The organism is Thermoactinomyces vulgaris, from assembly GCF_003688725.1.
Taxonomy (GTDB): Bacteria; Bacillota; Bacilli; order Thermoactinomycetales; family Thermoactinomycetaceae; genus Thermoactinomyces; species Thermoactinomyces vulgaris.
In genome coordinates, this window is sequence record NZ_REFP01000013.1 from 56,075 (window position 1) to 102,613 (window position 46,539).

Sequence of the window (46,539 nt, forward strand, 5' to 3'; positions counted from 1 at the left end):
TGCATATTTTGCCATGGTTTTGTGTATATTTTAAAGGCAAAGGTTTGGATCTGTGGAGACAAGGAGATAAATAAAACAAGCGCATCATCGGGTGCGAAGACATTTTTACCCATTGACTTTTACGAAAATAAATGGTACTTTTGTACAGAATTAATTACACTTCGGGAGTGTTATAATGAGCGTGTTAAAGGAAGGGGCCGTCGTAGAAGGGGAAGTGGTTACCACCAAACCGTTCGGCGCATTTGTCAAACTGGAATCCGGAGAAACGGGTTTGGTTCACATTTCTCAAATCTCGACAAAATATGTGGAAAAAGTTGAAGATGAGTTGCAAGTAGGTGCAAAAGTTAAAGCGAAAGTGCTTTCTATTGATCCTTCAGGAAAAATCTCCTTGTCAATAAAAGCGCTCCAGGCGGATCGTCCGCGTGATCGAAGAGGAGGACGGTCCGGTCGAAGAAGTTCGACGGACTTCGAAGACATGATGAAGAAATGGATGAAAAGCAGCGAAGAACGACTGAGTGCCCTTGCAGCCAAGCAAAGAAAAAACCGATAATGTTTCATAAATCAGCAATCAAACATCTTCCAGGAAGCCGGGAAGATGTTTTTATTATAAAAAGACGGATCGCCGGAGCGGGGATCCGTCTTTTTATGACCGTTTTTCGATCATCAGCAATGAAGGGGACCGGTCCCGGTTGATCATCTGTTGCCACATGACTTGAAAAGAACGGGGGGACAAGCCGGAAGCCCACTCAATGACGTGACCGGCTTCTTCTTGTCCGCCCGGATGGCCGGTGTACAGAGCTGCAATCAGCAGTCCGCCGGATGTTAAAAATTGGAGGGCCTGTTGCATGGCTCGGACGGTGGTGTCGGGACGGGTGATGATCGTTTTGTCCCCGTGCGGGAGATAGCCCAGATTAAACATCACGACTTGGACCTTTCCCAAGAGTTTTTCCGGCAACACTTCGTGCATTTGATCATGGCTTTTTTGGAACAATGTGACTTGACGATGTGCATTTTCCGCCAAGAGACGCCGGTGGGTCTTTTGGATGGCTTGTTCTTGAATGTCAAAGCCGAAGACTTGTCCGTCCGGTCCGACTTGCCTGGCCAAAAACAAGGTGTCATGGCCGTTTCCCGTTGTGGCATCGATGGCCGTCCCGCCGGGAGTTAATGCTTCGGACGCCCATTGGTGGGCACTTTGCAAGATGGATGGAAGAATCATGCTTTTCCTCCTGACATGGATGTGGAAGGCGTCAGCGGCTTGCGCGGTTTGGCTTTTTTTCCCTGCCATGCGTTGCGCTTTTTCAATTCGGCGTCAATGGCATTGAGCACGCTCCATTTGTTGGTGCTCCACATCGGGTCGATCAATAAGTCCGGGGGCCCGTCGCCCGTCAACCGGTGAATGACGATGTCGGGTGGGAGAAGTTCCAGGGAATCGGCGATCAAACTTATATATTGATCTTTTTCCAAAAACCGGATGAGCCCGGCTTCATATTGCTTCGCCATCGGCGTGTTTTTTAATACATGCAGCAAATGGATTTTGATCCCTTGGATATCCATGTCAGCGCAAGCTTTGACGGTTTCCAGCATCATTTCTTCGGTTTCGCCCGGCAGGCCGTGAATGATATGGGCACAGACACGGATTCCGTGTTTCCTCAGTTTATCCACGGCCTCCAGAAAACAGGCGAAGTCATGTCCGCGGTTGATCCTTTTGGCCGTTTCATCATGGATGGTTTGCAATCCCAACTCCACCCACAAATAAGACCGTTCGTTGAGTTCTTTCAGATACTCCACCACATCATCCGGCAGGCAGTCCGGCCGTGTTGCGATGTTTAAGCCGACAACGCCCGGTTGTTCCAAAATGATTTCATACATATTTTTCAATGTTTCCACGGGGGCATAGGTGTTGGTGAAAGCTTGAAAATAGCCAAGGTATTTGGCTTCCGGCCATTTTTGATGCATCCGCGTTTTGACTTCGTGAAATTGTTTTAATAAATTATCACGCCGGTTTCCGGCAAAATCCCCGGAGCCGCGTGCACTGCAAAACGTGCATCCGCCGACGGCCACGGTTCCGTCCCGGTTGGGACAAGTAAATCCGCCGTCCAACGCCACCTTAAACACTTTTTGCCCAAAAACCCGGCGCAAATGGTGATTCCATGTGTGATATCGTTTTTCTCCCCAACGGGAAGGGGTTTTGCATTTATTGTTTTTCATGGTATCATCCTTGTGTTTTGTCTGCTGTCAAATTCCATTGACCATTATACATGATTTGGTTCAGGATGGTTAAGGGATGGTTGGTTGGGGTAAGAAATGATTTGTCAGCATCGGGAAGGAGTGGGGAACATGGTTCAAATGATTGCAACAGATATGGATGGAACATTATTGAATCACGAAGGGAAGATCAGTCCGGAAAATCAAAAGGCGTTGCGTTTGGCCCGGGAAAAAGGGATTTTGGTGGTCATTGCAACCGGGCGTTCGTACCAAGGCGCCGTCACGGTTCTCGAGGAAGCCGGCCTCCGATTGCCTTTGATCCATTTGAACGGCGCTTGCATCCGGTCGGAAAAAGGGATGATTCTCCGGGAGATTTCTCTGGATGTAAATCAAGTCCGGAAGCTGCATGAAGCCTTCCGGGCAGCGGGGATTTATCATGAGCTGTACACCTCCGGCGGGATTTACTGCAATCGCGACGGATTTCAAAATCTAAAAGGAGAGCTGGACCGGCTTCAAATCGATCGTTCGAAGGTTCAGGACTGGATTCGGGATTTGGCCAAAAAACAATTTCGCACGACGGAAATTTGCGATCGGTATTATGAAGATGTGATGGAGGAAGCGAAATCCCCCGTCTTTAAAGTCCTGGCTTTTTCGTTGATGGAAGAAAAACTGGCCGAAGCGCGCGAAAAAGCAAAATCGGTTGCCGGGGTTTGTGTGACCAGCTCGAACGGGCAAAATATCGAAATCAATCATCCCGAAGCGCAAAAAGGGATCGCAGTGGAGTTTTTCGCCCGGCTGCATGGGATTCCGATGGAACGAGTCATGGTCCTGGGCGATCAATTCAATGATCTTTCCATGATGAAACGGGCCGGCGTCAGTGTGGCGATGGGAAATGCGGAGGAAGAAGTGAAAAAAGCCTGCCGTTATGTCACACGCACCAATGATGAACACGGGGTGGCCTACGCGATTCAAACCTGGGCCGGCATTGAAGCGGTGGTATAGAGGGGGAAAACTCTTTGTGGGCCGGAATACGGTCTCATAAAGAGTTTTTTTGCTATAATAAGAACGAGAACGCTTTAGGGGGCATTGACAATTGGAAGATCCTGACAGTTGGTGGGTGCTTGGAGTCGTTCTTTTATTGGTGCTGTTTAATTCCGTTTTTGTTGCAGCAGAGCTTATGGTGCGTCATACGCCGGCAAAGAAGAGGCTGGAAATGTCGTTGAAAAGGTTGGATATCCACCAATATGTTTCTGCCGCGCAACTCGGGATGACGGTATCCTCTCTCGGTTTGGGATGGATGGGCGGATCTTTTTTGTTTCAATGGATGGAATCCGGGCTGAACCGTTTCGGCCTGTCAGACGGAGCCGTTCAGATCATTGCTTTTTTCTTGGTTTTTTTGTTGTTGACATTGTTGCATGCGGTTTTTGGCGAGATCTTGCCGAAGCTTTTTGCTCTTTCCAAACCGGAAAATTTAATGTGCTTTTTGACGCCTTGGGTGCTTGGCTGTTACCATGTATTTCGTCCGGTTGTCCAAATTTTGCGGCAATTGACCGTTTTCCTCTCGCGGAAACTGGGAATGGATGCAGGCAAGCAAAGGGTTCCATCGGAAAAAGAGATCCGGCAATCGCTGGAGCAAAGCTATCAACACGGGGTGATTGATCAAACCGCTTTTGCTCTGGTGGATAATGTCTTTGCATTGGTTGACCGTGTCGTGAGGGAAGTGATGGTTCCCCGGGTGGAAATGGTCTGCCTGTATAAAGGGCAATCGAAACAGGAGATGTTTCAGACGATCCGGCAGTCAAGCCACATGTGGTTTCCTTATTGCGGGAAAGACAAAGATGAGATTCTCGGCGTGATCCACATCAAAGACGTGTTTGAAAAGATGAGGGAAGGCGATGACTTTTCCGTCAGGGATTTGGTTCGTCCGGCGATGTTTGTGCCCGAGACGATGGAGCTCAAAGCCATGCTTCGCCTTTTTCGGCAGGAAAACATCAGACTGGCGGTGGTCATCGACGAATTTGGTGGAACCTCCGGACTGGTCACGATGGAAGACATCATGAATATGATGCTGAAAGAGATTCCCCGTCCGTTGCCTGAAGAAAGGCAACCGCTGTCCGGTTCAATCAAGATGGAGATCGATCCGGGATGGTTGATCGACGAGGTGAATCAGGTTTTTCATTGTCATATTCAGGACGATCACAATGACACCATCGGCGGATGGCTTTTCTCCCGGTTGGAGAAAGCGCCTGAAGTCGGAGACCAAGTCGCCTTTTCCCATTTGTTGTTTCGGGTGAAGCAAGTGGATCATTTGCGGATTAGTAAAATAGAAGTGTCACTTCATAAAAGGCATGCATGGATACCGGAAGCAGAGCGGACCGGGGAGATTCGTTTTTCGGAACCGGTCAAATGGGAAAATGTCATGCCGCAATTTTCGGAACACTGAAAGGCCTGGACAAATTTCCAGGCCTTTTGGTGTTGTTTTTGTATGTATATCTGACGGTCTGAGATGAATTGCTGTGATTTCTGTTCTGAGTCAAGAGGTTTGGCTGATGGGCGGGTCCGCTTCCAAAAAAGCGCACATGAAACGTCACCTCTTCGTTTAAAAATTTAATGGATTATTATTCAGAGAATCAAAAACCTTTCTATAGAATGTACCATTTTTTAATTTAATTATAAAGGGATTTATTTCTTGAATATTTAATATCATCAATTGTTTTTTGATGAACATGAAATGCATCCGGGAACATGCATGGAGCGTGTTTGTGGATGGGTAAGATAAGGAAAGTACAAAATGATGCTCTTGAGCGATTGACAAATTTGCTGTGAGTTGTATTATTGAGGAAAGGCCATTTGTTTCAAAGCAAAAAAGTTAATAAAATCAATTGCTTTCCCTTGATTATTTTTGTTGTTATAAAACAGAATAAAAAAATGGGTGTAACAGTGAAACGCTTTCACTGATTGGTTTTTTGAGACTAATTCAAAGAGGTGAATGAATCATGGCAAAAACAAAACAAGCTGCCGTCTTTGGCAAAGCGGAAGTCAGCCTGAAACCGTTAGAGCCGTTTGCCATCCTTTCTCCGGAAGGGGAAGTGATCAATGAAGAACACATGCCGGAGTTAAGCGATGAACAGTTGAGAGAATTAATGAGAAGAATGGTCTTTACCCGTACATGGGATCAGCGTGCGGTCAGCCTCGCCCGCCAAGGACGCCTGGGGTTCTACGCGCCGGTTTCCGGGCAGGAAGCCACGATGATTGGAAGCGAATACGCTTTGAATAAAGATGATTTTATTTTGCCGGGTTACCGGGATATCCCGCAAATTTACTGGCATGGCTATCCGATGTACCAAGGGTTCCTGTGGTCCCGCGGCCATCAGCACGGCGGGGAAATTCCGGAAGATGTGCACGTCCTGGTTCCCCAAATCATTATCGGGGCGCAATATGTGCAAACATCCGGTGTGGCCATGGCGTTTAAACGCCGCGGGGAAAAACGCGTTGCCATCACCTTCACCGGTGACGGAGGAAGTTCCCAAGGGGATTTCTATGAAGCAATGAACTTTGCCGGCGCTTATCAATTGCCCGCCATTTTTGTCGTGCAAAATAACGGTTATGCAATCTCCACACCGTTCCGCAAACAAACAGCGGCAAAATCCGTCGCACAAAAAGGGGTCGCTGCCGGTATTCGCAGCGTGCAAGTGGACGGAATGGACGTCCTGGCCGTGTACCGTGTGGTGAAAGATGCCGCCGACCGTGCCCGCAACGGTGAAGGACCGACCTTGATCGAGGCCATCAACTACCGTCTCGGAGCGCACTCCATGTCCGGTGACGATCCGTCCCGTTACCGTCCGGAAGATGAACCGGGACAATATGAAAAAATCGAGCCGTTGGTTCGTTTCCGCAAATACTTGCAATCTAAAGGACTGTGGACGGAAGAAGACGAAAACCAAGTGATTGAGGAAGCAAAACAAACCGTTTCCGAAGAAATTAAAAAAGCGGATAAATATGAGAAAATGACCATTTCTGGTTTGATTGACTCCATGTTTGAAGTCACGCCTCCGAACCTTGAAAGACAAAAAGCGGAATATACAAAGGAGGGGAAATAAGCCATGCCACAAATGACAATGGTAAAAGCAATTAATGATGCACTTCGTGTCGAGTTAAAACGGGACCCGAACGTACTCTTGTTTGGGGAAGACGTGGGGAAAAACGGCGGTGTGTTCCGTGTCAGTGACGGATTGCAAAAAGAATTCGGGGAAGATCGCGTCTTTGATACACCGCTTGCCGAATCCGGAATCGGCGGTTTGGCAGTCGGTCTTGCCAGCCAAGGATTCCGTCCGGTTGCTGAAATCCAATTTATCGGTTTTATCTTTGAAGCCATGGATTCGATTTGTGTACAAGCTCCCCGCTTGCGTTACCGGACCGGCGGCCGTTTTCATGCCCCGATCGTGTTCCGCGCACCGCTTGGCGGAGGAGTAAAACCGCCGGAACTTCACGGGGATCCGTTGGAAGGATTGCTCACCCAAACACCAGGGTTGAAAGTGGTTATGCCTTCCAATCCGTATGATGCCAAAGGATTGATGATTTCGGCCATTCGGGACAATGACCCGGTATTCTTCCTGGAACACTTGAAACTTTACTTCTCGCAAAAAGCAGACGTTCCGGAAGGGGAATACACCGTTCCGATCGGTAAAGCCAACGTGGTTCGGGAAGGTTCCGATGTCACGGTGATCACGTACGGTGCCATGGTTCATACATCCTTGAAAGCGGCAGAGCAACTGGAAAAAGAACGCGGAACCAAAGTGGAAGTGATCGATCTTCGCACGCTCAGCCCGCTGGATACCGAAACCATCATCCAATCGGTGGAAAAAACGGGACGTGCCGTGGTGGTACAGGAAGCTCAAAGATCTTCCGGAATTGCGGCAGAAGTGATTGCTCAAATCAATGAACATGCCATCTTGAAACTGGAAGCACCGGTCAAACGGATTGCTCCTCCGGATACCGTCATCGCATTCCCGATGATCGAAGACCAGTGGATTCCGGATGTCAAACGCGTGGTGGAAGGAATTACCGAAGTACTCGACTTCTGATTGTAAAAAAGTGTGCCGGAAAGACACATACCGATGGATGCGGTGGTTTCGACATCACCGCGTCCTTTCTTAAACATGAAAACAGAAAAGGAGGCTATTTTCGTGGCAGCATATCAATTTAAACTGCCGGATGTGGGCGAAGGAATTCATGAAGGCGAAATCGTGACACTGCACGCCAAAGAAGGAGACACCATCCAGGAATTTGACATTTTTGCCGAAGTGCAAACTGATAAAGCCGTTGTGGAAATCCCCTCTCCGGTATCGGGGACGATCAAAGAGATCAAAGTCAAAGAAGGGGATGTGGTGCTCGTCGACTCGGTTATTGCCATCATCGATGCAGAAGGAGATTTCGAAGAAGCAGAGGTGGCAGAAGAAGACGCGGCTGAAGAGACGGCAGCACCGGCTCAGGAAGCCAAGGAAGAGAAAAAAGCGGCTCCGGAGCAAGCCGGCAACAAACGGAATGTATCGGCGATGCCGTCTGTCCGCAAATTGGCGCGTGAGTTGGGAGTCGACATCACCCAGGTAACCGGAACCGGAAAACATGGCCGGATTTTGGCCGAAGACGTCAGACGGTTTGCAGAAGGCGGGCAAGCTGAAGCGGCAGCCCAACCGGAAACGCAACCGGTTCAAGGGAAAACCGTGGAGCCAAAAACACCGGTGGAAACCAGAGGGGACGAAGAACGCATTCCGCTGCGCGGCATCCGTCGCACCATCGCCAAACGCATGGTGGAAAGCAAACATACCGCTCCTCATGTCACCTTGATGGACGAAATCGATGCAACGGAATTGATGGCCATCCGCAAGTGGGGAAAAGAAGTGGCGCAAGAACGCGGAATCAAATTGACCTACCTGCCGTTCATGATCAAAGCGGCCATCGCTGCATTGCGTGAGTTCCCGGAACTGAATGCGTCCATCGATGAAGAAAGAGAAGAGATTGTCATCAAAAAATACTATAACATCGGTCTGGCCACCGCGACCGACCATGGTTTGATGGTGCCGGTCATTGAAGATGCCGATCGCAAATCGCTTTTCGAACTCGCTCAGGAAATCACCGAAAAAGCAACCAAAGCACGTGAAATGAAACTGGATCCCAGCGAATTGAAAGGCAGCACCTTTACCATTTCCAACCTCGGCGGATACGGGGCTCAATTCTTCACCCCGATCATCAACTATCCGGAGGTGGCCATCCTGGGCGTCGGAACCATCCAGGAAAAACCGGTGGTTCGTGACGGAGAGATTGTCATCCGCCCGCAAATGTTTGCATCTTTGAGCTTTGACCATCGTCTGGTGGATGGCGATTTGGCTGCACAATTTATGCGTCGGTTCAAACAGTTGATGGAAAATCCAAAACTCTTAATGATGGAGATGAGCTGATATGGTAGTGGGAGATCTTGCACAAGAAGTCGATGTTCTGGTGATCGGAGCCGGTCCGGGTGGATATGTGGCAGCCATTCGTGCCGCACAACTGGGACGCAAAGTGACCATTGTCGATAAAGATGCTTTGGGCGGCGTGTGCTTGAACCGTGGTTGTATTCCGTCTAAAGCTTTGATCACCGCTTCTGAACGTTTCTTGTCCATCAAAGAAGCGGATCAGATGGGGATCGAAGTTTCAGGGGATGTCAATGTGAACATGCCGGAACTCATGAAATGGAAAGACGGCGTTGTGAAAAAGTTGACCGGCGGTGTGAAATCGCTGTTGCAAGGAAACAAAGTGGAGATCATCAGCGGAGAAGCATACTTTAACGGCACCGATTCGGTCCGGGTTGTGACGGACGATTCCAGCCAGACTTATAAATTTAACGATGTGATTATTGCAACGGGATCCCGTCCGGCTGAACTTCCGATTCTCCGGTTTGATGGAAAACGGATCCTTTCCTCCACCGAAGCGCTGCAATTGCAAGAAGTTCCCGGACGCTTGGTGGTTGTGGGCGGCGGTTACATTGGTCTGGAATTGGGTACCGCTTATGCGAAACTGGGTGCAGAAGTCACCATTTTGGAAGGAGCCAAATCCATTCTCCCCGGAAGCGATCCGGCATTGACAAAAATGGTGATGCGCCGCTTGAAACAACTGGGCGTCAACGTTATGACGGAAGCCATGGTTCAAGGTGGCGAAAACAAAGGCGAAGAAGTGGAAATCAAAGCCACGGTCGGCGGGGAAGAAAAAACATTTACCGCAGACTATTGCCTGGTTGCGGTCGGTCGGAAACCGAACACCGACGAATTGGGATTGGAATACGCTCAAGTGGAACTGGATGAACGCGGCTTTATTAAAATCGACAATCAATGCCGCACCAATGTGGATCACATCTATGCCATCGGAGATTGCGCCGGAGGTGCACTGTTGGCCCACAAAGCCAGCTACGAAGGAAAAGTGGCTGCGGAAGCCATTGCTGGAATGAACAGCGTCATTGACTATCAAGCCATGCCGTTTGTTGTCTTCTCCGATCCGGAAATTGCTTACACCGGCCTGACGGAAGAAGAAGCCAAAGAACAAGGCTATGATCCGGTGGTCAGCCGCTTTGCCTTCCAGGCAAACGGACGCGCTTTGTCGATGAATCAGGCTGACGGTTTCGTCAAAATCGTCGCCGACTCCGAAACCAAACAGGTTTTGGGCGTTCAAATTGTTGGTCCGGAAGCCTCCACATTAATCGGAGAAGCCGTTTTTGCCGTGGAAATGGGTGCCAACGCAGAAGATCTTTCTTTGACGATTCATGCGCATCCGACCTTGACCGAAACAATCATGGAAGCGGCCGAAGGCGTCTTGGGCCACGCCATCCATATGGTGAACCGGTAAGCTTTTCGGACCCGGTGCCCCGTGAATCTTTCACGGGGCACTTTTTTGGCGAGATTTGACGGAAATTTAAAAATAATCGCGATTTAAACTGCTTGGGGACTTTTCATATTATAATGGGAAGGGAATATTTCTGAAAATAATCTTTTTTGGTCTGGCAATTCATGCATGGTTAAGGGTGAAGCAGATGAATTGGTATCATCGATGGGCTCAGTTGTTTCTGAAGGTTTGCAATGGTTGGCGCGGAACTGTTGCCGTAAAAATGGGTGAGTTGATTCCTTCTCTCAAACACAAAAATATTTATGTCAGGCACCAAAAGCCGGAAAACTTGTCACCCCCTCAATTAAACACCATTTTCCACATCATGGATCAGATTGCGGGAAGCAAAGGGGAAGTGACGAAAGAGGAACAAAAAGCGTTTGTCCAATACCAGAAAAGTTTTTTAAACAAGCGGATCTTGCAAGAGTGGAAAAAGATCCGGCCGGGCATTTATGTCCGGCAACACGGAGTCGCACAGGATGAGTTGATGGAGGCGGCTTTTTTGAAAATGAAACCCATTCTGTACAAAAGTTTTTATGAATCCTGTCAGGGACAGGCCGTGGTGATCAACGCATTTACGTTACGTGCATTTGTTTGGAATCATGAATACCTTACGCGGAAATTTGGGTTGGTCGAGGATCACCAATATTGGCTGGAGATTTTGGAGATGATCGACGATATCAAGAAAAATGCCTTTCAGACAAAGAAAAAATCGCTATTTTGATCTCAAAAAGGGGAGAAAGAGATGAAAACCTCCATTCAAATTGAAGTGCGGCCGACGGAAATCGACGTCATGGGGCATGTGAATAATGCGAAATATTTAGAGTATATGGAATGGAGCCGTGAAGATTGGTACAACAAAATGGGACTCCCGTTTGATGTGTTTACGGAGATGGGAGTGGGAACAGTGACTGTCAACATAAACATTAACTATCGGAAGGAAGCGTTGTTGGGGCAAAAGCTGGTGATATCCACAGAGCCTGTCCGGAAAGGAAGAACCAGTTTTGTGCTCAAACATGAAATTTATAATGAACAAGGGGAGAAAGTGGCGGATGCGGAAGTGACCAGTGTCACGATCGACCTGAAAAAAAGAAAATCGGTTGCATTGCCCGAACCATTGGCCAAAATTTTTACATAAAAAACAAGGCAGGGGAAAACCCTGCCTTCATTTTGCGTTTGTCCGGAGTTCCCTTAACTCCTCCAGTATCCCTTCGATTTCCATCATCGTCAGCCGGCCTTCTTTTTTCCGGATCAGTTGATGGATTTCCAACAATTCATCATATTGATCCAAGCAGAAATCTTCCGGTCTGATGATGGATGCATTGACCAATCTCAGGTTGCTTTTGATTTCTTCGACAATTTGTTCCAGATTTTCCTTGCTGGGCGTGCCAGAATTCAAATTTGCTCCATCCTCTCTGCCGTTTTTTAAAGGAGTGAAAATCCGTGGAGCCTTATTCCCCTTTATATATTGCCTTTTTTCATTATTTTAACACGGTCTGTGACTACTATGTATGCCACGATATGTTGGAAGAGCTGTGGCTCGAAGAGGGCAGGGAACCGTTTTACCAAGGATTGCTCCAAGTGGCTGTCGGATTGTACCATTTGCAAAACGACAACCGGAACGGAGCTTTAAAATTGCTCACCAGTGCTTTGGAAAAGCTGTCGCTTTATCCGGAGAAAGAGTGGATGGGGATCAACTTGGACCGGTTAAAACGGGATGTGAAAAAGGTAATCGCCTTTTTAAACGGAAAAGCCCGTTTGGATGCCGTCCCGGAGCGGATCGTGATCGAACTGACGGACCCGGTGTTAAGAAAGGAAGTGGTCAAGATGGAAAATCAGGACCATTAAGGCTTCCGTTGTGTCCGTTCAGTGTTTAAACACTTGTTGCTTGATCAAGGCCAGACATTCGCGTGCTTTATGGTACGGAAGGAATAATACCTTGGAATGAACGGGCGAAGCTGTCACTTCCAGGCCGGCTTGCCGGGCATAATTCAAAGCCCGCAACATGTGATAGTCATGGGTGATGACGGTGATCTTCTCAAACCCCGTCCGTTTGATGATTTGCGCAGAATACAGCAGGTTTTCCCTGGTGTTGGAAGAACGGTCTTCCAGAAGAAGATGGGCGGGGGAAACCCCGCGTTCCACCAGGTAGTTTTTCATTCCTTCCGCTTCTGTGATCCCGTTGTTGCCCAGTCCCCCGGATAAAATGAGATAATCCACTCTCCCTTGCCTGTACAATTGCAAAGCAAGCTCCAAACGCTCCCTCAGGGCCGGGCTCGGCTGTTGATTCCATAATGCCGCTCCCAACACGATTCCGACTTGTGCATGTTCCTCCGGCGGATCTTTATGATCAAAACGGGAAACCCATTGCCACAGGTGAACGAAGACAAAAACCCCGCAGAAAAAAAGGGCGGACAGCCATCCGAACCAAAACCATTTGCTTGTCAGCATGATTCCCCTCTCCGTTTTTTTGTGTCTCTGTTATTATTTCATGCAATCGGGCAGTCGGGCATGCGTGGCGGATGTTGATGGGTCAAAGAAAATTTTCTGCGGACCGGATCATAATCGATCTTTAAGCCTTGGATCCATTCCTTTTCGCCGGCTTGCCACATGAACGGGATGCCTTTGATGTTTTCTTGTTCACAGGCCGGATCCGTTTCCGTGATTTCGAGGGCATAAACCGGGCTGTTGCACCCGGAAGTGAGAGAAACAATCTTCACCCCCAACGGATGGTTTTCCGACTGCTGCTCCTGGTAAAGCAGCCAGTGCAGTTTCCCGGCCGCCAAATCGGAAATCTCCATACTCAATGGATGCTCACTCCTTGAAATGCATTCTTCATCAATATAGCAAAAATCCGGGGGACATGAAAGAAAAGGGGAAGAGGGCATTTTCGTCCGTTTCCTGTGCTGAGCTAACTCAATAACGGAATGGCTTGCCTCTTGGTTTTCCAGCATGATAAGGTGAAAGTGAAATATAAATAATATTGCGTTTACAAGGAAAATTCCGAAAGGAGCCATCTGTGGTGAATGGAAAGAGGCAAGAGATCCGCGCTCCGCGGGGAACGGACTTAAGAACCAAGGGGTGGGTTCAAGAAGCCGCTTACCGGATGTTGATGAATAATTTGGATCCGGAGGTGGCGGAGCGTCCCGAAGAGCTGGTGGTGTACGGGGGAATGGGAAAAGCCGCCCGGAATTGGGAATGTTTTAATGCGATCCTGCGCTCGCTGAAAGCGTTGGAAAATGACGAAACGTTACTGATTCAATCCGGAAAGCCGGTGGCGGTTTTCAAGTCGCATCCGGATGCGCCGCGGGTCTTGCTGGCCAATTCCAATCTGGTTCCGGCTTGGGCTGATTGGGAGACCTTTCGTGACCTGGAACAAAAAGGCTTGATCATGTACGGGCAAATGACGGCAGGAAGCTGGATTTACATCGGGACCCAGGGGATTTTGCAAGGGACGTATGAAACGTTTGCCGAAGCCGCAAGGAAACACTTCGGAGGCAGTTTGAAAGGCACGGTCACGGTCACTGCCGGGTTGGGCGGAATGGGAGGCGCGCAACCGCTTGCCGTCACCATGAACGAAGGGGTGATCATTGCGGTCGAATGCGATCCTTCCCGCATCCGGCGAAGAATCCAAACGGGTTATCTGGACAGGGAAACGGACAGTCTGGATGAAGCGATCCGCATGGCGGAAGCGGCCAAACAAAAAGGCAAACCCTTGTCCATCGGACTCGTGGGAAATGCCGCCGAATGTCTCCCTGAAATGGTGAAACGGGGGTTTATTCCGGATTTGGTGACCGACCAAACCTCGGCTCATGATCCGTTGAACGGTTATTACCCTGCCGGGATGACTTTGGAAGAATGCGAGCGGCTTCGCAAGACCGATCCGAAGCAATATATCCGAAAAGCCAAGGCAAGTATCGCCGGACACGTCAAGGCGATGTTGGCGATGAAAGAACGGGGGGCGGTTGCCTTTGATTACGGAAACAACATCCGGCAGGCCGCTTTTGATGAAGGAGTGAAAGAAGCGTTTTCCATCCCCGGATTCATCCCGGCTTTTATCCGGCCGCTGTTTTGTGAAGGAAAAGGTCCGTTTCGCTGGGTGGCCTTGTCCGGCGATCCGGAAGACATTTATAAAACGGATGAAGTGATCAAACGGGAATTTAAAGACCAGCCCTCTTTGGTGCGCTGGATCGATTTGGCCCGCAAGAAGGTGCAATTTCAAGGCTTGCCGGCCCGTATTTGTTGGCTGGGTTACGGCGAAAGAGTGCGATTCGGACGAATCATCAATGAAATGGTGGCATCGGGCGAACTGAAGGCGCCGGTTGTCATCGGACGGGATCATTTGGACTGCGGTTCGGTGGCCTCTCCCAATCGTGAAACCGAAGCAATGAAAGATGGCAGTGATGCGATTGCAGATTGGCCGCTGTTGAATGCATTGATCAATGCGGTCAACGGGGCAAGCTGGGTGTCCATCCATCATGGTGGCGGTGTCGGGATGGGTTATTCGATCCACGCGGGCATGGTGGTGGTGGCAGACGGCAGCAAAGAGGCGGCGAGGCGCCTGGAAAGGGTGTTGACCTCCGATCCGGGCACGGGGATCGTGCGCCATGTGGACGCCGGATATGAAAAGGCGGTCGAAACGGCGAAAAAGCACGGGATTCAGATTCCGATGATGGAGTGAGGGAAATGGAGAAGTGGCTGATTACCGGAGCAAACCAATTGCTTACGTTGCAAGGGGCCGGCAAACACCCGAAAACCGGGAAAGCAATGAATGATCTGGGCATCATCGAAGATGGGGCGGTGGCTGTTGAAAAAGACACGATCATTGCCGTCGGGACCCGCAACGAAGTGGAGAGTGAAGCGCGGAAACGATGGGGTTCATGGGAAAAGGTGAACCATTGGGATGCGACGGGAAAAGTCATCATGCCGGGGCTCATTGATCCGCACACCCATTTGGTGTATGCCGGTTCCCGTGAAGATGAGCTGAACATGCGCTTAAACGGGAAAACCTATTTGGAGATCTTGGAGGCCGGCGGCGGAATTTTGTCAACCACCCAAAGAACACGGGCAGCGAGTGCCGATGAATTGGCGGAGCAAGCCAAAGCGAGGCTGGACCGGTTTTTAAAGAACGGGGTGACCACCGTTGAAGCGAAAAGCGGATACGGGCTGTCCCTGGAACATGAACTGAAACAGCTCAGAGTGGCCAAACGATTGAATGAGGAGCATCCGGTGGAGATCGTATCCACTTTTATGGGGGCGCATGCGATCCCGAAGGAGTACCAACAACAACCGGATGCGTATGTCAGGCTCATCACGGACGAGATGATACCGCGGGTGGTTTCGGAGCATTTGGCTGAATTTTGCGATGTTTTTTGCGAAAGAGGCGTGTTTACCGTCGGACAGTCTGAAATGATCCTCCGGGCGGCCAAAGCGGCCGGCCTGATCCCGAAGATTCATGCGGACGAAATCGAACCGACGGGTGGGGCGGAACTCGCTGCCCGCATCGGTGCCATTTCCGCGGACCATTTGCTGAAAGCGTCCGATGAAGGAATCCGCGCACTCGCCAAAGCGAAAGTGGTGGCGGTCTTGCTTCCGGGAACGGCCTTTTTCCTGATGGCCCCCTTTGCCGACGGGCGAAAGATGATTGATGCCGGGGTGCCGGTGGCCTTGTCGACGGATTGCAATCCGGGCTCTTCCCCGACCGAATCCTTGCTTTTGATGATGAATCTGGCTTGTTTTCACATGAAGATGACCCCGGCAGAGGTGATTACAGCGGTGACCGTCAATGCCGCTCATGCCATCGGCCGGGCGGACCGGATCGGAAGTCTGGAGCCCGGCAAGCAAGCGGATTTGGTTGTATTCGATGTGCCCAACTATCTGCATTTGACGTATCATTACGGATCCAATGACGTGGAACGAGTGATGAAAAAAGGAAAATGGGTTGTTTAGGGAGGAAGGAAGGATGAACTTTCGTTATTTGAATCCGCCCCCCTTTGTCCACCGTGTTCAGACGGCTGATCCCAATGATCCGAAAGTGAGTGAGTGGATCCGGCCGTGGAACGGGAAAGAAACCATGGATGTCGGAGTCATCGGAGTCCCTTTGTCCCGTTCTTCCATCAGCGCTTCGGGAGCGAGTGAAACGCCGTGGGCCGTCCGGCAAAGCTGGAAAAGCTTTTCCACCTATGATGTGGATCATGATGCCGATTTAACCCGCTTGACGGTGCGGGATCTGGGCGATGTCCGCATGCATGTGACGGATATCCCGCTTTGCCATCATTACATTGAAAAAGGAATGGAAGAAGTTTATGAAAAGACACAGAAACAGGACTTCTTTTTGCCGGTGATCATCGGAGGGGACCATTCCATCACGTGCCCGTCGGTCAAGGCATGGAAAAAAGCCCGTCCGCCCGGCAAGACCGGTCTGCTCCAGTTTGACACGCATTTTGACGTGCGGAGCTTGGAAAGCGGAGGTCCGAGCAACGGGACGCCGGTTCGCGGATTGTTGGAGTCCGGCACACTGGAAGGAAAAGAGATTGTCCAAATCGGCATCCACGGCTTTGCTAATTCCCGGATCTACCGCCAATATGCAGAAGAAAAAGGAATCACTTTTTATACCATGCATCAAATCTGGAAAAAAGGATTTCCTGCGGTCTTTGAAGAAGCTCTGTCCAAATTGACTGAATTGGTGGATTCCATCTATGTGACCGTGGATATGGATGTGCTTGATCTTTCATTTCTGCCGGGTTCCCCCGGATCCCATCCCGGCGGTTTGTATTCGCGGGAATTGTTTGAGGCCATGTTCCGGCTGGGGGAAGAACCGAAAGTCAAGGCATTGGATATTGTTTGCCTGGATCCCATGCGGGATGTGGGATCGGTGTCGGTCAAAACGGCAACCCACACTATGCTTTCCTTCCTTTCCGGGGTGTTGAGCCGGAAGTCGGGTTCATCAGAAGAATAAAAACCCCGATTTTTGAAAAAAACGGGCCTTTTCGACAGAGAAACAGAGCCCCTTCCATTTGTGAAGGGGGATGTTTATTTTTTTTGTTTTCAAACAGTGTTAAGATAAAGAAGATGACTTTTTAAAGGAGGAAATGCTCATGGCCATCGAACGAAAAGGTGCTGTAACATTTAAAGGAAACCCGGTCACTTTGCTTGGCCCGGAGTTGAAAGTCGGGGACCAAGCCCCGGATTTTAAAGTGTTGGCAAATGATTTGTCCGAAGTCACACTGGCGGACAGCAAAGGGTTTGTCCGGATTATCAGTGTGGTTCCGTCTCTGGATACAGGAGTTTGTGATGCGCAAACCCGCCGTTTCAACGAAGAAGCGGGCGGCATTGACGGGGTGAAAGTACTGACCGTCAGTGTGGACCTGCCTTTCGCCCAAAAACGCTGGTGCGGGGCGGCCGGTGTGGAAAATGTGCAAACTCTTTCCGATCACCGCGATTTGTCGTTTGGAACGGCTTACGGTGTCGCCATTAAAGAAATGCGTTTGTTGGCCCGGGCCGTGTTTGTGGTGGATCAAAATGATCAGATCGTCTATGTGGAATACGTACCGGAATCCACCAATCATCCGGATTATGAAGCGCCGATTCTTGCCGCCAAAAAAGCATTGAACCAATAAATCCATATGCAAAAAAGGCTCGGCGATGACCGCTGAGCCTTTTCAGCATGGAATGGAGGTCGAATCGGGGATGGCACACGAATCCCGTTTGTTTATCGCCGTGAAATTACCGCCGGAAGTGAAACGGCATTTGGCCCGGGGAAGTGACATGTTGAAGCGACAATGCGATTTTTCCCGCTGGGTCTTTGAAGAGGATTACCATATTACGCTTCAATTTTTGGGCGATGTCAACCCGGAGAAAAAAGAACAAATTTTAAGCGCCTTGCCCCGTTGTGCCCAAGGAACGGAACCGTTTTCTTTAAAACTGTCCGGTCTCGGGACGTTTGGCAGGGAACATCAGCCGCGCATTTTGTGGGCCGGTGTTTCGGGAGATCTTGACGCTTTGTACCGCTTGCAAAAACAAGTGGTCCGGACGATGGAACCGCTCGGCTTTCCGGCTGAAAAACGGGCATACCGCCCCCATGTCACGATTGCCCGCAAATGCCGGCAGCCAAACTTTACACTGACGCCCGGGATGAGTTCCATCTTCCAAAACATCGAATGGCGGGTCCGGCAAATTGCGTGCTATGAGACGAAGTTGGGGCGGCAGCCGATGTATGAACCGGTGGGTCTTTTTTCCCTTGACCGGAATTATTGATAGAGGGAAGAGCCTTTTTTCTTAAATTCCCGGGCTTTTTCTTTCATCCCTTTTTTGGCGGCCTCTTCCAGGGTCAATCCTTGTTTGTCCGCATATTCCCGGATATCTTGCGTGATTTTCATACTGCAAAATTTGGGGCCGCACATCGAGCAGAAGTGGGCGGTTTTTGCCGGCTCGGCCGGTAAGGTTTCATCATGGAATTCTCTTGCCCGGACCGGATCCAGGGACAAATTGAACTGATCCACCCACCGGAATTCAAACCGTGCTTTGGACAACGCATCATCCCGTTTTTGCGCTCCCGGATGCCCTTTGGCCAGATCGGCGGCATGGGCGGCGATTTTATATGCGATGACCCCTTCTTTTACGTCTTGTTTGTTGGGGAGCCCCAGATGTTCTTTCGGAGTCACATAGCAAAGCATGGCGGTGCCATACCAGCCGATCATCGCCGCACCGATGGCAGACGTGATGTGGTCATAGCCGGGGGCGATATCCGTGGTCAGCGGCCCCAGGGTGTAAAAAGGAGCTTCTTGACACAGTTTTTGCTGAATATCCACGTTTTCTTTAATTTTATGCATTGGGATATGTCCCGGTCCTTCGATCATCACCTGCACATCGTGTTCCCATGCAATTTGGGTCAGTTCCGCCAGCGTTTCCAGTTCGGCGAATTGGGCTTTGTCGTTGGCATCGGCAATCGATCCCGGACGCAAGCCGTCACCGAGAGAAACGCAAATGTCATAAGCTTGCAGAATTTCGCAGATCTCGCGGAAGTGTGTGTATAAAAAGTTTTCCTCATGATGGGCCAGACACCATGCGGCCATGATCGAACCGCCGCGCGAGACAATTCCGGTGGTGCGTTCGGCCGTGAGCGGGATGTAATGGAGCCGCACGCCGGCATGGATGGTAAAGTAATCCACCCCTTGTTCGGCTTGTTCGATCAAGGTGTCGCGGTAAATTTCCCATGTCAAGTCTTCCGGAACCCCGTTGACCTTTTCGAGTGCCTGGTAAATGGGAACAGTTCCAACCGGAACCGGTGAATTGCGGATGATCCATTCCCGGGTGTTGTGAATGTTTTTTCCGGTCGATAAATCCATGATGGTATCGGCTCCCCATAAGGTGGCCCAGGTCATTTTTTCAACTTCTTCCTCAATGGAAGAGGAAACCGCGGAATTTCCGATGTTGGCATTGATTTTGACATGGAAGTTTTTGCCGATGATCATCGGTTCGGATTCCGGATGATTGATATTGGCGGGGATGATGGCCCGGCCGCTGGCGACTTCTTGCCGCACGAATTCGGGATCCAACTGTTCGCGAATGGCGACAAACTCCATTTCCGGCGTGATGATTCCCTTTTTGGCATAATGCATCTGGGTGACGATTTTTCCGGGTCTTGCTTTTAACGGGTGTTTGTTGGGATGAGGAAATGATTCAAGCGTTTTTGCCTTTTCCTCCGAGCGGTATCCATTGTCGACGGGCTGGACCGGGCGGCCTTTGGTTTCTTCCACGTCGCCCCGTTCCAAAATCCAGTTTCTTCGCAATTTTGGCAATCCTCGTCTCAAATCAATGGATGCTTCCGGATCGGTGTAAGGCCCGCTTGTGTCATAGATGCGGAGAGGTTCATTGGCACGGGTTCCGCGCCAGTCGGTGGTGGGGGAAAGGGAAATTTCCCGCATGGGAACGAGGAGATCGGGTCTGGACCCTTTGACATAAACTTTTTTGCTGTTCGGATAGAAATAACGTTCCATCAATATTGCCCTCCTTTGGTGATTGCAACCAGTGGCCAAAACGGACGAAGGGCGAATACGACACAAAAAAACCATACACCTGATGCGTATGGATCGGGGAAGTGATCAAAACGATGAGGGGACACGAGTCCCGTCATCTTCCCTACGCTGGCATTACCCAGATCAGGTACACGGTCGGCGGCAGAATTCTCCGCCCTCTCAGCCTGGCTGACTCCAAGCTCCCGTTTTTTGACCCTATTTAGTTGCTGTCCCTTTCAAGCTATCACAGATTTCACGGGAGGTCAATCGCCAAAGAATAAATTTATATAAAAGAAGAAGAAAAACAAACGGGATCCCCATTCGGTTGGAATCTGTTATTTTTGAAGGTTTTTTGTCACGATTTTGCAATATATTCACAATCCTCATTTTAGACAGGATATTTTTTGTCCGTTATACTTAAATTAAACAAACCCTGAATCAGGGGATATCTTCCATTTTTGGTTGAATGTGAAAATCCTTGGAAAAGATCTTTGTTTTTTGTACCTGTGAGAGGTTGGAGAAAGGGTGCATGAAAATTGAGAATAGAGTGGCATCACGTGCGGAAAGTTTTTGGTCAAAAGGCGCAGGTTTCACGTATGAGGATGACGGGGCTCATAGATTTTTCCGCTTCCGTCCGGGAAGGGGTGACGGCCTTGTTGGGCCCTGCGGGTTCGGGAAAAACAACGTTGTTGAAGCTGACCGCCCTGAAAATGGTTCCGGATGACGGCAGGATTGTTTTTTTCTCCCATAAAAAAGAACCGCATGTCTGGTCGAAAGGGAAAATGTTGCATTCCGGCCTTTCAGACCTTTCCTTTCTCAAATCACTGATTCACTATACCCCGCATGTCCAACGGTTGAACCAGGATACCACCATCGAGTCTTCACTCTTCATGCATGCGCAGTTGATGCGCGTTCCAAATCCCAGGAAAAAAATTGCGGAAATCATTGCAAAATGGGGATTGGCCGGTTATCGGAAAGTGCCTCTGTACGAACTTTCCGGAGCGGTTTTGAAAAGGTTTTTGTTGGCCCGCAGCCTGATTGTGCCCGCCCCGATCTGGATCATGGATGAGCCGACGGAAGGATTGGATCCATGGGGACGTTATTTGTTGATGCACGAATTGAAAAAACGCAAAAGAGGACAAATTACCTTGTTTGCGACCACCACAGACATGGACTTGGCAGAATGCGCAAATGATTTGATGTTGTTGGAATCGGGAGCTTGCAGGCGCCTGGGGAGTCGAAAGATTTTGACATCCGGTGTCACGGAGGGAACGGTACAGGCTTGGTACGAAGCGATGCAAGCTTTTTCTTATCTTAGAAAAGAACATCACTTTTAATTTTAATGACGTTCAGCGAAGAGAGAGAATATATTGTATAAATGAAACGAGGGCGAGGGTGTGAAGAGCGTGGACAATGAAATCACTTTGCCCTTTTTTCGTATCTGTATTTATAATGGAATGAAAATCGTTTCTGAGGGGGAGGAGAGCGGAAATGAGCATTGATGAACGGATCGACAAGTTCCTACATAGCGACAGGAAAGCTCCGCTGCCTTATGCGGTTGGTGATATAGTCAAGGTTCGCATCACCCGGATCATGGATTACGGCGCCTTTGTCGTGACCAAGGATGAACATATGGCTTCGGGACTGATCCATATATCCCAAATTCCCGACGGGGTGACCGTGGAAGTCAACCAGGTGATGGATGCCGAGGTGCGGCAAGTGAAGGAAGACCATAAAGTAGAGTTCAGTTTGATGTATATGGATAAAAGAGACAATCCTTTTCGATTATTGGAAAATGTCAAAAATGAACTCCCCAAAAAAGAGGTTCCGCAAGACGAAGTGGATCAAATCATTCAAGACCTTTCCAAAGAATTCGGCGTTGTGTCGGAAGAGTCCAAAACCATTATCAAGGACATGGTCCGGGAAATGGGGGTATATCAATTTACAAAGGCAATGATGAGAACGCTTCCGCAGTTTCAAAGGGACTTGGTTTACCATTTTTTGAAAGAATTAAGCCAAGGGAGGGAACATCTTTGAAACGCGTTCTTACCATTTTTCCTATCATTTGCGGAAGCGGCTGGAAGAACGCTTGAACCGAAAAATCTCCGGACATGAAATTGACCGGATGATCCGGGAGAGCCAGGTGATCTTGGAGACCGACCGCCACCTTTATTTGTACCATCGCGAGCAGGATATTCGCTTTCCTTGCATCCGGGATCAAGACCGCTGGATCATCAAATCGGCCATTGTCAAAGGAATGTGGATGGAAGCCAAAGATTGAGCCTGTCGTTGGATCTCCCCGCCGTTTGTCCCCAAAAAAATCCCCCCGGGAAAGTCCCGGGAGGTTTTTTGTTTCGGGTTATTCAGCTTATTGGTTGTCTTTTAAGATTTGGCGCAGAACCGTTTGCAGGATGCCGCCGTTTTTATAGTATTCCACATCCACAACGCTGTCGAGGCGGACGGTGACTTCAAATTCCGTGGTCTCGCCGTCCGGTTTGGTGGCGCGAACCGTCAGGCATTGCCCCGGTTGGATGTCATCATTCAAGCCGAGGATGTCAATGGTTTCTTTTCCGGTCAGGTTCAATGTTTTCCAGCTTTGCCCTTCTTTGAATTGAAGCGGCAATACGCCCATGCCGACCAGATTGCTGCGGTGAATCCGTTCAAAGCTTTCGGCGATGACAGCTTTTACCCCGAGCAGGTTGGTTCCTTTGGCCGCCCAGTCACGAGAGCTTCCCGTGCCGTATTCTTTTCCGGCAATCACGACGAGTGGCGTGTTTTCTTCTTTGTATTTCATGGCCGCATCATAAATGGACATGACTTGCCCGCTCGGAACATGTTCGGTCACTCCGCCTTCAGAACCGGGCACCATTTGGTTCCGGATCCGGATGTTTGCAAAGGTTCCGCGTGTCATGACCCGGTCGTTCCCGCGTCTGGAACCATATGAGTTGAAGTCTTTTACTTTGACGCCATGTTCTTGGAGATATTTCCCTGCCGGGCTGTTGGGGGCGATGCTTCCGGCCGGCGAAATATGGTCCGTGGTGACGGAATCTCCCAACAGAGCGAGAACACGGGCGTCTTGAATCGGAGCGATTTCTTCCGCTTCCACCGACATATCCACGAAGAACGGCGGTTCTTGAATGTAGGTGGAGTTTTCGTCCCAATCGTAGAGAACGCCTTTGGGAGTTGGCAATTGATTCCAGCGCTCGTTGGCGTCAAACACCCGGCTGTATTGTTTGCGGAATTGTTCCGCGCTGATGGCTTCGCTCATGACCCGGCTGATTTCTTGGGAAGTCGGCCAGATATCTTTGAGATAGACGGGTTGGCCGTCTTTGCCGTGACCGATCGGTTCGGTTTCAAAGTCAATATTGACGGTTCCGGCAAGCGCATAAGCAACAACCAGCGGCGGAGAAGCCAGATAATTGGCTTTTACCAGCGGATGGATGCGTCCTTCAAAGTTCCGGTTTCCGGACAGAACGGAAGCCACTGTCAAATCGTTTTCTTCAATGGCTTTGCTTACATCGTCTGCGAGGGGCCCGCTGTTTCCGATACAGGTGGCACATCCGTAACCGGCAACGGTAAAGCCGAGTTTGGCGAGCGGTTCCAGCAGATTGGCCTGGGCCAGGTATTCGGTGACCACTTTGGAACCGGGTGTCAAACTGCTTTTGACATAAGCCGGTACACTTAAACCTTTTTCGACGGCTTTTTTCGCCACCAAACCGGCTCCCACCATGACGGACGGGTTGGACGTGTTGGTACAGCTGGTGATGGCGGCAATCACCACGGAACCGTGTTTCAGGTCAAAACGGTCATTTTGGCGGGTGACTTGCACGGATTTGCTGATTTCTTCTTCCGTCAGACCAAAGCCGCTTTCATCAATCGGCTTGCGCAAGGTTTCGTTCCAAGCTTCTTTCATTTTGTTCAGTTCAATGCGGTCTTGCGGGCGTCTCGGTCCGGACAGGCTTGGAACCACCGTGCTGAGATCCAGTTCAATGGTGTCCGTGAATACCGGATCCGGAGTGTCATCGGTCCGGAACAAGCCTTGTGCCTGATAGTAAGCTTTGACCAGTTGAATCAGGTTTTCGTCCCGTCCGGTAGTGCGGAGGTAGTTCAAGGATTCTTCGTCAACCGGGAAGAAACCGACTGTTGCACCGTATTCCGGCGCCATGTTTGCCACTGTGGCCCGGTCAGCAAGGTTCAGGTTGGATAAGCCGGGACCGTAGAACTCGACAAATTTGCCGACGACGCCTTTCTTCCTGAGCATTTCTGTGACCGTAAGCGCGAGGTCGGTAGCGGTTGCCCCTTCCGGAAGTTGCCCCGTCAATTTGAATCCGATGACATCCGGGGTGATGAAGTACAATGGTTGCCCCAACATGCAGGCTTCCGCTTCGATTCCGCCAACGCCCCAACCGACGACGCCGAGTCCGTTAATCATGGTGGTGTGGGAGTCGGTTCCGACGAGGGAATCCGGGAATACCACTGTTTCCCCGTTTTCTTCACGGGTTTGTGCGACACGGGCCAGGTATTCCAAGTTCACCTGGTGGACAATTCCGGTTGCGGGCGGAACCGCTTGGAAATTGTCAAGGGATTCAGCAGCCCAGCGAAGCAGGCGGTAGCGTTCTTCATTCCGTTTGAATTCCAGATCCATGTTGTATTGCAGTGCATCTTCAGTTCCGGCACGATCCACCATCACCGAATGGTCGATCACCAGGTCAACCGGAATCAGCGGGTTAATCCGTTTTGGATCGCCGCCCACCCGGCTCATGGCAGAGCGCAATGCCGCCAAGTCCACGACTGCCGGCACACCGGTAAAGTCCTGCAAAACGATGCGGGCCGGTTTAAATCCGATTTCCTTTTTATCCTTGTTTTGGGTCCAGGAAGCCAACTGCTCAATATGTTCCTGGGTGACCGATTTCCCGTCATATTGGCGAAGGGCGGCTTCCAGCAACACTTTGATGGAGAAAGGCAACCGGGAGATTTCTCCGATCCCTTGTTCTTCCAAGCTGTCCAGACGATAGTAAACATATTCTTTGTTGCCCACTTTTAACGTGGAGCGCACATTGTATAAGTCTTTTGCCATGGGAAAACCTCCTTTGAAGAAAGATGAAAAAGCTTTCACATCAGCGGTGGCTGAATGAAAAGCGGGAAAAGTGCAAGGAATAAGGCACGCTGAGGGAGACGTCTTGTTTCATCAGATGAAACTAAGTTCTAAATTCGTCTTCATTATACAATGTTTTTTTAAACTTGTATAGACTCTTTATAAAAAATGCAAAAAAACGGACAAGTCAGACGTCTTATTCTTTTGGAACGACGCATGAAAAGACCGATCTCTTTGTTTTCTGTCAAAATTTCCGTTTTCTAATGGAAAAGAGAGGAGTATAATATTTGAAAAATGAGTTTCACAGAGTGAAACACGGGGGAGAGACTTGATTTTGAGTGGAGAAAAAAAATCGACAGTCCGAGCAGCTGAGCGTGCACTGGATATTTTGTTGTGTTTTGTGGATGAAACCAGGCTGGGGATGACAGAAATCGCCGAACGCACGGGGCTGAACAAAAGCACGGTGTTTCGTTTGCTTGCCACCTTGGAGAGCAAAGGATTTGTGAAGAGAGACCCGGATACCGAAAAATATCAGCTGGGTTTCCGGATTTGGGAGCTTTCCGCCCATTTAAACCGGTCCAAGGATCCCGCCGTGCTTTTCTTGCCGGAAATGGAGCGGCTGCGGGATGAATTGGATGAGACCGTCAGTTTGTATGTTTATGACGGCATCGAGCGGATCCGCATTCAGGCTGTCGAGAGCAATCAGGCAATTCGCCGGGTGGCCCCGGTCGGGGTCCGGATGCCGCTTACCGTCGGAGCTTCCAGTAAAGTTCTGGTAGCATTTGCGGAGCCGGCGCTGTTGCAAAAAGTGCTGGCCGAATCCGAATGGCCGGACCATGTGGAAAAGTCTGAATACCTGAACCAACTGAAACAGATCCGGAAAGACGGTTACGCGGTGAGCATCGAAGAAAGGGAAGCCGGAACAGCCGCAGTGGCGGTCCCGATCTTTTCCCGCCGGGAAAAATTGGTGGCGGCGCTGGCCGTGTCCGGTCCGGTTTCCCGGATGAATGTGGACAAGATGGAGCAATTTGTCCCGTATATGATGGAAGCGGCAGGAAAAATGGGGAAAATGATAGGGGATTGAACAAAAAAGGCCCGAGGTTTTCTCGGGCTGACAAAATGTAGAGAACGGGAAAGATCACGCCCGCTGAAGGTCACGCTCCATTCCCGCTGATCCTGTGAGCTTCTTTTTAAGTAATTATAAGCAATACTGGCGCGGATGTCGAGTATTATGTCTTATAATTGCTTATGATCGCTTAACGCCGGACGGAAAGGAGGGACGAGGGGTGTATCAGGAAGAAAGAATGATGATGATTTTGCGCCATCTAAAAAAACATCACCGGATCAGCGTTCAAGAGATTTGCGAGATGTTTCGGGTTTCCCGTGACACCGCCCGCAGGGATTTGGTGAAATTGAGTGAACAAAATGCCATCATCCGCACACGGGGCGGAGCCATTTTGCCGGTTCTTGAAAAAGAAGTCGACAGTTATAAGAAACGTGTGGGACAGAAAAGCGAAGCCAAAGCAAAGATCGGACGGCTGGCCGCGGCAAACATCCACCCCCGCGACCATATTTTGATGGATACGTCCACAACGGTGCAATATGCCGCGCAAGCCCTTGAAGCGCAAAATGTCGTGGTTGTAACCAATTCCATCGACATTGCGGATATCCTGTCCGGCAAAGAGGGGGTCAAACTGCATGTGTTGGGAGGGGTTTTTGACCCGCATTCCCGGTACATTCATGGAGCCGCGACCATCCGCCATTTGCAGGAGTTCCGGGTGAACAAGTGTTTGATGGGCGGCGGGGGAATCACCAAGGACGGGATTTTTGTCAAGGATGAAGAGGAAGGCCAGGTTGTCAAACAGATGATTGCCTGTTCGGAACAAGTGATTGTGCTGGCTGACCACACAAAATTTGGAAAGCAGTTTTTTTATCAAGTCTGCCGTTTGGAAGATATTGATCTTTTGGTGACGGACCGTTTGCCGGATCATTGGAAAGAATGTCTGGAAAAAGCCAATGTGGAGTGGAGTGTTGCAGAAGGATGACCAAAGCATCGCTTGCCCGAAAACGTTTGCTTTTGATAGCATGACAAAGTAGAATATAATTTTTGTGATGTCTATATTTTTTGCAGGAGAGAAGGTGCCCCTTTGCAACAAGATTCCGGATCCGTAAAAGATCCCAAACTTCCGATGGTGGAAATTTTTCAAACCGTTGAAGGGGAAGGGACCCGTGCCGGATTTCCCACCACGTTTGTACGGTTGTTTAATTGCAACTTACGGTGTACCTGGTGTGATACACCTTACAGCTACGCCCCTTCCAAACCGGAATATTTTGCACGGGTTTCCGAAATCGTAAAGGAAGTGAAAAAGTTTCCGCACCGGTTCATTTGCCTGACGGGCGGTGAGCCGTTGATGCATGGATATAAATCCGAACGGTTGATTGAAGCATTGGCTGAGATTGACCATATCGAGGACATTCACATTGAAACCAACGGCGCGATCCATTTGAAGCCGTTTGCTGAGTTAAGGCAAAACCATGAAGCGGCAAGACAAAAAGTCCGGTTCATTTTGGATTATAAATTGCCGGGAAGCGGCGAAAATAAGCGGATGATCGATGAGAATTTCGACTGTTTGAACGATGACGACGAGGTCAAATTTGTGATTGCCGGGGAAGAGGACTTCAAGGTGGCCAAAGAAGTCGTCCAGACCAAGATGAAAAAAGGGATTCCCTTGTTCAGTCCGGTGTGGGAATCAATGGAACCGGCAAAACTGGTGGATTTGATCTTGAAGCATCAATTGACACAGGTGAAATTGAGTCTGCAGATGCACAAAATGATTTGGGATCCCGACTTGCGCGGGGTATGACAGGAGGGAAAACGGGTGGAAGAAAAAGCGGTGATTGTGTTGAGCGGCGGATTGGACAGCACGACGTGCATGGGCATTGCCCGCGAAGAAGGTTATGCACTGTATCCGATCACCTTTTATTACAACCAGCGCCATGACAGGGAAGTGGAGCAAGCCAAAAAAATCGCCAAACACTACGGGGTGGGCCACCGGCATAAAATTGTAAACGTTTCTTTCCTCGGCGAGATTGGCGGCAGTGCCCTGACGGATCAGACAATGGAAGTCCGGACCGGGGGAGTGGAAGAAGACATCCCGGATACGTATGTTCCTGCCCGCAATTTAATTTTCCTGTCACTGGCATCGGCTTATGCGGAAGTGATCGGGGCCAGACGGATTTATACCGGGGTGAGTGCGGTGGATTACAGCGGTTATCCCGACTGCCGCCCCGAATTTATCCGTTCTTTCAGTGAAACGGTCAATTTGGCGACCAAAATGGGTGTTTCCGAAAAAATGGAGATCAGGACGCCGCTGATTCATTTGAGTAAAGCGGAAACCATCAAAAGAGGGCTTGAGCTGAACGTTCCTTATGAACTGACCACTTCCTGTTATCTGGGGGGAGAGGAAGCGTGCGGGGAATGCGACAGCTGCCTGCTCCGCTTGAAAGGTTTTAAAGAGAATAACGCGACGGATCCCATTGCTTATAAAAAAATCCCTGAACAATTAAGGTGATAAACATGCGCGGCAAATACACGATGGTGAAACACTTTTGGATTTCCTGCGCCCACAGCATTCCGGGGGCCGGGAAATGTGAAAGAATTCACGGACATAACTATAAGGTCACTTTTTGTGTGGAAGGGTTTGAGTTGGACGAAAAGCATATGTTGATCGATTTCCGGCAAGTGAAACATGCCATCGAGAAAAAGTATGACCACCACTACTTAAATGATTTTCCGGAGTTTGATCCCGAGCAAACCGGAGTGGCCCCGTCCACCGAGAAAGTGGCGGAGGTGTTTTTCCGGATTATTGAAGGCTTGTGCCGGCAAAAATCGAATCAACCCCGGTGCAAATGGGTTGAGGTTGAAGAGACCAATGAAGCTTATGCCCGTTTTGAACGTGTGGATGAACAGGAGGAAAAGTCATGAGCGACAAGTCGAAAGAGGAATTGTCCCTGAAAGCGTTGGGGAATGACACCACTTACCATTTCGAATACAACCCCGGTTTGTTGGAGACGTTTGACAACCGTCATCCGGGGACGGATTATTTTGTGAAGTTCAACTGCCCGGAGTTCACCAGTTTATGTCCGATTACCGGTCAACCGGACTTTGCGACCATTTATCTCAGCTATGTTCCGGATCAAAAACTGGTGGAAAGCAAATCGCTGAAGTTGTATCTGTTCAGTTTTCGCAATCACGGCGATTTTCACGAAAACTGCATTGTCACGATCATGAAGGATTTGATTGAGAAGCTGGATCCCAAATACATCGAAGTATGGGGGAAATTTTTGCCCAGAGGCGGGATCAGCATCGATCCTTATGTGAACTATGGAAAACCGGGAACCCGGTGGGAAAAAATCGCCGAACAGCGTTTGGCGCTGCATGACCTGTATCCCGAAAAAGTGGACAATCGGTAAATGTTTCTTTTCTCTGTTTCCCGATTGGGATAGAATAGTGGGGAGGAGGGTTGGAAATGAGTGAAAACTTCTATATTCTGCAAATGCAGCAGATGGTTCAACATATGCGTGATGAATTGACCGGTGTCGGTTTCAAAGAGCTCCGCACTCCGGAAGAAGTGGATGAAGCCCTGCAGGGGGAAGGAGCCAAAGGAACCACCTTGGTGGCGGTGAACTCGGTTTGCGGTTGTGCAGCCGGTTTGGCCCGCCCGGCAGTGGCGCTTTCTTTGAAACATGACAAAGTTCCGGATCACTTGTATACCGTTTTTGCCGGACAAGACCGGGAAGCCACGGAACGGGCCCGTTCATATTTTGAAGGAATGCCCCCGTCTTCACCATCTTTTGCCTTGTTAAAAGACGGGAAACTGGTGCACATGGTGCATCGCCACGACATTGAAAATGTTCCGCTTGAGGAAATCGCCAAAAACCTGACGGATGCTTATGACCGTTTTGTGGATTAAATTCACAAAATCTCCCCTGTGTGAAAGATAGGGGAGTTTTTTTATATGTACATAGGCGGCAGGGGTTATTTTCATTAAAATAAAAGTGAAAGGATGGTGAAGGAATGGAATTGATCGCCTTTTTTTTGGTGGCTTTGTTTATCATCACGTCGATCATTGTGAATGTCTTGTATCGCTCGGCGAAAAAAGTAAACCATAAAAAGAGTTATGTGCTTGAAAATCTCGGGGTCCAGCCCCGGCAGGAACTTGAGGAGGACGTTCAAGCACTGGTACAACATTTGGAACATTCACTTCAAGAAAGTTATGTGGAACGGGTCAAAGAACGCGTGATCCGTGAATATAAAATCAGTTTGACCGAATGGGAAAACCGCTTTTTTGAGTGGAAACGATACTTAATCATGACAGCCATCCTGAAAAAAGCGCCGATGTACAGCCATGAAGTCGATGAGATTTGGCATGAAATGCTGATGTTCACCAGAGAATACGAGGAATTTTCCAACCGTTTCCTGGGGACGACTTTGCATCATGAGCCCAATGTGCCGGGGCAAACGGTGAGTGAAAGCGAGAGAAGTTTTTTTGATTTGGTGTATTTGCTTTTGTTTCGCCCGACCCCGTACAGCCGCCATACATGGGGAGCTTTTTTTCAACAACCGCTTTCCAAAGCACTTTTGGATGACTTTAAGCGCTGCTCGGATCTGGAATTAAAGGATCAATACTTTAATCCACACACTGTTAAAAATTTGGAACCGGCAGCCCGTGTCATTGAAAACATGATCCGGCTTTTGAAACGAAAACGGGAAGAAGTCGAAAAGCATGTGGTGAATCAAGGAACCTCCATCAAAGAATTCCGCCGCCATTTCAAAAAAGATTCCGGGCCGTTCAAAGAGGGCGATCCGGTTCTTGGCGCGATTTTCCTTTCGTTAAACCATGCCGATGCATTCGGCGAAAAATACCATGAGCTCTGTAAAAAATCATTGGAAGACGATCATGGTTCCGTCGTTTACGCCAAAAAACGAACAGGCTATTATCCCGAATCCTCCGGCACGGAGTATCTTTGGGAAGGCGGCGGAGCCGGTGACACAGGATCGAATTCGGGGAGTGATCCGGGAAGTGGCACAGGCAGCGACTCTTCGGGCGGGAGCAGTTGCGGAAGCAGTATTTGAAGCAAGACAGTGAAAATGAATGGAAGCATCCCATAAAAAAACAGCCATCTGTGAGGCACACGGATGGCTGTTTTTATGATTCAGGAAGAAAAAAAGGTTTTTAAGACATCCGGGAGATCCCGTTGCCAGAACCCCCAGGTGTGATCTCCGTCTTTTTCAGCATATTGCACCCGGGCTTCTTTTTCCTTTAAATAACGATGGACTTCCCGGTTGCGGGCCAAGAGGTCCAGATCCCCCATATGGGTGGGAACTTTCGTTTCAGAGGTTCCGACCGATTGATAGATGCGAAAATGGGAAAGCGTGTCTTGCTGCAGGATTTCTTCACAGGTTTCTTCCAAAAAGGCCCCCGACTGGGCAAAGACATTGACCACCTGTTCCGGATGTTGCAAGGCAATGTGCAACGAAACCGTTCCACCCAGTGATGAACCGCCGATCACCAGCTTCTCTTTTTCACGGGAGACGGGATATTTATCACGGAGCAAAGGGAGGAGTTCTTCCATCACCATTTGGATATGTCCGGATTGTTGTTTTCCAACAGGGGAGTATTGGGAGGTCCGTTTCTTTTTGTCCACCGGAATGGCTGCCATGGCAAAGGGTTGGAGCTCCCCGTTTGCAATCATTTGGGTGGCCTGAGTCACCACGCGTCCCAAGTTGAAGTAATCAGGCCCGTCATGAAGAAGGACCAGCGGATATTCCCGGACGGATGATGGCTCTTCTTCGGGAAGAAAAATCAGTATTTCTTTTGTTTCATCGAGATGTTTGCTGTCAAGTACTTCTTTTTTGATGGTCCGCTTGATCATACTTGTATAGTCCCCTTTTGGATGAAAGTGGTTTAATACTACTATACCTTATTTTTGCTATATTTTCCTATTGATTATTTATATCGTATTTTTGTATATTTATACTATGTTATTGAAAAAATAATATTGTTAACCATTTATCTCTGTTTTTAATATGTATAAACAATTCATATGGATCAAATTGGTCGGAAAAATGTATCTTTTCTTTTTTATAAAATAATTATAAGATTTATGTATCTATGTCTTTATCTATACGCAGATGTTGAGGTGATCCAGTCGATATGGAAAATGTTCAGAAAGGGACGCGCCCGGTGACGAGCTATTTGAAATTTATCATCCCATCGTTCATCGGTATCATCTTATTTATGATTCCGATCTCCATCGGGGGGGAAATGACCATTCCTGTCGCCATGCTGGCCAAATGGCTGCAGGCGTTGCTGGCGGATGTCCTGCCGGCTTTGGCAACGATCATGATCTTGGTTTCCGCAGTGCTCACGCTCATGGGATCTTTTATCAAACCATCCTGGATCGTGGATCGCCCCTTTCTAAAAAGCTTGTTTCACGTGTCGGTGTTTTGGGCGGTCACCCGTGTTTTGGGAGCGGTATTGGCCGTGCTGACGCTGTTTCAGTGGGGACCGGATTGGGTGTGGTCGGAAAATACAGGCGGTTTGTTGCTGTATGACCTGATTCCCGTATTGTTTACCGTGTTTATTTTTGCCGGACTTTTCATGCCTTTTTTGATGGATTTTGGATTGCTGGAAATGACGGGAACGTTATTGACGCGATTGATGCGTCCACTATTCAAACTTCCCGGACGGGCTTCCATTGACTGTCTGGCATCCTGGCTGGGGGATGGAACGATCGGGGTACTGCTCACCAACAAGCAATATGAAGACGGCTTTTATACCAAGCGGGAGGCGGCTGTCATCGGAACGACGTTTTCCGTGGTGTCCATCACTTTTACCATTGTCGTTTTGGAACAGATCGGATTGGGACATTTGTTCGGGCCTTATTATTTAACCATTTCATTGGCCGGGTTGGTGGCGGCGATTGTTTTGCCGCGGATCCCTCCGTTGTCCCGGAAAGAGGATACGTATTATGACGGGTTGAAAGGGAACCTGAATGAAACGTTTCCGGAAGGCTTTTCCGTGTGGCAATGGGGCGTGCACCAAGCCGTGGAACGTGCGCGCAGCATGCAGTTTAAAGATGTTTTCCAAAACGGGTTTAAAAATATCCTCGATATGTGGTTCGGCGTCTTGCCGGTTGTAATGGCCTTTGGGACGACTGCGGTGATTATCGCGGAATATACGCCGCTGTTTAAATGGCTGGGATTGCCGTTTGTCCCGATTTTATCCTTGTTGAACATCCCGGAAGCAAGCGAGGCGGCTCAAACGGTTGTGGTCGGCTTTGCGGATATGTTTCTTCCTTCCGTGATTGCAAGCGGAGCGATTGAAAGTGAATTGACCCGGTTTGTCATTGCCTGTCTCTCGGTGACCCAATTGATTTACATGTCCGAAGTGGGCGGGTTGTTGTTGGGATCCAAGGTCCCTGTTGATTTCAAAGATCTGGTAATTTTGTTCCTGCAGCGTACGTTGCTTACGTTGCCCATTATCGCCTTGATGGCTCATCTGATTTTTTGACGGAACCTGGGCGGGCTTTCTGTGATAAGCAGAAAGCCCGTTTTTTTTACGCGTATATCCTTTTTGCTTAATCTTTTAAATACATTTAAAATAATGATGAGTCATTTTATTTCAGATAGGAGTGATATGGGCGATGAGTCATGAGCCGGCCTGGGTTCCGACCCCTGAACAAACGAAAAAGACCCGTCTTTATCAATGGATGAACCGGCTGGGTTATCAGGATTATGACGCTTTTTACCGGGACAGTGTCAAAAATATTGCCTGGTTTTGGGATGAAGCGGTCAAAGATATGCAATTGAGATGGCAGGTTCCGTATCGTCAAGTGATGGACATGAGCGACGGCATTTTATGGACCCGTTGGTTTGTTGGCGGGAAACTCAATATTTCGGAAAATTGCTTGGACCGGTTTGTCGATGATCCATCGTCCCGTCACCGGATTGCGCTGATCTGGGAAGGCGATAACGGGGAGTGCCGGAAATATTCGTACCGGGATTTATGGCTGGAAGTGAACCGGATTGCAGGCGGTTTTAGAAAGCTGGGAATAAAGCCGGGTGACCGGGTTGCCATATATCTGCCTATGATTGCGGAAAATGTGATTGCCATGTTGGCGGTTGCCAGGATTGGTGCGATCTTTATCCCTTGTTTTTCCGGATACGGTGCCGATGCGGTGGCCACCCGGATTCAAGGGTGCCAGGCCAAATGGCTGATCACGGCGGATGGGTTCTACCGCCGTGGAAAAATGGTCCGGATGAAAGAAGAAGCTGATCTGGCGGCGGATCAATCGCCATCCGTTGAGAAAGTGATTGTGGTACGGCGGACCAACCGGGAGTGCCCGGCAAGGGACAGGGATGTGGATTGGGACCGGTTGCGGACAGATTTGAAAGCGCTGTCACCCCATCCCACGGCGGCGGATGATCCGGTGATGATTATTTATACTTCCGGGACCACCGGCAAACCGAAGGGAACGGTCCATGTGCATGCGGGGTTTCCGGTGAAAGCGGCTTTTGATGCGGGATACATGTTTGATGTGGGACCGGGGGATGTGTTGTTTTGGGTGACGGACATGGGGTGGATGATGGGCCCTTGGATGGTTTTCGGGGCTTTGATGATGGGAAGCACCATGATTGTCTATGAGGGAACGCCGGATTATCCGGCACCGGACCGTTTGTGGCAGTTGGTCGAAAAAAACGGGGTCACTCACTTGGGAATTTCCCCGACCTTGATCCGGGCGTTGATGAAACATGGGGACCAGTGGCATGAAAAATGGGATTTAAGCAGCCTGCGCGTTTTTGGTTCAACGGGGGAACCTTGGAATCCGGAGCCGTGGCATTGGCTGTTTGAACGCGTCGGCAAAAAGAAAGTGCCCATTTTCAATTATTCCGGCGGAACCGAAATCTCCGGCGGCATTTTAGGCAATCATTTTTTCAAACCCATTGTTCCGTGCGGGTTTGCCGGTCCCATTTTGGGAATGGATGTGGAAGTGTTTGATGATTCGGGCCGCCCGGTCCGCGGGCAAGTGGGGGAGCTGGTTTTGCGTCAGCCTTGGGTGGGTATGACGCAAAGCTTCTGGCAGGATGACCGGCGGTATGAACAAGCTTATTGGAGTCGCTGGCCGAATGTGTGGCTGCACGGGGACTGGGTGTATATCGATGATGAAAAGAACTGGTTTATCACCGGACGTTCGGATGACACGCTGAAAATTGCGGGAAAACGGTTGGGGCCGGCAGAAATGGAATCGGTTCTGGTCAATCATCCCCTGGTGGCGGAAGCCGCTACCATCGGAATTCCGGATGCGGAAAAAGGGGAAAGTGCTGTCTGCTTTGTCGTTTTAAAAGGCGAGGCACCCAAAGGGTTGGAAGAAGAGTTGATCCGGTTTGTGGCCCAAAAAATGGGAAAAGCATTAAAACCGAAGCGGGTATGGGTGGTGGACGAACTGCCCAAGACCCGGAATGGAAAAATTGTGCGCCGCGTAATCCGGGCTGCCTATATAGGAGAAGACACCGGCGATCTGTCTTCGCTGGAAAACACAGAGACCGTTGAGGCGATTCGCCGGTTGGCCGGAAACGAAAAATAAGATTTTCATAAATATGATAAAATATATATATTTAAGCGATACGAATTTGCTTGCATTGCAGAATGAACCGGTTTTTGGTTCATTCTGTTTTTTGTTGTTGATAAAATGATCGCTTTTGTCTATATAATGGAGGGAATGATCCGTGATACAATGATACTGATCCATAAAATGGACAGAAAAACAGAGAAGCCGTGCGAATGAATACATAGGAGAGGTGTCGGTATTGCATGTTCCGGGGAACAGATTTAGAAACACGTGTGCTTCAGGTGCAAGAAACACACTCTCCAGACAAACGAGACGATCTGCTTAGGGAACTGGAACCACATGTGCGCAGAATCGCTTCACGTGTTTGCAGGAGGGTGATCACTAAGCAGGATGACGAGTACATGATCGCTTACAAAGCTTTGGATGAAGCGATCAGTGGCTACAGCTCAGGATTTCAGGCAACATTCATGTCCTTTGCGTACAAAGTGATCCATCGGCGGTTGGTGGATTATTTCTGGCAGGAGGCAAAGCATCAGAAAACGGTGCCCCTTTTGACTTCCGGTCCAAATGAGGAAGAGATCCAAAACCAGGAAGTGGTGGCCAAAGCCTTTGAAAGTTACCGGGACGAAGAACTGAGCAAAATGCGCCGCCTTGAGATCGAAATTTTTAAAAAAGCGTTGGCCAAGCAAGGGATCACTTTGGATGAATTGGTCAAAAAAAGCCCGAAACACCGGGATACACGCGAAAATTTATTCCACGTGGCGAAAAAGCTGGTGTCTGAGAAGGAGCTTTTGCACAAATTCCTGCACCAAAAAAAGTTGGATAAAGAGATTGCCTCATATTTGGGAATGCATCGCCGAACTTTGAATCGGCACAGAAAATACCTGACGGCTCTTACCATTGTCATGACGGAAGATTTAGCCCTTGTGCGAAGCTATTTGGGTCTGTAAGGGTAAGAAAGGGGGCGAATGAATGCGGAAAGGAGTTATCATGGAAGTTCGGCCGCGCCATTGGATTGTGATGACACCGGATGGCGAGTTTGTTCGTGTGCCGAGAACAAACATGGAGCTGACCGTGGGAGAAGAAGTGGAGTTTCCCATGGTTGTGAATCGTTCTTCCGCATGGAAGAGAAAGCCTTGGATCGCGGCGATCAGTGCCGGCGTGGCAGCGATGATCGGAATGTTTTATGTTCTTCCCCAATTTTCGCCTTCCAAGGAAGCCCATGCAGAAGGATATATTTATTTGGATGTGAATCCCAGCATTGCGATTGGAATGGATAAAAACAAACATATCACCGAGGTCAAACCCTTAAACAAATCCGCTTTAAAAGTGCTTGGCGGTAAAAGTTACAAAAACGAGCAAGTGGACGAATTTGTGGAACATTTTTTGGATGAAGCGAAACAACAAGGTTTTTTGCATCCGAAAGACCAAATTGTTTTATCCGGTTACAACGATGAAGAAACAAGCGTGAGAACGTTGCAAGAGATCGAAACCATGATTGACGAGGAAAGCAAAGAAGAGAAACTGGAATTGCTTGTTCATACGCTGACGATGCCGAAATCGGTGAAGAAGAAAGCAGATGAAACCGGTTTGTCCCCGGCGAAATATGCCGTGTGGATGATTGCAAACAAAGAGGGGAAAAACCTGGATGTCAAAGAGATGGAAGAGATTCCGATAACGCAACTGGCTGAAGACATCAAGCCGGTATCCGATATTCTCAATCGGCCGCCATCGGAAGAAGAATGGGAAAGCATCATCAAAGATGAGAATCAACCCAAAACGGATCACAAAGACGATGCCCCCGCCAAAAAAACAGACAAAACCAGCAATGACTCTTCTTCGGGTTCCACCCGTGATCCGGCTTCTAATACCGATCAGGAGGAACCTGCAAACAAGGAGGAACCGGAGCAAACCGATTCCCAATCTCCATCAAAAGATCAGGATCAGAAGGCTAAACCTGCAGATGAAAAAACAGACTCCTCTTCCGATTCAAATACGTCGGGTCCAAAAGAGTCCAACATGGTGACGGATGAGTAAACCGGTTGAACTGGGGTTGCAAGCTGACACCTCCCACCAGCTTACAACAGAAATGAGAGGGGCCGATTTCGATGAAAGGGACTGGGATCGTAAGAAAAGTGGATCATCTGGGAAGGATCGTATTGCCAAAAGGCCTGAGGGATCTTTTGAATATTCATCCCAGCGACGGTGTTGAAGTGTTTGTGGATGATCAATATATTGTGCTGAAAAAATACGAGCCCAACTGCATTTTTTGCGGGAGTCTGGAAGAAGTGATCTACTATCGCGGAAAAATGATTTGCAAAAAATGTGTGGAGGAAACATCCAAAGTGATGATGAAAGGAGCGCCTGAGTAAGGGCGCTTTTTTTGGTGCATGTCTTCTTTATCTCACAACCGCTTCACCGTGACGGACTGACAAACAATCGCTTGTTTGGTAAAATGAAAACATATGATAAATAAATAATTTTTCGAAAAATGAAATCGCTTTCTTTACAAGGGGGAATATTCCAATGGATCAGCAAATGCTGTTGCTGGACAGGATGGAGCCGATCGCAAAAATAACGCTGAATCGCCCGAAGTCACTCAATGCCTTAAACTCCGGCCTGATGAAAAAACTGGCCGATGAATTGGAAGCGCTGGACCGGGACGAAGCGATCCGGGTGATTGTTTTGACCGGGAGTGAAAGGGCTTTCGCGGCGGGAGCCGACATTAATGAGTTGTCTGAAACCAAGCCGGTCGACTTTGTGATGAAACAATTTTTCCGGGATTGGGAACGGATCCGCAAAATCTCCAAACCTTTGATTGCGGCTGTCAACGGTTATGCTTTGGGCGGGGGCAATGAACTGGCGATGTGCTGTGATATGATCATTGCTTCCGACACGGCTCAATTTGGACAACCTGAAATTTTATTGGGAGTGATCCCCGGAGCCGGGGGAACCCAGCGCCTGACCAAAGCAGTCGGAACAAAAAAAGCGATGGAAATGATTTTGACCGGAAAAAGCATTTCGGCAGAAGAAGCCCTGCAGTGGAGATTGATCAATCGTGTGGTTCCCGCGGAGGATTTGGAAAAAGAGGCGCTGTCCCTTGCAAAAGAGATTGCGGAAAAGCCGCCTGTTGCAGTCCGGCTGGCCAAACAAGCGGTTTTAAAGGCGCAGGAACTTCCTTTGGAACACGGATTGAATTTGGAACAAAATGCTTTTTTTCTGCTCTTTTCCTCAGAAGACCAAAGCGAGGGTATGCGGGCGTTTTTGGAAAAAAGAAAACCGGAGTTTCGGGGGGAATAAGATCACACTTCCGGTTTTGGGCATATGATGAATTGAGAGATTTTCAGGCTTGTCAGTCAACTTGTTCAAAGTGGAGATGATAAGAATGGGAAGCATGAAAATCAATGAACAAATGCGGGGAGCTTTGCTGGAGGAAGCGAAGATGCGCGACGTGTTTGAAATGATGGACCGCTATGGCCATGAGCAGGTCATTTTTTGCCGTCATCCGCAAACCGGTCTCAAAGCGATCATCGCCTTGCATAATACAACCGCGGGACCGGCTTTGGGCGGATGCCGCATGATTCCGTATGCTTCGACGGACGAAGCCCTGGAGGATGTTTTGCGGTTGTCCAAAGGCATGACCTATAAATGCAGTCTGGCAGATGTGGACTTTGGCGGGGGAAAAATGGTCATTATTGGAGACCCGAAAAAAGATAAGTCGCCGGAGTTGTTTCGCGTGATCGGCCGTTTTGTGGGCGGGTTAAACGGCCGTTTCTATACCGGAACCGACATGGGAACCAACCCGGAAGATTTTGTCCATGCCGCCAGGGAATCGAAATCTTTTGCCGGATTGCCGAAATCGTACGGCGGAAGCGGGGACACATCCATTCCCACCGCGCTCGGGGTGTTTCATGGAATGCGGGCAACCGCCCGGTTTTTATGGGGGACGGATCAGCTGAAAGGGCGTGTGGTTGCCATCCAGGGAGTCGGCAAGGTGGGAGAGCGCTTGTTGCAGCTTTTGGTCGAAGCGGGGGCTTACTGCAAAATTGCCGATATCGATTCGGTGCGATGCGAACAGCTGAAAGAAAAGTATGGCGACAAGGTCCAAGTGGTGGATGTGAACCGGATTCACAAGGAGAGTTGCGATATTTTCTCGCCTTGCGCCAAAGGCGGCGTGGTCAATGATGACACCATTGACGAGTTTCGTTGCCTGGCCATTGTCGGATCCGCCAACAACCAACTGGTGGAAGACAGGCATGGGGCTTTGCTTCAAAAACGAAGCATTTGGTATGCGCCCGATTATCTGGTGAATGCCGGAGGGCTGATTCAAGTGGCTGATGAGCTGGAAGGCTTCCATGAAGAGAGAGTGCTTGCCAAAACCGAAGCGATTTATGACATGGTCCTGGATATTTTCCACCGGGCGAAAAATGAGAATATTCCCACTTGTGAAGCGGCGGACCGGATCGTGATGGAGCGTTTGAAAAAGTTAACCGATATTCGCCGGATTTTGTTGGAGGATTCCCGCAACAGCGCAAGGAGGTAAAAACCATTGATGGAACTGATGACCAAGGATGAAGTCTGCCATCTTTCCCCGGATGGCCATTTGACGGAATCGGGAAAGGAAATCTGGAACCGGTTGAGTGTGGAAAAGAAAAAAGACTTTTACCGGTGGATGGTCTTCGTCCGCCATTTTGACCGGCGGTCGGTTTTCTTGCAACGGCAAGGGAGAATCGGAACCTATGCCCCTTTGGAAGGACAGGAAGCGGCGCAGGTCGGAAGTTCCTTGGCCTTGCAAAAAAAAGATTGGATTTTTCCGAGTTACCGGGAACACGGGGTGGCGATGATTGCCGGAATGCCGTTGTCTCAAATCTTGCTTTATTGGATGGGCAGGGTCGAAGGATGCAAAGCCCCGGAAGAAATTCGCTTATTGCCTCCTTCCGTGCCGATTGCCACCCATCTTCCGCATGCAGTCGGAACGGCCTGGGCATCGAAATTGAAAAAAGAGGACAGCATCGCGGTCTGTTACTTTGGGGACGGGGCCACATCCGAAGGGGATTTTCACGAAGCTTGCAATTTTGCAGGGGTTTTCAACATCCCGGTGATTTTTTTCTGCCAAAATAACGGCTATGCCATCAGTGTGCCGTTTTCGCGCCAGTCGGCGTCAAAGACGGTGGCCGAAAAGGCGAAAGCGTATAACTTTCCGGGAATCCGCGTCGATGGAAATGACGTTTTGGCCGTGTATGATGTGATGTCTAAAGCCGTCGCGCGTGCCCGTGCCGGGGAAGGACCGACCTTGATCGAAGCCGTGACTTACCGCTTCGGTCCGCACACCACGGCCGATGATGCCACGCGTTACCGCCCGCCGGAAGAAGTGGAAGAATGGGTGAACGAAAAAGATCCTTTGCTGAGATATACCCGCCTGTTGAAAAAGGAAGGGTTGTTGACGGACGAAGAGGAGAAAACGTGGGAAGAAACCTGCAAAGAGAAAATGGATCAAGCCATTTCCCGGGCGGAAAAAGAAGAGCCGGTCCCTCCCGGGCATATGTTTGCGCATGTATATGAAACCTTATCCGCAAATGAAAAGAGACAAAAACTGGAGCTTTTGGAAGAGAGGGATTATCGTCGATGAAACCAAAAACCATGGTGCAAGCCATATGCGATGCGCTGAAGGTGGCATTGGAGACCGACCCGCGGGTGATTTTGCTAGGGGAAGATATCGGGAAAAACGGAGGGGTTTTCCGAGCGACGGAAGGATTGTGGGAATTGTTCGGAGAGGAGAGGGTGATGGACACCCCGCTTGCGGAAGCGGGCATCATCGGTTCCTCCATCGGACTGGCTGTAGGCGGGTTTCGTCCGGTGGCGGAAGTGCAATTCATGGGTTTTATTTATCCGGCGATGGAACAGCTGGTGACGCATGCCGCGCGCTTGCGGACAAGGACACAAGGAAGGTATCCGGCTTCCATGGTCGTGCGCGTTCCGTATGGCGGGGGGATCCGGGCGCCCGAATTGCACTCTGATTCCACGGAAAGCTTATTTGTCCACATTCCCGGATTGAAAGTCTTGGCCCCTTCAACTCCGAAAGACGCCAAAGGGCTTTTGCTTGCCGCCATTCAAGATCCGGATCCGGTTTTGTTTTTGGAACCGATGCAGTTGTACCGTTCGGTGAAAGAAGAAGTTCCCGAAGGGTGGTATGAGGTTCCGATCGGCCAAGCGCGGAAAGTGACGGACGGGGAAGATGTCACCCTGATTGCATGGGGAACCATGGTGCCGGTGGCGAAAAAAGCGGCAGAAGCAGGAAAAAAAGAAGGAATCTCCTGTGATTTGATTGATTTGCGTTCCTTGTCGCCATTGGATGAAGAGACGATTATTCACTCTGTCAAAAAAACGGGGCGGGTCGTCATTGTCCATGAAGCCCCCCGAACCGCCGGGGTTGGAGCGGAGTTGACGGCACTGATCAATGAACAAGCTTTTCTGTACCTGGAAGCCCCGGTGACCCGGGTGACCGGTTATGACGTGCCGGTGCCGATGTATGCATTGGAAGATGATTTCCGCCCGGATGTGAAACGGGTGTATCAAGCGATTCGCCAGGTCGTTTCTTATTGAGGGGGGAGAGAAGAAGTGGCAGTGAAATTTTGTTTGCCGGATATCGGCGAAGGGGTGACGGAAGCCGAAATCATCCGCTGGCTGGTGAAAGAAGGAGAGAAAATCGAAGAAAATCAACCGGTTTTGGAAGTGCAGACCGATAAAGCAGTCGTGGAATTGCCCGCGCCTGCCGGCGGAAAAATCATGCGGTTGAAATGGACCGAAGGGCAAGTGGTACCCGTTGGGGAAGTTTTGTATGAACTGGAAGAAGACGAAACCGTTGCCCGCCCGGTGGCCCCGCAGAAGAAAAAGAAAAAAAGAGTTTTGGCAACCCCCTCCACGCGGCGTCTGGCCAGGGAACACGGAGTGGATATCAATGAAATCAAGGGAACGGGGGAACATGGGCGGGTCACCAAAGAAGATGTCCTCCGCCATGTGAACCGGAACAAGGAGAGGCCGGTATCCGGTATCCTCCCTCCGAAAGTGGAAGTTCCCACTCAGGAAGTGGTGGAGGAAGATTTGTCACCGACGCGGCGGGTGATCGGGGACCGGCTGCTTTATTCGGTGACCCGCAAGCCGCATGCGACCCATTTTGATGAATTGTCGGCAGATGGTTTGGTCCGGTGGTACGAACAACAAAAACAAGCGTCGGCCAATGATCCGTCGTTGCCCAAATTAACTTATATGGCCGTTTTGGCAAAATTAGTCGCCGTGACATTGAAACACCATCCCCGGTTTAATGCCCATTATGATGAGGAAAATCAGCGCATCCGGCAGTTTTCGTCCATTTCGCTGGGGATGGCGGTGGATGCCCCGGGAGGACTCGTCGTTCCGGTGATTCAACAGGCCGAGCAAAAAAGCATCGACCAGCTGGCGGAAGAAATCGGAAGATTGACCCAACTGGCAAGAGAAGGGAAGCTTTCGCTGGATCAAATGAAGGGAAGCACTTTTACCATCAGCAATGCCGGGGCTTTGGGGGGAGAATGGGCGACCCCGATCATCCAGCCCCCGGAGGTGGCCATACTTGCCTTGCACCGGATCGGGGAAAAACCGGTCGTGGAACATAACCAGCTAACCGTCGGATGGCGGATGAACGTCTCGCTCAGTTTCGATCACCGGGTGTTGGACGGAGCCGATGCCATCCGTTTTACACAAACTTTGGGCGAATATACCCGGGATCCCGGAAAGTTGTTGCGGGAACTCATTTGACAAAACAGGTTTTGATGATGGAAGGCTTACAAAGTAAGTCTTCCTTTTTTGCATAAAATTTCCTGATCCTATCAAACTAAGAAAAGACCGTGAGACGAGGAGGATTTGTATGGATCAGGTCACCATGGCCCGAATCTTTTTTGGGACTTCTTTGGCTTTTCACATCATCTACGCCACGTTGGGAATCGGTTTGTCGGCGATGGTTTTTGTAAGCGAATGGCTCTTTTACAAAAGAAAAGATCTTCACTACGCGGTCATGGCTAAGCGGTGGACCAAGTCAGTGGCACTGCTTTTGGGAGTGGCCATTCCGAGCGGGACCATTGTGGCTGTCCAGCTTTCGCTGTTGTGGCCGGGATTTATGAAAATTGTCGGTCAAGTGATCTCGGTTCCGTTTCAGATTGAAATCTATGCATTCTTTTTGGAAGCACTCGCCTTATCCATTTATGTTTACGCTGCTGACCGCCTGGCCCCTTTGTGGCGGGTGATTTCCGTGTTTTTAGTGGCTTTTGGCGCCGCGGCTTCCGGAATTTTGATCACATCGGCAAACACTTGGATGAATACTCCTGCGGGGTTTGACATGAAACCGGACGGGACGGTCTACAATGTGGATCCATGGAAAGCTTTTTTTAATCCGAGCTTTGGAAACACCGCTTATCATGTGGTGGTCAGTGCGCTCATGACCGGAGCATTTGTGATCGTGTCTATGGCCAGTTACCGCTTGTTGAAGGGAAAGGCCACCGAACGCCCCGTTCATCAAAAAGCTTTGTTTTTCTCATTGATTGCAGCGTTTGCCATGTCGTTTTTGACGGCAGTTTCCGGACACGGATCTGCCCAAAATTTGCATCAATATAATCCGGAAAAACTCGCCGCTTCAGAGGGATTGTTTGAAACCCGGCGTTATGCCCCACTGATCATCGGCGGTGTGGTGGATCAAGAAAAAAGAGAAGTGAGAAACGGGATTGAAATCCCCTACATGCTCAGCTTTTTGGCAGGAGACCGGTTTGACACGGAAGTCAAAGGCTTGGAGGAATTTCCGGAGGAAACCTGGCCGCCGGCCTATGTGCACACTTTGTTTAACATCATGGTGGGAATCGGTGTCCTCTTGTTGGCTCTTTCCGCTTTGGCCCTTTATTTTTGGTGGAAACAACGGGATGCAAAGGAGAAAAATCTGCCCCGCTGGCTGTTGTGGTTACTGGTTGCATCCGGGCCCTTATCCATGCTGGGGATCGAATTTGGCTGGATTTTCAGTTGCAGCGGACGTCAGCCCTGGACGATTTACGGGGTGCAACTAACGGCGGAAGCGGCAACCAAAGCCGGGAACCTCGGTTTCCTGTATGTCCTGTTTGCCGTGGTATACGGGTTGTTGAGTTTGATGTTGGTCAAAGTGATGATCTCCTATTTCCGGCGTCATCCCCTCGAAGAAGATCTGGAACAAATGAGACAAAAGGGGTATTCCTATGGAGCAAACTATTGAACCGTCGATTGCCATTTTGTTGATATGGATGCTTGTCTACGTCTACAGCATGGCCGGATCCATCGATTTTGGAGCCAGCTTTTGGGCGATGATTTACAATCAAAAACGATCCAAAGCCGGACAAGTTGCCAACCGGTTTTTGTCTCCCACTTGGGAGGTGACCAATACGATTTTGGTGTTGTTGGTGGTGTCCATGGTGGGCTTTTTCCCGAAAGCGGCTTATATGCTGGGAACGGTGCTGTTGGTTCCGGTCAGCATCATTTTGTTGCTGATCACCTTGCGCAGTTCTTTTTTGGTGTTGTCTTATTCGGCCGGGGGGTCAGCCAAAGGACTCCGTATTGTTTCGGGTATGACGGGCTTGTTTGTCCCGGCGCTTTTGATCAGCGCGTTGCCGGTGACGGAAGGCGGCTTTATCCGGGAAACCGGGGGACAGATCATGATGTTGTTTGATAAGTGGTTAACCAGTCCTTCTGTTTATTTGTACATGTTGTTCGGGCTTGCGTCGGAATTGTTTTTGTCTGCTTTGTTTCTCGCGGATTATTCGAGGGAAGCCAATGATACGGAGGCTTATGCGATGTACCGGAAGCAAGCCGTCTGGCTCGGGCCGGTGGCCATCGCAGCGGCGGTTTTGACGCTCGTTTTTTTGGAACCGGAAGCGGAATGGTTGTTGCATAGGCTTAGCGGACAGTTGAAACTGTTTTTGTTATCCATGGTTTGTTTCTTGATCGGGTACCTTTTTTTATGGCGGGGAGGCCGGCGGATCCGGGTGGCGATCATTTTTATATTTTTACAATATGCGTTTGCCACGTTTGCTTACGGAATTGCCCATCTTCCGTATATTGTCTATCCCTACTTGACGGTCGGAGAAGCATTTACCAACATTAACACCTTCTATTCCCTGCTTAAAATCCTTGGTGCGGGGATTGCCCTGCTCTTGCCGGGATTCTTGATTTTTTGGCGTTTTTTCCTGAAGGATAAGCGTTATTTGCAAAAGCAGGAATAGGAAACATAAAATTTTTTTAAAAAATGTCTTGCGCAATTTGTCGATTTGTGTTAAATTATTTCTTGTCGCCGCGAGGCGATGGAAACAATGAAAAAACGACGCACTTTGAAAATGAGATATGGAAGAAGCAAGACGAGGTTGAAGAAGCTCGTTTGACGAGAATCTTCACACGTCGCTTGTCAAGTTGCAATCACCGGGAGAAGTAATCTCCAAGAGAGCCAGTAGGGTAAGCTACTAAGGGCACACGGTGGATGCCTTGGCGCCAGGAGCCGATGAAGGACGGGACGAACACCGATATGCCCCGGGAAGCTGTAAGTGAGCGTTGATCCGGGGATGTCCGAATGGGGGAACCCGCCAGCTTGAAGAGCTGGCACCGCCATCTGAATCCATAGGATGGACGGGGGCA

General features: G+C 49.5%; 46 protein-coding genes and 1 rRNA gene. 39 read left to right on the forward strand and 8 right to left on the reverse strand.

All coding sequences use genetic code 11. The features are described 5' to 3' along the window. Positions 1-175 precede the first annotated feature (175 nt). The gene (locus ATH33_RS12420) at positions 176-550 is read left to right on the forward strand and encodes a S1 RNA-binding domain-containing protein (RefSeq protein ID WP_037992972.1); all 375 of its coding nucleotides are present in this window, start codon (positions 176-178) and stop codon (positions 548-550) included. A 93-nt stretch (positions 551-643) separates the two neighbouring features. Here the strand turns inward: ATH33_RS12420 and mnmM are convergent, their stop codons facing one another. Both mnmM and mnmL read right to left on the reverse strand, forming a co-directional pair. After that, positions 644-1,216, reverse strand: coding sequence for a tRNA 5-(aminomethyl)-2-thiouridylate-methyltransferase MnmM (gene mnmM / locus ATH33_RS12425; protein ID WP_037992970.1), 573 nt, complete (start codon positions 1,214-1,216; stop codon positions 644-646). Next, positions 1,213-2,208 (reverse strand): tRNA modification radical SAM protein MnmL/YtqA, encoded by a 996-nt coding sequence (gene mnmL, locus ATH33_RS12430; RefSeq protein ID WP_121874478.1) that lies wholly within the window; start codon positions 2,206-2,208, stop codon positions 1,213-1,215. The genes mnmM and mnmL overlap by 4 nt, the downstream gene beginning before the upstream one ends. A gap of 129 nt (positions 2,209-2,337) precedes the next feature. On the opposite strand from mnmL, the gene ATH33_RS12435 reads away from it, so the two are divergent. The 8 genes from ATH33_RS12435 to ATH33_RS12470 all read left to right on the forward strand — a co-directional run bounded on the left by ATH33_RS12435 (position 2,338) and on the right by ATH33_RS12470 (position 11,257). Then, entirely contained in the window at positions 2,338-3,207 is an 870-nt protein-coding gene (locus ATH33_RS12435; RefSeq protein WP_037992968.1) for a Cof-type HAD-IIB family hydrolase, read from the forward strand. 91 nt (positions 3,208-3,298) lie between these two features. Next, complete coding sequence (locus ATH33_RS12440) at positions 3,299-4,648, forward strand: hemolysin family protein (protein ID WP_121874479.1); 1,350 nt, start codon at positions 3,299-3,301, stop codon at positions 4,646-4,648. A gap of 553 nt (positions 4,649-5,201) precedes the next feature. Next, on the forward strand, positions 5,202-6,305 hold the full coding sequence (gene pdhA / locus ATH33_RS12445) for a pyruvate dehydrogenase (acetyl-transferring) E1 component subunit alpha (protein WP_037992965.1): 1,104 nt from the start codon (positions 5,202-5,204) through the stop codon (positions 6,303-6,305). Between the two features lie 3 nt (positions 6,306-6,308). Continuing rightward, positions 6,309-7,289, forward strand: coding sequence for an alpha-ketoacid dehydrogenase subunit beta (locus ATH33_RS12450; RefSeq protein WP_037992963.1), 981 nt, complete (start codon positions 6,309-6,311; stop codon positions 7,287-7,289). A 102-nt stretch (positions 7,290-7,391) separates the two neighbouring features. After that, complete coding sequence (locus ATH33_RS12455; RefSeq protein WP_062843293.1) at positions 7,392-8,663, forward strand: dihydrolipoamide acetyltransferase family protein; 1,272 nt, start codon at positions 7,392-7,394, stop codon at positions 8,661-8,663. A gap of 1 nt (position 8,664) precedes the next feature. Further along, positions 8,665-10,083, forward strand: coding sequence for a dihydrolipoyl dehydrogenase (gene lpdA / locus ATH33_RS12460; protein WP_037992959.1), 1,419 nt, complete (start codon positions 8,665-8,667; stop codon positions 10,081-10,083). 184 nt (positions 10,084-10,267) lie between these two features. Further along, entirely contained in the window at positions 10,268-10,843 is a 576-nt protein-coding gene (locus tag ATH33_RS12465; protein WP_037992958.1) for a hypothetical protein, read from the forward strand. A 21-nt stretch (positions 10,844-10,864) separates the two neighbouring features. Further along, entirely contained in the window at positions 10,865-11,257 is a 393-nt protein-coding gene (locus ATH33_RS12470; RefSeq protein WP_037992957.1) for an acyl-CoA thioesterase, read from the forward strand. 27 nt (positions 11,258-11,284) lie between these two features. On the opposite strand, the gene ATH33_RS12475 is transcribed toward ATH33_RS12470, so the two are convergent. Next, on the reverse strand, positions 11,285-11,518 hold the full coding sequence (locus tag ATH33_RS12475) for a DUF1128 domain-containing protein (protein WP_037992954.1): 234 nt from the start codon (positions 11,516-11,518) through the stop codon (positions 11,285-11,287). A 44-nt stretch (positions 11,519-11,562) separates the two neighbouring features. On the opposite strand from ATH33_RS12475, the gene ATH33_RS12480 reads away from it, so the two are divergent. After that, positions 11,563-11,967: a DUF309 domain-containing protein gene (locus ATH33_RS12480; RefSeq protein ID WP_037992953.1), complete on the forward strand. Its 405-nt coding sequence runs from the start codon at positions 11,563-11,565 to the stop codon at positions 11,965-11,967. Between the two features lie 18 nt (positions 11,968-11,985). Here the strand turns inward: ATH33_RS12480 and ATH33_RS12485 are convergent, their stop codons facing one another. Together ATH33_RS12485 and ATH33_RS12490 are read right to left on the reverse strand one after the other, a co-directional pair. Then, positions 11,986-12,570 (reverse strand): YdcF family protein, encoded by a 585-nt coding sequence (locus ATH33_RS12485; protein WP_049720539.1) that lies wholly within the window; start codon positions 12,568-12,570, stop codon positions 11,986-11,988. A gap of 38 nt (positions 12,571-12,608) precedes the next feature. After that, positions 12,609-12,926, reverse strand: a complete 318-nt coding sequence (locus ATH33_RS12490; protein WP_062843295.1) for a hypothetical protein — start codon at positions 12,924-12,926, stop codon at positions 12,609-12,611. A 215-nt stretch (positions 12,927-13,141) separates the two neighbouring features. On the opposite strand from ATH33_RS12490, the gene hutU reads away from it, so the two are divergent. The 5 genes from hutU (at position 13,142) to thpR (ending at position 18,375) form a co-directional block, all read left to right on the forward strand. Beyond that, on the forward strand, positions 13,142-14,800 hold the full coding sequence (hutU, locus tag ATH33_RS12495) for a urocanate hydratase (RefSeq protein WP_049720538.1): 1,659 nt from the start codon (positions 13,142-13,144) through the stop codon (positions 14,798-14,800). Between the two features lie 5 nt (positions 14,801-14,805). Beyond that, a complete protein-coding gene (gene hutI / locus ATH33_RS12500) occupies positions 14,806-16,068 on the forward strand; it encodes an imidazolonepropionase (RefSeq protein ID WP_037992949.1) in 1,263 nt (420 codons plus the stop codon). Positions 16,069-16,081: 13 nt separating this feature from the next. Next, entirely contained in the window at positions 16,082-17,077 is a 996-nt protein-coding gene (locus tag ATH33_RS12505; protein WP_121874480.1) for an agmatinase family protein, read from the forward strand. Positions 17,078-17,210: 133 nt separating this feature from the next. Beyond that, entirely contained in the window at positions 17,211-17,738 is a 528-nt protein-coding gene (gene tpx / locus ATH33_RS12510) for a thiol peroxidase (protein ID WP_037992946.1), read from the forward strand. Between the two features lie 70 nt (positions 17,739-17,808). Continuing rightward, the gene (gene thpR / locus ATH33_RS12515; protein ID WP_037993185.1) at positions 17,809-18,375 is read left to right on the forward strand and encodes an RNA 2',3'-cyclic phosphodiesterase; all 567 of its coding nucleotides are present in this window, start codon (positions 17,809-17,811) and stop codon (positions 18,373-18,375) included. On the opposite strand, the gene thiC is transcribed toward thpR, so the two are convergent. Next, a complete protein-coding gene (gene thiC, locus ATH33_RS12520) occupies positions 18,369-20,117 on the reverse strand; it encodes a phosphomethylpyrimidine synthase ThiC (protein WP_049720536.1) in 1,749 nt (582 codons plus the stop codon). The genes thpR and thiC overlap by 7 nt on opposite strands. A 620-nt stretch (positions 20,118-20,737) precedes the next feature. On the opposite strand from thiC, the gene ATH33_RS12525 reads away from it, so the two are divergent. The 3 genes from ATH33_RS12525 to ATH33_RS12535 all read left to right on the forward strand — a co-directional run bounded on the left by ATH33_RS12525 (position 20,738) and on the right by ATH33_RS12535 (position 22,416). Further along, positions 20,738-21,472: an ABC transporter ATP-binding protein gene (locus ATH33_RS12525; RefSeq protein ID WP_062843297.1), complete on the forward strand. Its 735-nt coding sequence runs from the start codon at positions 20,738-20,740 to the stop codon at positions 21,470-21,472. Between the two features lie 154 nt (positions 21,473-21,626). Next, positions 21,627-22,172 carry a S1 RNA-binding domain-containing protein gene (locus tag ATH33_RS12530; protein WP_049720534.1) on the forward strand — a complete coding sequence of 182 codons (546 nt, stop codon included), beginning with the start codon at positions 21,627-21,629 and terminating at the stop codon, positions 22,170-22,172. A gap of 52 nt (positions 22,173-22,224) precedes the next feature. After that, positions 22,225-22,416 carry a hypothetical protein gene (locus tag ATH33_RS12535; protein WP_037992942.1) on the forward strand — a complete coding sequence of 64 codons (192 nt, stop codon included), beginning with the start codon at positions 22,225-22,227 and terminating at the stop codon, positions 22,414-22,416. A gap of 87 nt (positions 22,417-22,503) precedes the next feature. Here the strand turns inward: ATH33_RS12535 and acnA are convergent, their stop codons facing one another. Further along, positions 22,504-25,212: an aconitate hydratase AcnA gene (gene acnA, locus ATH33_RS12540; RefSeq protein ID WP_062843298.1), complete on the reverse strand. Its 2,709-nt coding sequence runs from the start codon at positions 25,210-25,212 to the stop codon at positions 22,504-22,506. A 352-nt stretch (positions 25,213-25,564) separates the two neighbouring features. Here acnA and ATH33_RS12545 point away from each other — a divergent pair, with 352 nt between their 5' ends. The 8 genes from ATH33_RS12545 to ATH33_RS12580 all read left to right on the forward strand — a co-directional run bounded on the left by ATH33_RS12545 (position 25,565) and on the right by ATH33_RS12580 (position 31,366). After that, entirely contained in the window at positions 25,565-26,314 is a 750-nt protein-coding gene (locus ATH33_RS12545; protein WP_037993182.1) for an IclR family transcriptional regulator, read from the forward strand. A 202-nt stretch (positions 26,315-26,516) separates the two neighbouring features. Then, positions 26,517-27,275: a DeoR/GlpR family DNA-binding transcription regulator gene (locus tag ATH33_RS12550; RefSeq protein WP_049720533.1), complete on the forward strand. Its 759-nt coding sequence runs from the start codon at positions 26,517-26,519 to the stop codon at positions 27,273-27,275. A 102-nt stretch (positions 27,276-27,377) separates the two neighbouring features. Next, positions 27,378-28,094, forward strand: a complete 717-nt coding sequence (locus ATH33_RS12555; RefSeq protein ID WP_309485142.1) for a 7-carboxy-7-deazaguanine synthase QueE — start codon at positions 27,378-27,380, stop codon at positions 28,092-28,094. Between the two features lie 15 nt (positions 28,095-28,109). Beyond that, a complete protein-coding gene (gene queC, locus ATH33_RS12560; protein WP_037996301.1) occupies positions 28,110-28,802 on the forward strand; it encodes a 7-cyano-7-deazaguanine synthase QueC in 693 nt (230 codons plus the stop codon). 5 nt (positions 28,803-28,807) lie between these two features. Beyond that, complete coding sequence (locus ATH33_RS12565) at positions 28,808-29,215, forward strand: 6-pyruvoyl trahydropterin synthase family protein (protein ID WP_037996299.1); 408 nt, start codon at positions 28,808-28,810, stop codon at positions 29,213-29,215. Beyond that, the gene (queF, locus tag ATH33_RS12570; RefSeq protein ID WP_037996297.1) at positions 29,212-29,703 is read left to right on the forward strand and encodes a preQ(1) synthase; all 492 of its coding nucleotides are present in this window, start codon (positions 29,212-29,214) and stop codon (positions 29,701-29,703) included. Before ATH33_RS12565 ends, queF begins: the two co-directional genes overlap by 4 nt. Before the next feature lie 56 nt (positions 29,704-29,759). After that, positions 29,760-30,203, forward strand: a complete 444-nt coding sequence (locus ATH33_RS12575; protein ID WP_037996295.1) for a BrxA/BrxB family bacilliredoxin — start codon at positions 29,760-29,762, stop codon at positions 30,201-30,203. A gap of 104 nt (positions 30,204-30,307) precedes the next feature. Next, positions 30,308-31,366 (forward strand): glycine-rich domain-containing protein, encoded by a 1,059-nt coding sequence (locus ATH33_RS12580; RefSeq protein ID WP_037996292.1) that lies wholly within the window; start codon positions 30,308-30,310, stop codon positions 31,364-31,366. Positions 31,367-31,446: 80 nt separating this feature from the next. Here the strand turns inward: ATH33_RS12580 and ATH33_RS12585 are convergent, their stop codons facing one another. Beyond that, positions 31,447-32,166 carry an alpha/beta hydrolase gene (locus tag ATH33_RS12585; protein WP_121874482.1) on the reverse strand — a complete coding sequence of 240 codons (720 nt, stop codon included), beginning with the start codon at positions 32,164-32,166 and terminating at the stop codon, positions 31,447-31,449. Between the two features lie 281 nt (positions 32,167-32,447). On the opposite strand from ATH33_RS12585, the gene ATH33_RS12590 reads away from it, so the two are divergent. The 13 genes from ATH33_RS12590 to ATH33_RS12650 all read left to right on the forward strand — a co-directional run. Then, the gene (locus ATH33_RS12590; protein ID WP_121874483.1) at positions 32,448-33,806 is read left to right on the forward strand and encodes a YjiH family protein; all 1,359 of its coding nucleotides are present in this window, start codon (positions 32,448-32,450) and stop codon (positions 33,804-33,806) included. Between the two features lie 133 nt (positions 33,807-33,939). Continuing rightward, on the forward strand, positions 33,940-35,880 hold the full coding sequence (locus ATH33_RS12595; protein ID WP_121874484.1) for an AMP-binding protein: 1,941 nt from the start codon (positions 33,940-33,942) through the stop codon (positions 35,878-35,880). A gap of 359 nt (positions 35,881-36,239) precedes the next feature. Further along, on the forward strand, positions 36,240-36,815 hold the full coding sequence (locus ATH33_RS12600; protein WP_147437082.1) for an RNA polymerase subunit sigma: 576 nt from the start codon (positions 36,240-36,242) through the stop codon (positions 36,813-36,815). Between the two features lie 22 nt (positions 36,816-36,837). Next, the gene (locus ATH33_RS12605; RefSeq protein ID WP_037996281.1) at positions 36,838-37,902 is read left to right on the forward strand and encodes an anti-sigma factor domain-containing protein; all 1,065 of its coding nucleotides are present in this window, start codon (positions 36,838-36,840) and stop codon (positions 37,900-37,902) included. A 71-nt stretch (positions 37,903-37,973) separates the two neighbouring features. After that, a complete protein-coding gene (locus ATH33_RS12610; RefSeq protein ID WP_037996279.1) occupies positions 37,974-38,237 on the forward strand; it encodes an AbrB/MazE/SpoVT family DNA-binding domain-containing protein in 264 nt (87 codons plus the stop codon). A gap of 154 nt (positions 38,238-38,391) precedes the next feature. Next, a complete protein-coding gene (locus tag ATH33_RS12615; RefSeq protein WP_037996276.1) occupies positions 38,392-39,165 on the forward strand; it encodes an enoyl-CoA hydratase-related protein in 774 nt (257 codons plus the stop codon). An 85-nt stretch (positions 39,166-39,250) separates the two neighbouring features. Further along, positions 39,251-40,408, forward strand: coding sequence for a Leu/Phe/Val dehydrogenase (locus ATH33_RS12620; protein ID WP_231855195.1), 1,158 nt, complete (start codon positions 39,251-39,253; stop codon positions 40,406-40,408). A gap of 9 nt (positions 40,409-40,417) precedes the next feature. Continuing rightward, positions 40,418-41,494: a pyruvate dehydrogenase (acetyl-transferring) E1 component subunit alpha gene (gene pdhA / locus ATH33_RS12625; RefSeq protein ID WP_181729134.1), complete on the forward strand. Its 1,077-nt coding sequence runs from the start codon at positions 40,418-40,420 to the stop codon at positions 41,492-41,494. Beyond that, a complete protein-coding gene (locus tag ATH33_RS12630; RefSeq protein WP_037998365.1) occupies positions 41,491-42,468 on the forward strand; it encodes an alpha-ketoacid dehydrogenase subunit beta in 978 nt (325 codons plus the stop codon). The genes pdhA (ATH33_RS12625) and ATH33_RS12630 overlap by 4 nt, the downstream gene beginning before the upstream one ends. A gap of 15 nt (positions 42,469-42,483) precedes the next feature. Then, a complete protein-coding gene (locus ATH33_RS12635) occupies positions 42,484-43,656 on the forward strand; it encodes a dihydrolipoamide acetyltransferase family protein (RefSeq protein ID WP_062843300.1) in 1,173 nt (390 codons plus the stop codon). A 109-nt stretch (positions 43,657-43,765) separates the two neighbouring features. Next, on the forward strand, positions 43,766-45,130 hold the full coding sequence (locus ATH33_RS12640) for a cytochrome ubiquinol oxidase subunit I (protein ID WP_062843301.1): 1,365 nt from the start codon (positions 43,766-43,768) through the stop codon (positions 45,128-45,130). Continuing rightward, on the forward strand, positions 45,114-46,133 hold the full coding sequence (locus ATH33_RS12645; protein WP_037998427.1) for a cytochrome d ubiquinol oxidase subunit II: 1,020 nt from the start codon (positions 45,114-45,116) through the stop codon (positions 46,131-46,133). The genes ATH33_RS12640 and ATH33_RS12645 overlap by 17 nt, the downstream gene beginning before the upstream one ends. A 224-nt stretch (positions 46,134-46,357) precedes the next feature. Then, positions 46,358-46,539 (forward strand): 23S ribosomal RNA (locus tag ATH33_RS12650); the annotation flags it as partial.

What these genes read in the sequence shown, in the direction of transcription:
- ATH33_RS12420 (WP_037992972.1), top strand. Translation starts at nt 176, where the DNA reads ATGAGCGTGTTAAAGGAAGGGGCCGTCGTAGAAGGGGAAGTGGTTACC.
- mnmM (WP_037992970.1), bottom strand. Translation starts at nt 1,216, where the DNA reads ATGATTCTTCCATCCATCTTGCAAAGTGCCCACCAATGGGCGTCCGAA.
- mnmL (WP_121874478.1), bottom strand. Translation starts at nt 2,208, where the DNA reads ATGAAAAACAATAAATGCAAAACCCCTTCCCGTTGGGGAGAAAAACGA.
- ATH33_RS12435 (WP_037992968.1), top strand. Translation starts at nt 2,338, where the DNA reads ATGGTTCAAATGATTGCAACAGATATGGATGGAACATTATTGAATCAC.
- pdhA (WP_037992965.1), top strand. Translation starts at nt 5,202, where the DNA reads ATGGCAAAAACAAAACAAGCTGCCGTCTTTGGCAAAGCGGAAGTCAGC.
- ATH33_RS12450 (WP_037992963.1), top strand. Translation starts at nt 6,309, where the DNA reads ATGCCACAAATGACAATGGTAAAAGCAATTAATGATGCACTTCGTGTC.
- lpdA (WP_037992959.1), top strand. Translation starts at nt 8,665, where the DNA reads ATGGTAGTGGGAGATCTTGCACAAGAAGTCGATGTTCTGGTGATCGGA.
- ATH33_RS12465 (WP_037992958.1), top strand. Translation starts at nt 10,268, where the DNA reads ATGAATTGGTATCATCGATGGGCTCAGTTGTTTCTGAAGGTTTGCAAT.
- ATH33_RS12470 (WP_037992957.1), top strand. Translation starts at nt 10,865, where the DNA reads ATGAAAACCTCCATTCAAATTGAAGTGCGGCCGACGGAAATCGACGTC.
- ATH33_RS12485 (WP_049720539.1), bottom strand. Translation starts at nt 12,570, where the DNA reads ATGCTGACAAGCAAATGGTTTTGGTTCGGATGGCTGTCCGCCCTTTTT.
- hutI (WP_037992949.1), top strand. Translation starts at nt 14,806, where the DNA reads ATGGAGAAGTGGCTGATTACCGGAGCAAACCAATTGCTTACGTTGCAA.
- ATH33_RS12505 (WP_121874480.1), top strand. Translation starts at nt 16,082, where the DNA reads ATGAACTTTCGTTATTTGAATCCGCCCCCCTTTGTCCACCGTGTTCAG.
- tpx (WP_037992946.1), top strand. Translation starts at nt 17,211, where the DNA reads ATGCTCATGGCCATCGAACGAAAAGGTGCTGTAACATTTAAAGGAAAC.
- thpR (WP_037993185.1), top strand. Translation starts at nt 17,809, where the DNA reads ATGGCACACGAATCCCGTTTGTTTATCGCCGTGAAATTACCGCCGGAA.
- thiC (WP_049720536.1), bottom strand. Translation starts at nt 20,117, where the DNA reads ATGGAACGTTATTTCTATCCGAACAGCAAAAAAGTTTATGTCAAAGGG.
- ATH33_RS12525 (WP_062843297.1), top strand. Translation starts at nt 20,738, where the DNA reads ATGACGGGGCTCATAGATTTTTCCGCTTCCGTCCGGGAAGGGGTGACG.
- ATH33_RS12530 (WP_049720534.1), top strand. Translation starts at nt 21,627, where the DNA reads ATGAGCATTGATGAACGGATCGACAAGTTCCTACATAGCGACAGGAAA.
- acnA (WP_062843298.1), bottom strand. Translation starts at nt 25,212, where the DNA reads ATGGCAAAAGACTTATACAATGTGCGCTCCACGTTAAAAGTGGGCAAC.
- ATH33_RS12565 (WP_037996299.1), top strand. Translation starts at nt 28,808, where the DNA reads ATGCGCGGCAAATACACGATGGTGAAACACTTTTGGATTTCCTGCGCC.
- queF (WP_037996297.1), top strand. Translation starts at nt 29,212, where the DNA reads ATGAGCGACAAGTCGAAAGAGGAATTGTCCCTGAAAGCGTTGGGGAAT.
- ATH33_RS12575 (WP_037996295.1), top strand. Translation starts at nt 29,760, where the DNA reads ATGAGTGAAAACTTCTATATTCTGCAAATGCAGCAGATGGTTCAACAT.
- ATH33_RS12580 (WP_037996292.1), top strand. Translation starts at nt 30,308, where the DNA reads ATGGAATTGATCGCCTTTTTTTTGGTGGCTTTGTTTATCATCACGTCG.
- ATH33_RS12585 (WP_121874482.1), bottom strand. Translation starts at nt 32,166, where the DNA reads ATGATCAAGCGGACCATCAAAAAAGAAGTACTTGACAGCAAACATCTC.
- ATH33_RS12590 (WP_121874483.1), top strand. Translation starts at nt 32,448, where the DNA reads ATGGAAAATGTTCAGAAAGGGACGCGCCCGGTGACGAGCTATTTGAAA.
- ATH33_RS12595 (WP_121874484.1), top strand. Translation starts at nt 33,940, where the DNA reads ATGAGTCATGAGCCGGCCTGGGTTCCGACCCCTGAACAAACGAAAAAG.
- ATH33_RS12605 (WP_037996281.1), top strand. Translation starts at nt 36,838, where the DNA reads ATGCGGAAAGGAGTTATCATGGAAGTTCGGCCGCGCCATTGGATTGTG.
- ATH33_RS12610 (WP_037996279.1), top strand. Translation starts at nt 37,974, where the DNA reads ATGAAAGGGACTGGGATCGTAAGAAAAGTGGATCATCTGGGAAGGATC.
- ATH33_RS12615 (WP_037996276.1), top strand. Translation starts at nt 38,392, where the DNA reads ATGGATCAGCAAATGCTGTTGCTGGACAGGATGGAGCCGATCGCAAAA.
- ATH33_RS12620 (WP_231855195.1), top strand. Translation starts at nt 39,251, where the DNA reads ATGGGAAGCATGAAAATCAATGAACAAATGCGGGGAGCTTTGCTGGAG.
- pdhA (WP_181729134.1), top strand. Translation starts at nt 40,418, where the DNA reads ATGGAACTGATGACCAAGGATGAAGTCTGCCATCTTTCCCCGGATGGC.
- ATH33_RS12630 (WP_037998365.1), top strand. Translation starts at nt 41,491, where the DNA reads ATGAAACCAAAAACCATGGTGCAAGCCATATGCGATGCGCTGAAGGTG.
- ATH33_RS12640 (WP_062843301.1), top strand. Translation starts at nt 43,766, where the DNA reads ATGGATCAGGTCACCATGGCCCGAATCTTTTTTGGGACTTCTTTGGCT.
- ATH33_RS12645 (WP_037998427.1), top strand. Translation starts at nt 45,114, where the DNA reads ATGGAGCAAACTATTGAACCGTCGATTGCCATTTTGTTGATATGGATG.